Genomic DNA, 56886 nt, shown 5'->3' with positions numbered 1-56886 from the left:
CCGCCGCGCCCGGCGTGGCGGTGCCGGCCAGCGCGGCCTGTTCCTTGGCGGCCGCTTCCTTGGCTTCCTTGGCGGCGGCCACGGCGGCCTGCTCGGCGGCGCGGCGCTCGGCGGCGATGCGCTGGGCTTCCTTCGGGTCCGGCGTGAAGCGCATGGTGATCAGGCGCATGATCGGACGCAGCAGCAACAGGTAGCCGAGCAGGGCGGCCACGGCGTAGATGGCGTACTTGCTGATGTCGACAATGTTGTCGCGCTCTTCCCACCATTGCACCGGCGCGGCCTTGCGCGGGAAGTTCATGGCCGACACCACCAGCTGGTCGCCGCGCTCGGCGTTGATGCCCAGGCCGTTGCGCAGGACTTTGTCGATGTTGGCGATTTCGGCGGCGCTCCAGCCGGTTTTCGGGGTGGGCGCGGCGGCCTGGGCCAGCACCACGGCCACGCTCAGCTTCTCCAGGCGGCCACGGCTGCGCTTGGTCTGGGTGATGCTGCGGTCGTAGGCGTACTGGCGGGTGGTGGCGTTCTTGCGCGCGGTGCCGTCGGCCGGCGCGGTGTTCGGGTCGGTGGCGCCGCCGGCGGTCTGCTGGTTGGCGGCGGCCGGATTGGCGGCCGCCGGCGGCGGACGGTTGGACAGGGTGCCCGGCACGCCCATCACCATGCGGTTGCGGTCCTGCTCCTCGCGCATGGCTTCGCTGGTGACTTTCGGATCGGCGCCGTATTTCTCGACGGTCTCCTCGACCCGGTCGTTGTCGACCGCGGCCGCCACCGACATGCGGTAGTTGTCGTCGCCGATGACCGGACCCAGCAGGCCCTTGATGTTGGCTTTCACCTCGTCCGAATAGCGCTTGCTGGCGTCGTTGCTGGTGGCGCCGCCGTCAAAGCCGTCGGCCAGGTCGATGTGCGAGGACAGCAGGTTGCCGGCCTGGTCCACCAGGCTGACGCGCGCCGGCGCCAGGCTGGCCACCGAGCCGGCCACCATGTTGACCACGGCGGCGATCGCCTCCGGCTCCAGCGTGCGGCCCGGTTTCAGCTGCACCACCACCGAGGCCGACGACTTGTCGCCGTCCGCGGACACGAAAGAGGTCGACTTGGCGATCGACAGGTGCACGCGCGCGTGCGAGATGGCGTCCAGCGTCATGATCGATTGCGCCAGCTCGCCTTCCAGGCCGCGGCGGAAGCGCACGTCCTGCACGAATTGCGACACGCCCAGCGGGTCGTTCTTGTCCATCAGCTCCAGCCCGGCCGGCAGTTGCGCGGTCACGCCCTTGGCGGCCAGCAGCATGCGCACCTTGCCCAGCATGGAGTCGGGCACCAGCACCTGGCCGCTTTCCGGGTGGATGCGGTAGGGGATGTGGTCGCCGTCGAGCACGGTCATCATGTCCGGCGCCGAGACTTTCTCGCGCGCGCCAAATACCGGCTTGTAGCTGGACTGGTTGCTCCACATGTACATCAGCACCAGCGCGGTCAGGCCGATGGCCAGCAGCAGCAGCGGATACAGGGTCTTGAGCAGATTGGGCGAAATGGTCGGGGCAGCCGGGTTCGCACGCCAGCGCTCGAAGGCGGACTTGATGGTGTTGATCACGTTGAGTGCTTTCGCAGAGGCTTACAGCGGTAATTTGATAAGTTCGTCGAGGCCGCCCATCACCTTGTTGCGCACTTGCATCAACATCGAGAAGGACAGGCTGGCTTCCTGGCTGGACAGCATGGCGCCGACCAGGTCGTCGCTCTTGCCGGAGTCGACGTCGGCCATCTTCTGGCCGGCTTCCACGTCCTGGGTGTTGACCTTGTCGATGGCGCTCTGCATGGACTGGGCAAAGGAGAAGGCGGGCTGGGCGTCGTGCGCCCCGTACTGGTTGGCGGCGGCGATGGTCTGCGCGCTGCTGTTCGCCATGTTTTGCGCGGCGCCGGTCAGCGCCGCCAGATCGGCCTGTATCAGGCTGGAGAATCCGTTGCTCATGCTACCCCCTGTTTTTCCCCGTTTTTTTTACTGCTTGGACTCAGATGACTACCATAGCGAGATTGCCCGAAAGCAGCAAGCCCATGTGGCAGATTTGTGGTGCGCTATACCAATCGTGCTACACATCCGTTGCGCCATGTCACAGTCTTGTAAGAAAGATAGTGTAAGGGAGCGCTAACGTGGGATGGCAATAGGCTGGAGCGGCGCGAATCATTTGTGCCGGATAAAACGTGGCGCCGGCTCCGGGCGGGCGGAAGACACAATTTTATCCAGGCAAATGTCGTTATAAATCATTTACTAAGCGCCGTTTGTTGATGTGGCCGAAACTACTGTTCAAGTGCCTTAAGCTTACTGGCTAGCAATATTCTTGTAAAGGGATATTTGCCCTGGGTCAATTTAAGCGGCCAAATATTGTATATTAGCAATAATGTGAATTTTGATGTATGCTGTGGGCGAGAGCGTCCCGCTTCAAGTGACGATAAAAAAATTGCGCTGGAAGTAACCAGTTTTTAGCTGGATAGTGCGATGATGCTGGAGTGGGAAAGAATTAACCGCCATGGCCAATACATGACAACGACAAAACAGACGCAACATCAAGTGCTGGACCCCAGCCTGCTGGGCCGTCCGGTGCATCTGCTGCCTATTTTCGCGGCCCAGTTGCGCGACGATCTGGCGCAGTCCATGCGCCTGAACATGAACCGCCGTTACTGGGGCGGCTTCACGGTGCAGGACGTGGCGTTCAGCCGTCTGGAAGGCAACGAGATCCGCAGCCGCTGGCTCAGTTTTGCCGCGCCGGCCGGCCAGATCGCCTTTTCGCTGGAGCGCAAGGTGCTGCTCAGCGTGCTCAACTACCGCTATGGCAGCGGCGCCAAGACCGAGACCAAGGCCGACGCCGCCCCGCTGGACGAGAACGCGGTGCGCGTGACCGCCACCGAGGAGCGGCTGGCTGTGGTGCTGGGGCAACAGCTGGCCGGCACCCTGGCCGGCCGTATCGAACTCAACCTGCCCGCCATCGAGAAGCCGGCCCCGGCCGAAGGCGAGGCGCCCGAGGCGGCCGACGCCGAATTCAAGCCGGCGCCTGGCTCGCACCCGCCCAAGGGCACCTGGGTGATCACGGTCAGCGTGGCCGAGACCGCCGGCGGCGCCACCGGCCAGTTCTGGTTCGCGCTGGACAAGCATTTGATGGCCAGCGTGCTGCGCGGCCTGCTGCGCGACCGCGACGCCGGCAAGAAGCCGAAGGCCGTGTCGCCGCTGGCGCAGCGTTTGCAGGTCGGCCTGGTGGGCCGCCTGGCCAGCAAGGAAGTCACGCTGGGCAGCTTGTACGATTTGCAGGTGGGCGATGTCATCCCGATCAGCCTGGCCAGAGCGGACGTCCTGCTCGAAGATTCGCGCCTGTTTACGGCCGCGGTCACCGAGCACAAAGGCAAACTCTGTTTAACCTCTTTTGAAGACGCAGAATAATGATGAACATGAACGTAGCCAATCCTAGCGACGCCCTGCTGGAAGATCTGTCGGAAGAGATGATCATCGACCAGCCCGGCAACGAGCTGACCGACCTCCCGGCCGCGACCCCGCGCCGCGACCTGCCAGCCATGATGCGCAAGATCCCGGTGACCTTGACGCTGGAAGTGGGGTCGGCCCGTATCTCGCTGCAAGACCTGATGAACATCGGTCCGGACAGCGTGGTGGAACTGGACGTGCTGGCCGGCGAGCCGCTGATCATCAAGGTCAACGGCACCGCCATCGGCCGCGCCGAAGTGGTGGTGGCGGGCGAGAATTACGGCCTCAAAGTGATCGACCTCGACGGTCTGAATCTGGACATGATGACTCCATGATCCGGTGTCTGAATGCGCGTCGCCTGCGGGCGATGGCGCCGGTCGCCGCCTTGCTGGGCCTGGGCTTGTGCGCCATGCCGGCCCAGGCGGTCGACCTGCTGGCCAATGTGGTGCCGGGAGCCAAGACCGAGCTGACGGTCAAGATGCAAATCCTGATCATCATGACCCTGCTGGGCTTGCTCCCGGTGATGGTCATGATGATGACCAGCTTTACCCGCTTCGTGATCGTGCTGTCGCTGCTGCGCCAGGCGCTGGGCTTGCAGCAGGGCTTGCCGAACCGGGTGATCACCGGGGTGGCGCTGATCCTGACCCTGCTGGTGATGCGGCCGATCGGCAACGAGATCTGGAGCAACGCCTTCGTACCCTACGACCAAGACAAGATCGGCCTGGAGACCGCGCTGCAAATCGCCGAGAAGCCGGTGTCGCGCTTCATGCTGGCGCAGACCAGCAAGGCCGCCCTGCAGCAGATCGCCCACCTGGCCGGCGAGGACAAGATCACCGAGCCGTCGCAGCACGCCTTCACCGTCAAGCTGGCGGCGTTCGTGCTGTCGGAGCTCAAGACCGCGTTCCAGATCGGCTGCATGCTGTTCATTCCCTTCCTGGTGATCGACCTGGTGGTGTCGTCGGTGCTGATGGCCATGGGCATGATGATGCTGTCGCCGCTGGTGATTTCGCTGCCGTTCAAGCTGCTGCTGTTCGTGCTGGTGGACGGCTGGACCCTGACCGTGAACACGCTGGTGACCAGCGTGCAGGCCTACTGAGAAGGGGCGCCTATGCTGACTCCTGAAATCGCCGTCGACCTGGTGGTCGAGTCGCTGCACATCGTCATGCTGCTGGTGGTGATCCTGGTCGTGCCCGGCCTGGTCACCGGCCTGCTGGTGGCGCTGTTCCAGGCCGCCACCCAGATCAACGAACAGACCCTGAGCTTCCTGCCGAGGCTGCTCATCACGCTGCTGGCCATCATCCTGACCGGGCGCTGGATGTCGACCCTGCTGATGGACTTCTGCGTGTCCATCTTCACCCGCGCCGCCACCCTGGTCGGCTAGCCCGCCGCGCACGCGCCCCATGGAATCCGTCCTCGCCCAACTGCTGCCGTTCCTGACCGCCTTGTGGTGGCCGTTCTGCCGCATCCTGGCGATGTTCATCGGCGCGCCGGTGCTGGGCGAGGCGGTGACGCCGACCACGGTGCGCATCCTGATCGCGCTGGTGCTGGCCGTCATCATGATGCCGCTGGCCGGCGGCCATCCGCCGATCAATCCGTTTTCGCTGCACGGCGTGGTGGCCACCATCGAGCAGGCCTTGATCGGCTTCGTGCTGGGGCTGGCCTTCCACTTCGCCATGTCGGTGATCGGCGTGCTGGGCTTCATGGTGTCGTCGCAGATGGGCTTGTCGATGGCGGTGATGAACGACCCGCTGAACGGGCAGTCTTCCGATGTCACCTCGGCGCTGCTGTCGACCCTGGCCATCATCGTGTTCTTCGCCATCGACGGCCACCTGGTGATCGCCAACGTGATCGGCCAGAGCTTCAAGGCCTGGCCGCTGGGCAGCGGCTTCGGCAACCACTTGCTGGAGGCGGTGGCCTACAATGTCGCCTGGATCTTCTCGGCCGCCATGCTGCTGGCCATCCCGGTGGTGTTCTCCACCATGGTGGTGCAACTGGGCTTTGGCTTCCTCAACCGCGTGGCGCCCAGCCTCAACCTGTTTGCGCTGGGCTTTGCCGTGATCACCATCTTCGGCCTGCTGATGCTGGCGCAGGTGGTGCGCTTCATCCCCGAGCACTATGTGCGCATGACCAATATGGTGCTGGAGCTGATACGCCAGCAGATGCAGGTGGCGGCCCATGGCTGACGAGAGCACCGGCGATAAAACAGAAAAGGCTTCACAGCAGAAGCTGAAGAAATCGCGCCAGGAAGGGCAGGTGGTGCGCTCGCGCGACCTGTCGACCGCGATCGGCATCCTGGTCAGCCTGAAGTTGTTCGTCTACCTGCTGCCCGGCTACCTGATGGAATTCAACGAGCTGTTCCACCAGAGCTTCGCCCCGCTGGACGGCGACGGCGCCATCGACAACGCCATGTCCACCGTGTTCGGCAGCGCGATGTGGCTGCTGATCAAGATGGTGCTGCCGCTGTTCGTGGTGCCGTTGTTCATCATGCTGGGCGCCATGGTGCCGGGCGGCTGGGTGGTCTCGACCACGCACTGGGAACCCAAGCTGTCGCGCATGAGTCCGATGGCCAACCTGGGCCGCCTGTTCAGCGGCAAGCACGCGTTCGAGCTGGCGGTCTCGATCGGCAAGGCCGGCGTGCTGATCGCGGTGCTGATCCACGTGGCCCGCGCCAGCGTGCCGGACTACACCAAATTGCAGATGATGCCGATCGGCCAGGCCATGCTGAGCGGCTCCAACCTGATGCTGGACGGCCTGATGGCGATGGTGGCGGTGTTCGTCATCTTCGCCCTGATCGACGTGCCGGCGCAGGCCTGGTTCTTCGCCCGCAACCAGCGCATGTCCAAGCAGGATCTGAAGGAAGAGCACAAGTCGACCGAGGGCCGGCCCGAGGTGAAAAGCCGCATCCGCCAGTTGCAGCGGGCGCTGGCGCGGCGCAGCGCGCGCAAGACCGTGCCCAGCGCCGACGTGGTGATCGTCAACCCGGAGCACTACGCGGTCGCGCTCAAGTACGACCTCAGCAAGGCGGAGGCGCCGTACGTGGTGGCCAAGGGCGTGGACGAGATGGCGCTGTACATCCGCCAGCTGGCCAGGGAATTCAAGATCGAGATAATGGAGCTGCCGCCGTTGGCGCGCGCCATCTACAACACCAGCCAGGTCAACCAGCAGATCCCGGTGCAGCTGTACCAGGCGGTGTCGCAGGTGCTGAACTACGTGTTGCAGCTGCAAGCATTCCGTACCGGACGGCGCGGCGCCGAGCCGGAGCGTCCAAAAGAAGTTGTTGTGCCCACATCCATGAGCGAGGTTAAGTAGTGAATTTCATACAGACGATGCTGGCGGAGATACGTCGCCACAAGTTTGCCACGCCGGCATTCTTGCTGATCATCCTGGCCATGATCATGCTGCCGCTGCCGCCGATACTGCTGGACGTGATGTTCACGTTCAATATCGTGCTGGCGCTGATCGTGATCCTGGGCTCGGTGTCGGTGCGCCGGCCGCTGGACTTCTCGGTGTTCCCGACCGTCCTGCTGGCCACCACCATGCTGCGCCTGACGCTGAACGTGGCCTCGACCCGCGTGGTGCTGCTGCACGGCCATGAGGGCACGGCCGCCGCCGGTCACGTGATCGAGGCCTTCGGCAACGTGGTGGTGGGCGGTAACTACGTGGTCGGCATCGTGGTGTTCGTGATCCTGATGATCATCAACTTCATGGTGGTGACCAAGGGCGCGGAGCGGATCTCCGAGGTCTCGGCGCGCTTCACGCTGGATGCGCTGCCCGGCAAGCAGATGGCGATCGACGCCGACCTCAACGCCGGCCTGATCAATCAGGAGAAGGCCCAGCAGCGCCGCCTGGAAGTGGCCTCGGAAGCCGACTTCTACGGCGCCATGGACGGCGCCTCCAAATTCGTGCGCGGCGACGCCGTGGCCTCGATCCTGATCCTGATCATCAACATGGTCGGCGGCGTGGCGATCGGCGCGCTGATGCAGGACATGTCGTTTGGCGCCGCCTTCAAGCAGTACGCGCTGCTGACCATCGGTGACGGCCTGGTGGCGCAGATCCCGGCGCTGCTGCTGTCGGCCGCGGCCGCCATCCTGGTGACCCGTATCTCGGATTCGGGCGACTTCGAACAGCAGGTGGGCAGCCAGGTGCTGACCTCGCCGCAGGTGATGTTCAGCGCGGCCGGCATGATGATCGTGCTGGCGCTGGTGCCGGGCATGCCGTGGCAAATGTTCGGTCCGTTCGCGCTGGTGCTGGCCTACGTGGGCTGGAAACTGCTGAACCGGGTGCAAAAGCCCGAGACCAACAACCTCGACGCCATCGAGGCGGCCTTGCGCGACGAGCGCGCGCCCGACCTCGACTGGTACAGCCTGCCGGCCGTGCAGCCGCTGCAAATCGCCGTCGGCTACAAGCTGGTGACGCTGATCGACAAGGCCCATGGCGAGCCGCTCAGCAAGCGGGTCAAGGGCGTGCGCCAGAGCCTGTCGGAATCGATGGGCCTGCTGCTGCCGCCGATCATGGTGCGCGACGACCTCGGTCTCAAGCCGACCCAGTATTCGGTGATTTTGTCGGGCAGCGTGGTGGCGCAGGCGGAAGTGTTTGCCGACCGCCTGATGGCCATTCCGTCGCCCAATGTGTACGGCCAGATCGACGGCATCCCCGGCATCGAGCCGGCCTATGGCATGCCGGTGACCTGGATCGAGACCAGCGAGAAAGCCAACGCGCTGGGGCTGGGCTACCAGGTGGTGGAAACGCCAAGCGCCATCGCCACCCACCTGTCCAAGCTGATCCGCGAATACCTGCCGGAACTGTTCCGCCACGAGGACGTGCCGGCCATGATGGAGCGCCTGACCGCGATCGCGCCGAAACTGGCGTCGGCGCTGGACAAGGCGCTGACCCACACGCAAATGCTGCGCGTGTTCCGCGTGCTGCTGGCGGAAAACGTCTCGCTGAAGGACATCGTGCCGATCGCCACCACGCTGGTGGACAGCTCGGAAACCACCAAGGACCCGATCCTGCTGGCGGCCGAGGTGCGCTGCGCCTTGCGGCGCCAGATCGTCACCAGCCTGTTCGGCCAGAAGACCGAGATGCAGGCCTTCAACCTGGGCGGCGACCTGGAGAACATGCTGCTGGGGTCGTTGAACCAGGCGCGCCAGAGCGGCAAGGTGGTGCTGGACAACTACCCGATCGATCCGCACCTGCTGGCGCAGCTGCAAGTGAACATGCCGGTGGCGCGCGAGCAGATGAAGCAGCAGGCCACGCCGCCGCTGCTGCTGGTGCTGCCGCAGATCCGGCCGCTGCTGGCGCGCTACGCGCGCCTGTTCGCGCCGGGCCTGCACGTGCTGTCCTACAACGAAATTCCGGAAAACCGCGAAGTCAGCATCATCGGCACCGTCGGCTAACAACTCCGGGGTCAGGTCCTCCATTTCTACACGGGCTGATCCGTTACACGGTCGAGGCCGTGTAGAAATGGAGGACCTGACCCCGGATTTTATGACGGAGGTTATGCCGAAGCGGAGAACAGGTCGTCGCCGATGGCGGGCTGCGACAGCAGCACCGCCACTTCCGCCATGGCGCGGAACAGCGCCTGGGTCAGCGCCGCCGTGTGCAGGCGGCTCGGGTAGGAATGTTCGCCGGTCGAGGCCGGCAGTTCGCGGCGCAGGCGGCAGCGCAGGATGGTCAGGCCGGAACGGCTGACCACCGCCGCCAGCTGCGGCAGTTGGTCGCGCATGTGCTGCATGGCCGCGGTCTGCGCCGCGCCCACCTCCAGCACCACGCCATTGCCGCTGGCCGGCTCCATCTGGATCACCACCCGGCCCACGCCCGGCAGCATCAGCTCCAGCCGCAAGGCCACGCGGGTGCGGCGGCGGCGGTTGCGGTCGTATTCGTCGTCGTCCTTGACCACCACCTTCAGCACCAGCCGCTCCGCGCCCCAGGCGTAGACGGCAAAGCGCCACGGCTCCATCTCCGTCACCAGCGGCGTGCCGGGCGGGCGGCCGTCGCGCATCGACGCGGCGCCGTGGTCGGTCATGAACAGGCTGGACGGCAGGTGCTGGCCGGTGGCTTGCTCCAGCCAGGCCGCGCGCTGCTCGCCGTAAGTGCGCACCATCACCTGCCACGAGGCGGCCATGGCGTTGGTGTCGGGTGGCTGCCAGATCATCTGGCGCGATAAAAACACCTGGTTCGGCCGCATGGCGGCGGGATCGCCGGCGTCCGGCATCTCGCCCAGGGCGGCGGCCAGCGCTTCGGCGTGCGAGGGCGGCGGCGCTGTCTGCTGGTCCGGGCCATCGAGGATGGCGCCCACCGAGTTGGGACCGCTGGTGCTGTTCGGGCCGCTGGGGCCGAGCGGGCCGACCGGGAAGTCGAGATCGAGCGGGCCTTCGCTGCCGGGCACGCGCGTGACCTGGCCGGGCTGCGCTTGCGGCCGGTCCGGGACGCCGAGCGGGCGTATTGAGGGTCCGATACGATCTACAGCCATCAGGCTCGCTTTCTAGAATTACTGGTATAAAAAAAGCCAACCGAAAAGCTCCGGTTGGCCCTTTTAGTAATCCGGATATGTTGACATATCCGGATAGTACTACGATTACTGCAACAGGGACATAACCAGCGACGAGGTGCTGTTCGACTGTTTCAGCATCGCGGTGCCGGCTTGCAGCAGCATCTGAGCCGAGGTCATGTTCGACGATTCAGCGGCGAAGTCGGTGTCCATGATGCGGCCGGTAGCGGCCTTGGTGTTGGTCGAGATGTTCGACAGGTTGTTGTACACGTGGTCCAGACGGTTGGCGGCTGCACCCAGCGACGAACGCACGGCGCCGACCAGGTCGATGGCGGTGGCGATGGTGTCGATCGAGGTGTTGGCGGCGGTCTGGCCGGCGGCGTTGCTGGCCGACGCGGTACCGTCGGTACCGTCCGAAATTTCGGTGCCGATGGTGGCGCCTGGAGCGGCGTACTTGGCGGTGACCGAACCCAGGCCGGTGGTCAGCGCGGTCATCGCGGTGCTCAGGTCGACGGTCATTTTTTCGCTCGCGGTGGCGCCGATCTGGAAGGTCATCGACGAACCGATGGTGCCGCCGTCCAGCAGCTTGGCGCCGCCGAAGGTCGAGTTTTTCATGATGTTGTTCAGCTCGTTACCCAGCGCGTCGTATTCCGATTGCAGGGCGGCCTGGTCTTTAGCGGTCGACGAGGCGTCGGCTGCCTGGGTGGCCAGATCTTTCATGCGGGTCAGCATGGTGGTCACTTCGTCAAACGCGCCTTCGGCGGTTTGCAGCATCGAGATCGAGTTCTGGGTGTTGCGCATGGCCATGGCCATGCCGCTGGTTTGCGCTTTCAGGCGGGAAGCGATTTGCAGGCCCGCAGCGTCGTCCATGGCCGAATTGACACGGAAGCCGGTGCTCAGGCGGGTCTGCGAAGTCGACAGTGCCGACTGGGTGCGACCGATCGAGTTCTGTGCGGAAAGGGCCGCAGAATTGGTGTGAAGGCTCAGCATGAAATAACTCCTGGTAGGTGGATTCAGTTCGGAGCAACGGATCCTTTGTGCTCTCCCAAGTACAAGACGACCGTATCTGGAAGGACATTAAATGCTTGGTGGAAATTTATAAAAAAATTTGTAACCGGGTCCAGAACGCACGGCCTGGCGCCGTTTTCCATCCGCCGATTATGGTCCGATTAGCGGGCTGGAGCAAGATTTCCTGCCGGGCGCCAAAAGAAAAACAGCGCGGTCATGCGCCGCGCTGTTCTGGAAGTGTTGCTTTTTTACATATTCGGATAATTCGGGCCGCCGCCGCCTTCCGGCGTGATCCAGACGATATTCTGGGTCGGGTCCTTGATATCGCAGGTTTTGCAATGCACGCAGTTCTGGGCGTTGATTTGCAGGCGGTCGGCGCCTTCGTCGGTCTTGACGAATTCATACACGCCGGCCGGGCAGTAGCGCGCCTCCGGCCCCGCGTACTGGGCCAGGTTGACGTCCACCGGCACGCTCGGGTTCTTCAAGGTCAGGTGGATAGGCTGGTCTTCCGCGTGGTTGGTGTTCGAGATGAACACCGACGACAGGCGGTCGAAGGTCAGCTTGCCATCCGGCTTGGGGTAGGTGATCGGGCTGAACTGCGAAGCCGGCTTCAGGCATTCGTGGTCGGCGTGCGCGTGGTGCAGGGTCCATGGCGCCTTGCCGCGGAACACGAGCTGGTCGATGCCGGCCATGACCGAGCCCAGGTACAGGCCCTTGTTCAGCCACGGCTTGACGTTGCGCGCCACGTGCAGCTCTTCGTGCAGCCACGATTGTTCAAACGCCACCGGGTAGGTGGCCAGCTCGTCGCCCTGGCGGCCGGCGCCCAGCGCCGCGAACACCGATTCGGCGGCCAGCATGCCGGACTTGATGGCGGCGTGCGAACCCTTGATGCGGCTCATGTTCAGGAAGCCGGCGTCGCAGCCGATCAGCGCGCCGCCCGGGAAGACCAGCTTCGGCAGGCATTGCAGGCCGCCGGCGGCAATCGCGCGCGCGCCGTAGGAAATGCGCTTGGCGCCTTCGAAGAAGGTGCGGATTTCCGGGTGGGTCTTGTAGCGCTGGAATTCCTCGTACGGCGACAGGTAAGGATTCTCGTAGTTCAGGCCGACCACGTAGCCGACCACCACCTGGTTGTTTTCCAGGTGATATAGGAAGGAGCCGCCGTAGGTCTTGCTGTCCAGCGGCCAGCCGGTGGTGTGGATCACCAGGCCGGGCTGGTGCTTGGCCGGATCGATTTCCCACAATTCTTTGATACCGATGCCGTACGACTGCGGATCCTTGCCCTTGGCCAGGTCGTATTTGGCGATCAGCTGCTTGCCCAGGTGGCCGCGCGCGCCCTCGGCGAACAGGGTGTACTTGCCGTGCAGTTCCATGCCGAGCTGGAAGTCCGGACCGGCTTCGCCGTCGCGCTTGACGCCCATATTGCCGGTGGCCACGCCCTTGACCGAGCCGTCGTCGTTGTACAGCACTTCGGCGGCGGCGAAGCCGGGGAAGATTTCCACGCCCAGCGCCTCGGCCTGCTGGCCCAGCCAGCGCACCACATTACCCAGCGAAATCACATAGTTGCCGTGGTTTTCAAAGCACTTCGGCAGCAGCAGGTTAGGGGTCTTGTAAGCCTTGGTTTCGGTCAGGAACAGCACGCGGTCTTCGCTGACGGCGGTGTTCAGCGGCGCGCCTTTTTCTTTCCAGTCAGGGATCAGTTCGGTCAGGGCGCGCGGGTCCATCACGGCGCCGGACAGGGTGTGGGCGCCCAGCTCGCCGCCTTTTTCCAGCACGACGACGGACACTTCCTGGCCTTTTTCGGCCGCCAGTTGCTTGATCTTGATCGCTGCCGACAAGCCTGCGGGGCCGCCGCCGACGATCACGACGTCATACTCCATCGCGTCGCGCGGGCCATACTGTTCTACGAGGTTTTGTGGCTGAGTCATAGTCTGTTGTTATAGTGATGGTGAGGAATGAGAAAATTTTAGCACGAACGTGCTTCTTTTTTGTTTGGATTGACGCCATTTTCCGCGACATTATTAGACACCGCAATCTAATACTGGGAATTTGTGTAATCATTACATTTAATCACCAACACTAGGGAGTCGTCCGTGGGCATTGAAGTCAACTTTGAGGGAAAAATTGCGCTGATCACCGGCGCCTCCAGCGGTCTGGGAGCCCGGTTTGCCAAAGTGCTGGCCCAGGCGGGGGCGCAAGTGGTGCTGGCCTCGCGTCGCACCGAGCGCCTGAAGGAGCTGCGCGCCGAAATCGAGGCCGACGGCGGCGCCGCCCATGTGGTCAGCCTGGACGTGACCGACTACGCCAGCATCAAGTCCGCCATCGCCCACGCCGAGACCGAGGCCGGGCCGATCGACATCCTGGTGAATAATTCGGGGGTGTCGACCACCCAGCGCCTGGCCGACGTCACGCCGGAGGACTACGCCTTCGTGATGGACACCAATCTGCGCGGCGCGTTTTTCGTCGCCCAGCAAACCGCCAAGCGCATGATCGCGCGCGCCAAGGGCGATCCCAGCAAGAAGCACCGCATCATCAACATCGCCTCGGTGGCCGGCCTGCGGGTGCTGCCGCAGATCGGCGTGTACTGCATGAGCAAGGCCGGCGTGGTGCAGATGACCAAGGCCATGGCGGTGGAGTGGGGCAAGTACGGCATCAACACCAACGCCATCTGCCCCGGCTATATTTCGACCGAGATCAACGAGGACTACTTCGCCAGCGAACAGGGCCAGCGCCTGATCGAGATGCTGCCGCGCAAGCGCCCGGGCAAGCCGGAAGATCTGGATGGCCTGCTGTTGCTGCTGGCCGGCGAGGATTCCAACTTCATCAACGGCGCCATCATCAGCGCCGACGATGGCATGACCGCGATGTAAGGTCGTGCCGGCGCAGGCGGGACGGCGGTCAGAGCTGCACGCCGACCAGCTTGTGCACCAGCTCGGACGAGGTGGCGGCCGAGAATTTGCGCATCAGCTTGGCGCGGTGCATTTCCACCGTGCGCGGGCTGAGGTCGACCTGGCGGGCGATGGTCTTGCTGGTCTTGCCTTCCACCAGCAGGGCGGCGATTTCGCGTTCGCGCGGCGTCAGCTCGGCCGTCACCGGCCGCTTTTCGCTGACGTCCTCGAAGGTCCAGATGCCGGGACCGAGCGGCGCGCTGGACAGCATGGCGTGGCCGGTCACATGGCACCAGAACAGCTCGCCATTGGCGCGGCGCATGATGCGCTCGTCCGAGTAGCGGCCACGGGCGTTCATGATGGGGATGATGCGGTCGCCGGTGCGCAGGAACTCGTCCATGGTCGGATACAGCGCGCGGAACGACAGGCCGTCCAGCTCGGCGCGGGTGTAGCCGAACATGCTGGCCAGCGCTTCGTTGGACGACTGGATGATGCGGTTTTCGGAGATGCACATGCCCACCGGCGCATGCAGGAAAATGGATTCGTAATCAATGGCAGGCTGAACGCTCATAGGTTCTGGCAGGTATTTCTACGGTATTGAACTTTTAATGTGCGTATTCTATGCTGGATCGCCGCTTAGCTAACGCATTTAACAACGTTGGCTATGCACATGCAACATACATCATAAAGGGACACTTATGAATAAAATCTATCCGGACGCCGCCACTGCCCTGGCCGGCGTCGTCCAGAACGGTCAAACCATTGCCGTTGGGGGCTTCGGCCTGTGCGGCATCCCGGAGGCGCTGATCGGCGCGCTGCGCGATTCCGGCGTCACCGGCCTGACCGCCATCTCCAACAACGCCGGCGTTGACGGCTTCGGCCTCGGCCAGTTGCTGGAAACCCGCCAGATCAAGAAGATGATCGCTTCCTACGTGGGCGAGAACAAGGAATTCGCGCGCCAGTACCTGGCCGGCGAGCTGGAGCTGGAATTCACCCCGCAAGGCACGCTGGCCGAGAAGCTGCGCGCCGGCGGCGCCGGCATCCCGGCCTTCTTCACCAAGACCGGCGTCGGCACCATCGTCGCCGACGGCAAGGAAATCCGCGAATTCGACGGCGAACAGTACGTGATGGAGCGCAGCCTGGTGGCCGACGTGGCGCTGGTCAAGGCCTGGAAGGCCGACAAGGCTGGCAACCTGGTGTTCCGCAAGACCGCGCGCAACTTCAACCCGAACGCCGCCATGGCCGGCAAGGTCTGCATCGTCGAAGTCGAGCAGCTGGTGGAGACCGGCGAGATCGACCCGGACCAAGTGCACCTGCCGAGCATCTTCGTGCATCGCATCGTGGTCAACGCCACGCCGGAAAAACGCATCGAGCAGCGCACCATCCGCGCCGCCAACCAAGAATAACGGAGAACAGAATCATGGCATGGACTCGTGATGAAATGGCCGCGCGCGCGGCCAAGGAACTGCAAGACGGTTTCTACGTCAACCTCGGCATCGGCTTGCCGACCCTGGTGGCCAACTACGTCCCTTCGGGCATTGAAGTGTTCCTGCAATCGGAAAACGGTTTGCTGGGCATCGGCCCGTTCCCGACCGAAGCGGAAATCGACGCCGACCTGATCAACGCCGGCAAGCAGACCGTCACCGCGCTGCCGGGCGCGGCGTACTTCAGCTCGGCCGATTCTTTCGGCATGATCCGCGGCGGCAAAATCAACCTGGCCATCCTGGGCGCCATGCAGGTGTCGGAAAAGGGCGATCTGGCCAACTGGATGATCCCGGGCAAAATGGTCAAGGGCATGGGCGGCGCCATGGACCTGGTGGCCGGCGTGAAGAAAGTGGTGGTGCTGATGGAGCATGTGGCCACCGCCAAGGATGGCTCGACCTCGCACAAGCTGCTGCCGAAATGCGATCTGCCGCTGACTGGCGTCGGCGTGGTCGATCTGGTGATCACCGACCTCGGCGTGATGGAAGTGACCGAGGCCGGCCTGAAAGTGACCGAACTGGCGCCGGGCGTGAGCAAGGACCAGATCCAGGCCGCCACCGGCGTCAAGCTGGACTTCTCGGCGCTCTGAGCCATATATTGGAATAAAAACGGCACGCTGCGGCGTGCCGTTTTTATTTTGTGCGACCGGTAAGCACTCCCGCCTCTGTCAGTAAAGTCCTACATTAAATTAAGCAGAATACTACAGGGAAATATTGACAATAAAATTATCATGTTATTGCAATTGATTTTTATATATAAAGTGCATTTTTCATTTTATGATCACTGTCAATTGCGGTTATTACGTATTATTTCAATATTAATAAGGGAGTTGTATGAAAATATGGATGGAAAATAGAACGAAATCCATGACTGTCGCCGTTTCCATGGCGGTGGCATGCTCGTTAGTTGCACCCGCCGCCGACGCGGTGACGCCGGATCGCCAGTTCGCCCTTAGCGGCATCTGGACCCAGGCGAAACTGCTGAAGGAGTATATCGACTGGCGCGCTTCGACCGGCTGGGGCGCGGTCGGGGCGACCAACATCCTGATTACCAAACTGATGGGCGAATCGGAAGGCGCGATGACCAAGGCGGCTTTCCAGGAAATGTGCGGCACCACGGCAGCCGGCTTGCTGGCCAACTGGAAGCCAGCGTCGGAACCGACCGCCGCCTCGCACATCAAGGCCATCGTGAAGTCTGCCGGCACGGCTGCGGCATCGACCGCTTGCGGTTGGGTTTCCAAGATAGCTTTCGATAAAATCAACAGCGAAATTCCGAAGGCCCAGAATTTCATGAACCATACCGCCACCCAGCAAGAAAAGTCCAATGTGGCCAACACCGCGGCCGAGACGAATAACCAGCTGCTGGCGATGGAGGCGGCGATGAAATCGATCGCTAATGCCTATAACGACCACAAGGCGAACCAGGACGATTACAACACCAATTGCGGCGGCTCGAATGCCAATCTGCCATATTGCAGTGATATCAGAAATAATTTGCGTAATTCGCAGAAAAATTTCGACCTGGCCCTGGCTTCCTTTAATCGTCATGGCACCTCTTTGAGAAACGACATGGTTACTTTGAATAACCAGATCCGTTCCTGATTCCGTCGGAATTATATAAATGGAGTTTCAGCCCCTCTGGCTGAAACTCCTGTTTGTCTGCATTCAAGGATATTCATGTCAACGTTATTACAATCACGAAAAATTCTGGGTTTCTGCGTCATTGCGCTCGCCGTGGCGGGGGGATACGCGCTGCTCAAGCATGAGCCGGAACCGGTGACCCCAAACAGTCCCGGCGCCGAGCCGCGCAACCTGTCCGGCAGCGCCACGACGGCAGGCAACGGCATCTTTGCCTGGGGCGCGGTTGCTCCCCGCGCAGGTTCGTACGCTGCCTTGGATCCCAAGGACTTCGCCCTGAAGGAGGGCGATTACGGCGGCCATCCGGCGTACAGCAAGGCCATGCAGTATCTGGTGTGCGCCGACTATGTGGAATCGAAGAAGGACATAGAGCGGGACTACGCGGAACAGGCGCAGTCCGATCCCTCGGGCAACACGCTCCGATTCGCACAATGGCAAATCGCCATGAAGGAGGAACAATGCAAAAATGTCAGCAAAGCCAGTCCGCAGCAGATCGCTGAATTAATGCGCGAGGCCGCAAAAGCAGGGGATGTTCGCGCGCAAAGCTATTTGCTGAATCAGGACGCCAGCCGCCTGATCGATGCCGCACGCGCGGACGCGGATGCTCATCCGAACCAGGAGCACGTGATTACCGCAGAAGAAAAAGGACTATTAAGCAGCGCCACCACACTGGCGGAAACGGGCGACCGGGAGGCGATTTTCCTGGCCGCGAAACTGACCGCCACCAACCGCTTTGGACAGCAGGACCTGACCGCATCCGCGGCGTGGGCATTGACCGGCATGCAGCAGAACGGCCGGCCATTCTCGTTCAGCGCGAACGACCACGTATTTGAAACCGAGCCTTATTCGACCCTCTCGGTGGAGCAGCGACAGGCTGCGGTGCAGAAAGCGCAGGAGAACTTTGCCCGCTGCTGTAGCCGCCGCTGATGCGGCACGTCCACGGCGCACCCGGACGAGACCGCGATAACAGCGTCCGCGCCGTTTTTGCTTGCTTGTCGGAAATTTAGCGCCTACACTGTTGAGATATTTGCCACAAAATTTCTCAGCGGATTGCACATGCGTGTTGTATTGGTTGTACTTGCCTGGATAGGCTTATGTGTCGGGGCCGCCCAAGCGCGGTCTGAGGCGTACAAGATCGGCGCGCCGCCGGCCTGGGTGTTGCCGGTGCCGCTGGAACCGCCGCCCGGCGCCGAGCCGTTCACGCCGCGCGGCAATGTCGCCTTCCTGCTACGCGACATGCAGACCCGGGTCGACGCGCGCGGCAAGGTGTCCTACTTCCACACCGCCAGCGAGGCGCTCGATGGCGGCGGGGTGGAGAAGGCGGCCAATCTCAGCATCAATTTCGATCCGTCCTACCAGACGCTGACCCTGCACGCCATCAACGTCATCCGCGCCGGCAAGGTGATCCCCAAGCTGCCCGGCGTGCGGGTGCAGCTGCTGCAACGCGAGACCGAGCTGGATTACCTGATCTACGACGGCAGCATGACCGCCAGCGTGCTGCTGGACGATATCCGCATCGGCGACATCGTCGAATATGCTTTCAGCCTGGATGGCAGCAACCCGGTATTCCAGGGCAAGGTTTCCAGCCGCGTCGACATGGAATGGAGCGTGCCGGTGCGGCATTCCTTTGTGCGCCTGCTGATGCCGTCCAACCGGCCGCTGCGCATTGCCGCCCACAACGACAAGCTGGAGCCGACCATCACCGAGGCCGACGGCTACCGCGATTACCGCTGGCAGCGCTACAACACGCCGGCCACCCGCATCGACAAGGGCGCGCCTGAATGGTTCAATCCCTACGCCGCCGTGCAGTGGACCGAGTTTGCCGATTGGGCCGCCGTGGTGCAGTGGGCCTTGCCGCTGTACCGTCCGCCCGGCGAACCGGGGCCGGCGCTGCGCGAGGAAATCGCCCGCATCGGCCGCGAGGTCACCGATCCGGCGGCGCGCGCGGCGGCCGTGCTGCGCGTGGTCCAGCGCGACATCCGCTACCTCGGCATTGAAGTGGGGCCGGGCTCGCACGCGCCCACCGGTCCGGACAAGGTCTACCAGCGCCGCTTCGGCGATTGCAAGGACAAGACCCTGCTGACCATCACCATGCTGCGCGCGTTGGGCATCGATGCCGTGCCGGCGCTGGTCAACACCGAAATCACGCGCGACGTCGAGCACTGGGCGCCGACCCCGCTGGCCTTCAACCACGTGCTGGTGCGCGCGCGCGTGAATGGCGCGGTCTACTGGCTGGACCCGACCCGTAGCATGCAGCAGGGTGAGCTGGCCAATCTGTACCAGCCCGACTACGGCTACGCGCTGGTGCTGGAGCCGGGCGCCACCGGGCTCAGCCTGATGGGGCCGAAAACCGGCGGCGTCAAGCGCGTCCACGCGGTGTTCGATTCCACCGATGGCGTCGACCAGCCGGTCAACTACACCATCAGCACCACGGTGCAGGGCGAGCGCGCCGACAATCTGCGCACGCAGCTGGCGCACCAGCGCAGCGAGCTGGAGACCCAGTACCAGAATTTTTACGCCCACAATTACGAGAGCCTGCGCAGCAACGGCGCCATGGACGTGCAGGACGACGAGCGCCGCAACGAGCTGACCACGGTCGAGCATTACCGCATTCCCGGCTTTTGGTCGCTCAACAAGAAAGGCACACGCAGCCAGGCGTTCATCGACTCCTCGGAAATCGACAGCTCGCTGAAAGCGCCGGACAGCGTTGGCCGCAACGCGCCGCTGCGGCTGGACTATCCGTATGAAATCGTCGAAACCACCGAAGTGCGCCTGCCGACGCGCTGGAACATCAAGACCAGCAATATCACGGTGAGCGATCCGGCCTTCGAGTTTTCGTACCAGGTGAGCAAAGGGCCGGACAGCCGCAGCGTGCTGATCACGGCCACCTACAAATCCCTGCGCGACCATGTCGAACCGGGCGACATGGGCAACTACGCGGCCCACCTCAAGCAGGCGCGCGACGCGCTGGGCTACAACCTGTACAGCAACCCCGCCGGTGCCGCCGCCGAGCCGGAAGAGAGCAGCGGCTGGCGCCTGCCGCTGGCGATGGCGCTGCTGGCCGGCGGCTGGGTGTGGCTGGCGATGCGCATGCAGAAGTCAGCGCCGTCCCATGCGGAAGTCAACCGCCGCCTGCTGCTGGCGGTGGTCATCATCAGCGCCACCGTGGTGCTGAGCCTGGTGTCGGCGGTAAGGCTGGCGCAGGTGGTGGCGCCGGCGCTGCTGATCCTGGTGATCATGCTCCAGTACCTGCTGCGCACCGTGCCGCAGGTACCGTACACCCACGTGGCCTATCCGTGGGCGCTGCGACTGTACCGGGCGCGCAAGCATACCGGTCCGGTGGTGCTGCGTTCGGTGCTGCGCAAACTGCTGCCACTGATCGGCTGGTTCGCCATCGGCACCGCGCTGGCCAAGTGGATCAGCTAGCGCGGCTCAGACCGCGCGGCGGCGGCGGGCGATGGCGCCCACCAGGCCCAGACCGCCCAGCAGCATGGCGTAGCTTGCCGGTTCCGGCACGGCCGTCACCGACCAGCGGGTGATGGAGAAGTTGGCGTTGTCGGCCAGGGACCAGCCGCTGCCGCCCTGCACGTAGGCCTTGGCCGGGTCGTAATAAACGCTGGCTGGATACATGCCGAAGGTCTGGCCCGAGTAGAAGCCGCCACCCATTTGCCAGGGGCTGGTGCTGAACAAGAAGTTGTTTTCGAGGCCGTCAAGCGACGCCACGGCGGCGCCGCTCACCATGGTGTAGCTATCGTTCCAGCCGAAGTTGTACAAGTTGCCGCTGCCGAACTCGACGCCATCACGGAACACGCTGATGTTGGACAGGCCGGTAATCAGGTTGCCCGAGGCAGTGCCGTCGAAACTGCCGGTCAGCACGCTGCCGGCGCCGAACGTGTAGCTGAAGTTGTAGGTGGTGGCGTTGGCGGCGGTGGCGGCCAGCAGGGCGGCGGCGCAGGCGATGTGGCGCAAGATGGTCATCAGGGGCTCCCGTTTGTGAAAGTTGTGAGGACGGCACTATCTCACGGACGGGAACGCCTGTCTGTCGCACAAAAGGGCTACACGGGGCTGGCCGGCAGGGCGATGCCGCGATAGCGGCGCTTGTACAGCATGACGCCGACCGCGACCGTCACCACCAGCGCGGCGGCGCTCAGCAAATCCTGGCCGCCATGGGTTTCGACCGCCGGCTGGCTGGATTTCATGGTCGCGGCGGTGAACTTCTTGCCGGCGTATTTCGCGCCGATCACCAGTTCCTGATTGTTGATGGCGTTGACCAGATACAGGCCGTAGCCGCCCGGATGCACGGTCATCTTGCCGTCGCGGTAGACAAACGAGCGGCGCTCGTCGCCGACGCGGATGCTGCCCACCACGTGGCCGGCGTTGTTGATGGCGGTGGCAAAGCTGTCGCCATAGCCGATCAGCGCGCCAAGGTCGGTCATCTTGCCCTGATCCCAGACGAAGGCGTGCCAGCGCCGTCCCGGCGTTTCCGAGGCGCCGACCACCATGCCGTTGTCGTTGATGGCACTGGCCGCGCTGGAGCGTCCGCCCAGCGTGCCGATGTCCCGCATGCCGCCGTTCTTGTACAGGAACGCATGCCGATAGCCGTCGGGCAGGGCGGCGGTGCCGACCACGTCGCCATGATTGTTGACGCCGGCAGCGTAACTGATCTTGCCGCCCAGCGTGCCGAGGTCTTGCGGCGCGCGCGCGCCGTCGGCCAGGAAGGCGCGGTAATAACCGTCGCTGGTGTCGGCAAAGCCGACCACCAGGCCATGGTCGTTGACGGCGGCGCCATAACTGCTGTTGCCGCCGAGCGTGCCAACGTCGCGCATCGCGCCGCCGTACGGGACCACGAAAGCGCGCCAGTAACCGGCGGCGTTTTGCGCGGTGCCGGCCACGTCGCCGCGCGAGTTGATATCTTTGGTGAAGCCTTCGCTGCCGCCCAGCGTGCCCAGTTCGATGGGGCGCCGGTCGAACAGGATGGCGCGCTGGTGGCCGTCATCGTCCTCGATGATGCCGGCCATCTGCCCGCGCGCGTTGATGTCGACCGCGATACTTTGTTCCTTGCCGCTTGCGCCCAGTGTGAGTTCCGCCATGTTCCAACCTCCGCAGTGTGAATGCAGTGCTCAGTGCAACTCCCGTGCCACGCCGTTTTCAGCCACTAACTGTACGAAAATGAACGCTAACGCTGTCCGCTTCCGGACGATCATATGTCAGCCTTGTGTTCAAGCTCTACATAATACCAATCGCGAGGTCGCGCAGCGACACTGTCATCGCCAAATATACCGCTATCTATCAATTGCCCGCGATCTTTCTCGGGCCAGGCAAACTGCGGCGCGGCGTTGGGATCGTCCTGCCGGATATACACGCCGGCACGCGGCGGAGACTCGCCGCTGCGGGCGCTGACGTCGGTCCGTACCCGGAGTTGCGGCAAGTCTGGTTGGTCCAATAGATGTTGCGCGAGATGGCGTGTGAACCAGCGATCCTCCGGCGGCTGTTGTCGCAGGTGTTCCACCAGGATGCTCTCGATTGGATCGCTGTATTTGCTGACAAAATGTTCGCAGACGTGAAACTCGTCGCTCATGCGATACCCTTCGTAGATATCGGCATGCGCGACCTGCTTGAAGAAGTGACCGAGGCTGCCGGCCCGATAGTGGCCTCGGCAACGCGCAGCAATATCGTCGCGGAGCAGTTGGCGCATCTCGGCCAAGATATCGCGCATGTTACGTTCCCATAGCTGAGGATCGTTATGCGTGCGCTGTTGCGAGGACATCACCTCCGTGTAGGACGATGCCAATGATTGTTCAATCGCCGGAATGAGCCGGCCCTCAATGACACGCGAGAGCATGTCGTCCAGCGCCTTCATATAATCGAGCGAGGTGTAGCGGTACAGCATGGCGATCTGGCGTTGACGCCATGATGACAGATCAGTGCTTGAGCTCATCGTTACATCGATCCATTAAAGTCCATGCAGCCTCAATTAGTCACAGGCTTCGCCAATCTGTGCAATTTGCCATTTTCCCTTGTTGAGTTGTAACTTGCGGCTGCGTACACAGGCCTCGTCCGACATGAACCGGAGCGTGATTTCGTTTTTCGCGAAACGCAGGTCGGCGTTCCAGGCTTCGCCCTCGCTCAGCAGCGAGTCGATCAATTCCGCATCCACCTTGGTACGGGTCAGCGCATCGGGCCCACCGCTTGACGTGCTGGCTTCGCTCACGGTTTTGTTGAGGCGGCCGGCAATAAAAGCGCGGCTGTCAGGCGCCTTGGCCTGGCACAGCAGGGTGTCGATCAGCGGCCAGGCATCGGCGACGGACGCTGCCTTCCGTGCCTCCGCCCGGATCAGACCTTCCAGCACGGTCTTGTTTTTCGGCGTGCAGGCGCTGGCGTACTCGTCGCCTTGGATTGTCAAGGTGCGCAGCGTCGGCCCGGGCTTTTGCGCACAGGCGATGCCGCTGGTGGCCAGCATTGCCAGTGCAAGGTAGGGGACGTAGATTCGTTTCATAATATCTTGGGGTCGTAAACGGTAATGTGAAGATGGTGTGCGTGCAGCGTCTCATTATCCGACAACTGCATATTGGGTGTGTGCGGGATGTCGTCTTTGTTATTCGTGTCCATGAACCAGGGATCGAATAGCTGCGAAACACAGGCGCATTTCATCAGCGATCCACGGAACAGCCGCACGCCCTCGGGTTCGTTCTTGTCACGCTCAGCGTTCCATGCCGCCTCGGCCTTTTTGCGCGCGGCATCGGCAGCTGTGGAAGCTTCCTGCGCGGCTTTTTCGGCCTGGATGGCCGCAGGTGCCTTGGCCGGATCGCCCTTGGTTTTTTTGACCAGCGCGCTTGCCTCGGCCAGCTTCTTCTTGGCCGCAGCCTGCTCGGTCTTGGATTTCTCGAAGGCACCGAGCAGCGTCTTTTCCTCCTCGCTGACGTTGCTCGTGTCGACGGCAGTTGCGACCCGCAATTCCTCCCGGTTCATGCGGGTGCTGCCCACATAGTTGACATCGAGCCCCAGCCCCGCCCGGTGGGCAATCGATCCCAGCAGAGGACGCCACGCTGAGCTCATAGTGATCTTGCTCACTCCGGCGTCCAGCGCGGCGTTGAAGAGTGCCGCGTAGCCGGCCGGATGCACCCTCGGCAGGCCGGCGCCCAGCAAGGTGTAGCCGGAATTGATGTTGTCCTTTGGGTTCTTGGAATCGTCGAAGCTGACGGTCACGGTTTTTCCGCCAACGGTAAAGGACAGAGTGGCGCTTTTAAGCTCGTCGTAGATGCTTTCAACCGCCTTCTGCACCTCGGCGCTGGTGCCTGTCGGCATCAGCGCCGCCACATCTCCAGAGGTGTATTTGTATGACACCTTCATCCAGATGTCTCCGGTGAGCGAGGCCGTATAGTTCTCGGTTTTCTTGGCTTTTTCCTTTTCCGGGTCTTTGTCGGTGAGTTTGACCGGCGTGTCGGTGTCACTCAGCTTGCCTTTTTTCTCGGTAATCAGGACCGTCACGTCTTTGTCGTTAGGTGTGACTTTGTAGACCGGATTCTTGCGATGGTCAGGGTGGGCGTCGCTGTTGAGATATAAGGTCACGCTGGAGCCGGGTTTGACGTTGCTCACCACGATCTTGCCTTTGTCACCACTGACCCGCTTCGGCTTAGTCTTGAAGCCATCCTGTACTACGCCATCGATCGCCACCGCATACGGCAAGCTGAACCGCTTGGCAGTGACGATGTGGACAGTATAGGTCACCGTTCGTGTGGTCTCGACCTTGACGTCCCTGACAGCTTCGTTATCAAGCTTGGTTTGGGTGATGAGGGAAGGTTGTTGCCCCGCCATGTCAGCAGCCCTCGCTGAGATTAACGTCCTCATCCGCAAGGGAGTCGGCCAGAGGATTCCAGAACACTTTGACGGTTGCCGTGTCTGTTGTCTTGATTTGTTCAGTGCGGCCCAACTCGTCGGTGACGCCGTTGAGCACCGTACCGTCGGCTAGTTCCATGGTGTATGGCAAGCCGGCGATTGGCTGGCCGCTGACCCCATCGATTGCGCGCAGCCTTTCCTTGAAAATTTTCAGGCGACTGTCGGGGAGCTTGGATAATTCGGCTGATTGCGAGGCGCCGCCATCAAAGATATGCTGTCCGCCCTTGACCGTGAATTTGCCGGGGCAGGCGAAGGTGATGTCGCCGCCGTCCAGCGTGATGGAGGACTGGCCGGCTTGCAGCACGATTTTCTGGCTGGCTTTGATTTCGATGCTGTCGTTGACCGAGATGATCTTGACCTCTTTGTCGGCCAAAATCTCCAACTGGTCGGTGTGCGCTTGCAGCGATACCGGGCCGTTGGCGGCGATGGCCTGGATGCCGCCGTTCTGGCTGAAGTAGCCGGCCGCGTTGGCCGCCACTGAGGACAGGGTGTGCGCCGCCGTCATGTGCACGTCGCCCTGCGAGGTCCAGTGCAATTGTTCACCCGCGAACAGCACGGTCGACGCCGGCGTGGCCCAGTTGATGCTGGACGGCGCGTCCATCAGCACCAGCGGCTCGGCAAATTTCTCCACCGGCTGCGCCGCGTCCAGCGCGCGGGCGCCGCTTTGCGCCTTGCTGGCTTCCTGGCCGTTGACGGCGCCATCATGCTTGCCTTTGTCCTTGGGATCGATGCGCGACAGCAGTTCCTGCTGCGCCTTGGCCGCGTCCGCGCTGAGCAGGGCGTTCTGTTTGGTGGCGACATCGCCCAGCGCCTTGCCCAGTTCCTGCGCCGCTTGCAGCGCGCGCGCCGCTTCGGCCGCATCCATCTGGGTCGAGGCGACGCCAGCGCCTTGCGCGCCGCGCGCGCTGGTGGTCAGCAGCACGCCTTCGGCGCCGCGCACCACGGCCCAGGCGTCGGTGCGCAGTTCAAAGCCGGAACCGCGATACGCGCCACGTTGAGCGGAGCCGGGCGCTTGCGCCACCAGGTAGCCGAGGTTGAGTTGGCTGGCGGCGCTGCTGGTGGCCAGCCGCGTGCGCACCTGGCCCGGCGTGTCGTCCAGCTGCCACTGGTTGTAGCCGCCGCCGTCGAAGTTGTGGCTGTGGATGCCGGACAGCGTGCCCGCGTGGTTGGCGCCGGACTCCACGCCGGCCGCATACGGGGGCTGGTCCGATCCCGTGTACAGCTGTGCCACCACCAGCGGCCGGTCCATGTCGTTGTCGATGAAATCGACCAGCACTTCGGTGCCGATGCGCGGCGTGAATTGCGAGCCCCAGTTGGGACCGGCCAGCGCCTCGGCCACGCGCACCCAAGTGCCGCTGCTGTCGTCGCCGGGCGCGCTGCCCTTGGCGTCGGTGTCGTGGGCGATGCCGCCGGCGTTGGCGCCGGCGCCACGCTGCCAGGCGAACTGGATGCGTACTTGATGGTCGCGGGTGGTGGTCGCCACCGCGCCGTTCACGCCGACCACGATGGCGGTCTGCGGCCCCAGCGCGGTGGCGGCCTGCGGCGCGGCAATCGCGCGCGGCACGATGGCCACGGCCTCGCGCACGCAGCCGAAGCTGTTGCGGTAGGTGCCGGCCTCGATCAGGTCCTCCACTTTCTTCACTTGCGACGGCACGTTGTTGCGCGCCTCGTGCCGCACCCATAGCACGGTGAAGCGGTTGTCGTCGGCGTAGCGTTCGTGCTGGGTGAGGGCGAAAGCGTGGCCGGGGGCCAGTTGGCGCGCCGCGCCTTCGCCTTCGAACATTTTGTTGTCCAGCTCCAGCGCTTGTAGCATCAGCTGGCTGATTTGCTCGGGCTGGCCGCTGTCGCTGGCGATGCGTTCGCCGCCGCCGTCGTACACGGCCAGCGCCGGCAGTTCGCCGGCGTCCAGCGACGACAGCTGTTCGGCGCCGGGCGCCAGCAGTTGCGCCGGGTCCCAACTGCTGATGCTGACCGCGTTGGCCCGCACTTGACGGCGCGCGGCAAACTGGTCGATGGCGTCGGCGCTGTCGGTGGCGCGCACGCCGTGGAAGCGGATCTCGGCGCCGCCCGGCATGTCGGGCGCCTTGGCCTTGCTGTCGAAGATGACCATCCGATGCTTGGCCTGGCCATCGCTGGCCTGCTCGTCCGGCTGGTCGTGCTCGAAACGCCAGCTCAGGCCTTCCGAGGCCAGCAGGCGTTGCAGGAATTCCAGGTCGCTTTCGCGGTACTGGGTGCAGATGGCGCGCGGCGCCAGCGTCTGCGTGACATCGAATTCAAAGCGCAGTTGCGGATAATCGGCCAGCAGCTCGGTGACGATGTCCTGTGCGTTCTTGTCCTGGAAGATGTAGCTGTCGCGCCGCAGCCGCAGCAGCGCCAGCGCCGGTTCCAGCAGCAGGCGGTAACGCGCCGTGCCGCCGTCCGCACCCAGCCAAGCGGCCTCGGTGCAGACGCCGTGCCAGGCGCGGCGGCTGCCGTCCGCTTGCAGCAGGGTGACGGTCAGCTCTTCGCCGATGAACTGGCTCAGGTCCAGATTGGCGGACGTGCTGAGCGCATCGACTTCAAACGCATACAGTTCGTTGACGCCTTCGCGCCCCGAAAAACGCTCGGGCACCAGCGCTTCCGGCAGCGAGGAGTCCTGCGCGCTGGCCAGCGTCAGCAGGCGCGCATGCTGGCTCAAGCCGGTGCCGAATGCACCGAGTATGGACGCGATATCCATTACGGCAGGGTGATGGTCAGGTTGGCTTGGCGCGGCGCCAGCTTGACGACGTCGTTATACGCCGCCACCTGCTGCCCGGTGTTGCGGTCCAGCGAAGTGCGCAGGCCGATGTAGCCCAGCACGCATACCAACCCGAACACGGAGCACAGCACCCACAGCGGCAGATCGCTGCGCAGCTTGTGGACTACCTGGTCCGGCCGCTCGGCGTGCGGCGCAAAGCCGCCGCGCTTGCCTTTCATGTGGGCGATTTCATCGCCCAGGCGCGCGGTCAGGTAGTTCAGTTTCTCCGAGCCTTCCAGGATGTAGCGGCCCTGGAAGCCCAGCAGCAGGCACATATGGAACACTTCCAGCGCCTGCAAGTGGGCGCTGCCGCGCGCGCGCAGCGCTTCCAGCCGGTGGAAGAAGTTCTCGCCGGCCAGCTGCTCGCCGAACAGCGCCAGTTGCAGCGGGCGGCGTTCCCACGTATCGCGGATGGCGAACGGCGAGCGCAGGATGATTTCGTCCACCGCCGCGCAGAAGGCGTACTTGGCGGCGTCGATATCGTCCGGCGAGGCGCCGTGCTTGCGGGCGGCGCGGCCGAAGTCGTCGAGGAATTGCGTCATCTTGTGCGCGAACTCGGCGTTTTCCTGCGGGCCGTTGCCGTTCTTGAGCATGAACAGGGCATAGAAGCCATCGTACATCAGATCCAGCAGGGTTTGCGGCGCGTGGCTGGCCGCTGGCGCCGGTGCGGCGCCGATCAGGGAAGGGGCGGTAACGGTATTCATGGTGCGACACCTCAGGATGTGACGGCGACCAGCTCCAGTTGCAGGTCGTGTATGCCGCCGGGAACGTAGATGGAGATCGATTGCGCTTGCAGCATGCGCTCATACATCTGGCCCTTGGCCTCGATCGAAAAATACAGCGCGTCCGGCCGCACCGGCACCGCGGCCGGCACTTGCGGCGCGTGTTGCAGGCGCACGCCCGGCATGGCCGACAGCACGAACTTGTCGACGTCGTCCGGCGCGCCGACCTTGAAGCGCAGCGGCACCACCTCCACCAGCTCGCTGGCCGGCATGGCCGCCGACACCGCGATGTAGAAGGTGGTTTTGTCGTCGATCTTGCCCGAGTCCAGCATGCCGTGGTGGTAGGACGGCTTGACCTCGCGCAGCGCAATCGCGAAGTAGCGCGACGAGATCACGGTGTCCAGCAGCTCGCGGATGATCTGGTGCAGGGTGGCGAAGGCTGGGCCCGGATCGGTGTGCGAGTAGGGCGGCAGGTCGGCCAGGGTCCAGCTTTTCGAGAACGTCATCAGCGCGCCGGCCAGGCCCAGCAACTGCTCGTACAGGCGTTCCGGGTGCAGCGCCGGATGCTGGAAGTAGTGCGTCAGCGAAGCGAAGGCCGAGCTGGCCGTGTGCAGCAGCCAGAACGAGGACATGTCGCCCGAACGGAATTCGATCACATGCTTGCTCGGCTCGCGGTGATGGCCATACAGCGCGCTGACCTTGGCTTGCAGCGCGTCCAGCAGGCGGCGCAGTTGCAGGAACAGCAGCGGCGCGCTGCGCACGGACAGGCTGGGCGGCACGAAAGACGCGTCCAGCTCGAAGCCGCCGGTGGCCGCGCGGCGCAGGCGCAGCAGCGGGAAGTGGGTGTAGGAATCGCGCGGTTCGAATTCCGCCACCAGCCGCAAGGTCTTTTTCAGGTAACTCAGCTGGGCTGGCGCCGCGTGGGTGTACAGGTCGGGCGTGTCGGCGTTGTGTTGTAAATAACGCACGGCGCCGCTGTCGCCGAAATTGCCGCCGAACGGCTTGAAGGCCGGCAGCGCCGCGTAGTAGGTCACGGTCTGCTGCGACTGCGGCAACTGGCTCAGGTCCACCGCATCCGGCAGGTCGTCCACCCCGGGCGCGTCATAAAACTCGCCATCCTGGAACCGCAGCGACAGCTCCAGCACGCGCAAGCTGTTGTTGGCCAGCGCGTCGCGGTCGACCTGCAACTGGTTCACACCCCAGGCATAAGGGTGGAGTGCCAGCACGCTCTGGTGCAGGCGCTGTTCATGGTAGCGGTCCTGCTGTTGAAAGTGTTGCGGACGAAGAAACAAGCCTTCGCCCCAGAGAATTTTGCTGCTCATTTGCTATGCCTTTTTTGAAAGTATCAGAACAATAACATTTCTTTTTTTAAAGGTCGCGCACGGTTGAGTTCAATTGAACGCGGTCAATAATAAATTTCTGATAACGTGGCGCCCAGTTGCAGAAATTGTTTTTTAAGTATTCTTTTTTGATATCGAAATTGAGGTAAGCATGACAACCGTACTGTCCTTCGCTCGGGCCGCGCAACTGGCTGGAGCCATCGTATCGGTGGTGGCGCTGAGCGCCTGTACCACCACCCCCGTGGCGCCACCGGTGGCGGCCAAGCCGAGTCTCCAATCCATGCTGGCCCAGGCCGGCACCGCCTCCAGCACCGGTCAGAAAGAGCAGGCCGTCAAGCTGTGGCAGCAGGCGGCGGAAGCCTATCCGTCCGACAAATCGCCATGGCTGAGCATCGCCCAGACCCGCTACGAAGCCGGCCAGTACGGCGACGCCATCATCAACGCCCAGGAAGTGCTGGTGCGCGATCCGAACGACACGCTGGCCAACAGCATCATCGCCATCAGCGGCCTGCGCCTGTCGACCCGTTCGCTGGCGGACCTGAGCCGCCAGAACAACCTGTCGGGCTCGATCCGCACCGAGTCGCAGGATCTGGCCAAGCTGCTGCGCGAAAGCCTGGGCGAGACCGTGCTGGTGCCGCCGGCCCCGGCGCCGGTGCAGCAGGCCGCCACGCCAACGCGCAAGGCCGGCGCCAAGAAAAGCGCCAAGGCCAAGCAGGAAGAATCCAGCGCCGATCCGTTCGGCGCCTTGAAATAACCGGAGAGGGGAAAGCCATGTCCAAGAGCACTAGCGTGCAGAAAAAACTGCAAAAGATCCGCCCGCCACGGGTACAAATGACCTACGACGTTGAAATCGGCGACGCCATCGAGAACAAGGAACTGCCGTTCGTGATGGGCGTGGTGGGCGATTTCGGCGGCAATTCGGAAGTCGAGCAGAAGCGCCTCAAGGAGCGCAAGTTCGTCAATCTGGACCGCGATAATTTCGACGAGGTGTTGAAAGGCGTGGAGCCGCGCGCCAATTTCCGCGTCAAGAATGAGCTGGGCGAGGGCGGCGGCGAGTTCGCGGTCGACCTCAAGTTCAAGTCCATGGCCGACTTCCGTCCGGAAGCGGTGGTGCAGCAGGTCGAGCCGCTGCGCAAGCTGCTGGAGGCGCGCACCAAGCTGGCCGACCTGCGCAACAAACTGGCCGGCAACGACAAGCTGGAAGACATCCTCAACGACGTGCTGCACAGCACCGAGAAGCTGGCCGTGCTGGGTCAGCAAACCGCCGACAAGAAGGAGGACTGACCATGTCCGCACAACTGACTCCCGGCGGCTTAGTTGCCAACAACTCGGCCGCCACCGAAGTGGCGCTGCTGGACCAGATCGTCGAGCAAAGCAAGGTGGCCAAGTCCAGCGTGGAGCATGCGCGCGCCAAGGATTTGATCGCCGAACTGGTGAACCAGGTGATGGAAGGCACGGTGGTGGTCTCCGACAACCTGGCCGCCACCATCGACGCCCGCGTGGCGGAGCTGGACCGCCTGATTTCGGCCCAGCTGTCGGCCGTGCTGCACGCGCCGGAATTCCAGAAGCTGGAAAGCAGCTGGACCGGCTTGCACTATCTGGTCAAGCACAGCGCCACCGGCCAGAATCTGAAGATCAAGATGCTCAACGCCACCAAGAAGGAGCTGGTGAAGGACTTCCAGTCGGCGCTGGAATTCGACCAGAGCACCATGTTCCGCAAGGTCTACGAGGAGGAATTCGGCACCTTCGGCGGCGCGCCGTTCGGCGCCTTGATCGGCGATTTCGAAATCACCCGCCAGCCGGAAGACATGTACTTCATCGAGCAGATGTCGCACGTGGCGGCCGCCGCGCACGCGCCGTTCATCTCGGCCGCCTCGCCGGAACTGTTTGGCCTGGAAAGCTACAGTGAACTGGGCAAGCCGCGCGACCTGTCGAAAGTATTCGACACGGTGGAATACGCCAAGTGGAAATCGTTCCGCGAATCCGAAGACGCGCGCTACGTCGGCCTGACCCTGCCGCGCTTCCTCGGCCGCCTGCCATTCAATCCGGCCGACGGCGCCACCGTCGAAGGCTTCAACTTCGTGGAGGACGTGGACGGCACCGATCACCAGAAATACCTGTGGTGTAACGCCGCCTACGCCTTCGGCACCAAGCTGACCGCGGCCTTCGAGGACTACGGCTGGTGCGCGGCCATCCGCGGCGTGGAAGGCGGCGGCCTGGTGGAAGACCTGCCGACCCACACCTTCAAGACCGATGAGGGCGAAGTGGCGCTCAAGTGCCCGACCGAAATCGCCATCACCGACCGCCGCGAGAAAGAACTGAGCGACCTCGGTTTCATCTCGCTGGTCCATTGCAAGAACACCGACTACGCCGCCTTCTTCGGCGCGCAGTCGACGCAGAAGGCCAAGAAATACAACTCCGACGCCGCCAACGCCAACGCCGTGCTGTCGGCGCAGCTGCAATACATCTTCGCGGTCTCGCGCATCGCCCACTACATGAAGGCCATGATGCGCGACAAGATCGGCAGCTTTGCCGCCGCCTCCAACGTCGAGGACTTCCTGAACCGCTGGCTGACCCAGTACGTGCTGCTGGACGATAACGCCAGCCAGGAGCAGAAGGCGCAGTTCCCGCTGCGCGAAGCGTCGGTGCAGGTGTCGGAAGTGCCGGGCCGTCCGGGCGTGTACCGCGCGGTGTCCTTCCTGCGTCCGCATTTCCAGCTCGACGAGCTGTCCGTCTCCCTCCGTTTGGTCGCGGAGCTTCCAGCATCGACCAAAACCTAAGCAACTCGCTTTAATTTTTATTTTTCATTGAAAGGAATACCATGGCAATCGACGTCTACCTGCAAATCGACGGCATTAAAGGCGAGTCGGCAGATACTACCCACAAAGACTGGATCGAAGTGAAATCGGTCAACTGGGAAGTGCTGCAACCGAAATCGGCCACCGCGTCGACCGGCGGCGGTCACACCGCCGAACGCACCGAACACAAAGATATCGTGGTGAGCAAGCTGGCCGACCTGGCCACGCCGCTGCTGCTGCAAAACTGCTCGTCGGGCAAAACCCTGCCCAAGGCCAAGCTGGAATTCCTGCGCGCCGACGGCCAGGGCGACCGCGTGAAGTACTTCGAAATCGAACTGGAAAACGTGCTGATCTCCAGCGTGGCGCCAGCCGTTGAACCAGGCAACATCCTGACCGAAGACGTGGCCCTGAAATATTCGAAGGTCAAGTGGAAGTACACCCAGCAGAAAGTGGGCGGTGGTTCGGGTGGTAACACCTCGGGCGGCTGGGATCTGGCCTCCAACAAGACGGCTTAATTTGCAATGAAGGGATTTACTCCGGGTTTGTTCGACCGTCTGATGGACGGGCCAGCCAACGGCAGCAGCGGAACGGTATCGCGTTTGTCCATCGAGGACTTGAAGGATTCGGTTGCGCGCGATCTCGAAGCGCTGCTGAACACGCGGGCCGTGATCCCGGAGGATCTCCTGAAACGTTTTCCGGAATGCGGCCGGTCGATCGCGACCTATGGCCTGAATGACTTTGCAGGCCTGTCGCTGTCGAGCGCAGACGATCGCGCTTTCATCTGCCGCAGCCTGGAAAAGGCGATCGCCCGCCACGAACCGCGCCTGCGCAATGTGCAGGCGTCGCTGGAACTGCGGGCGGACGCCGTCAACCGCTTGAATTTCGCTATCACCGCATTGCTGGTGGTTCATAGCGCGCACGAGCCGGTGAATTTCGACGCCGTCCTGCAACCCTCAAGCCTGCACTACACCATCAGCAAGGCGCGCCGCGTTGTCCCGCAGCCGCTGGGAGTTTGAGAAATTGGAACAACTACTGCCGTACTACGAGCGTGAACTGGGATTCCTGCGCCGCTATTCGCGCGAATTCTCGGAACGCTACCCCAAAATCGCCGGCCGTTTGCTGATCGGCGGCGAGGTGTGCGAAGACCCGCACATCGAACGCATGATCGAGTCCTTCGCGCTGCTGAATTCTCGCATCGCCAAGCGCCTCGACGACGATTATCCCGAATTTACCGAGGCCCTGTTTGAAGTGCTGTATCCGCACTATCTGCGGCCTTTTCCATCGTGCTCGATCGCGCGCATGGACTTTAGCGGCGGCGCCGCGCAGCTGACCACCGCCAGCGAGATCGCGCGCGGCACGCAGCTGACCACGCGCCCGGTACGTGGTGCCACTTGCACCTTTCGCACCGCCTATCCGGTGACGGTGGCGCCGCTGGCGCTGGACGGCGCCAGCTTCGCGCCCATCATCGCCGCGCCGGAAGCGGTGCGTCCGCCGCCGCAAGCCACTTCCAGCATCAGTCTGACCCTGTCCTGCACGGCGGAGCAGGTGACGCTGGCGCAGCTGGGCCTCGGCAAGCTACGCGTGTTCATCGACGGCGAACCGTCGTTTTGCGCCGCGCTGCGCGATGCGCTGTTCACACGCGCGCTGGCGGCTTATGTGGAGGCGGACGGCAACGGCCGCTGGAGCCAGTTGCACAAGATCCCCGTGTCGCCGGTGGGCTTTGGCGAGGACGAGGCGCTGATCGATTTCTCGGCGCGCTCGCACACCGCTTACCGTCTGCTGACCGAGTATTTCTGCTTCCCTGAGAAATTCAACTTCTTCGACATCGACCTGCACGCCATGAACGGCGCGCTGCCTGTGGGGTGCAAGTCGGTGACGCTGCATCTGGCGCTATCCGGCATGCGCACGGACTCCGACCTGGCGCGCATGCTGGCCACGCTCAGCACCAACAACGTGCTGCTGGGCTGCACCCCGGTGGTCAACCTGTTCCGCCAGCGCGGTGAACCGATCCGGCTGACGCACGCCACCGCCAGCTACCCGGTGCTGGCCGATGCGCGCCGCGCCTTTGCCTACGCGGTGCAGTCGATTGAATCGGTCAAGCTGGTGCGGCAAACGCCGCAGGGCGAGTCGGTGCAGGAATTCCGCCCGTTCTATTCGCTGCGCCACGGCCAGACGCCGGAAAAGAATGGCCACTACTGGGTGGCGCGGCGCGACGAGGACATCGCCGAGAAAAGCCCCGGCTATGAAACGCAGATTTCCATCGTCGATATCGACTTCGACCCGGCCGAGGTGGAGACCGATACCCTGAGCCTGGAGCTCAGCTGCACCAACCGCGACCTGCCGGCCTCCCTGAGCTACGGCATGCGCGGCGGCGATCTGTTTCTGGAGGGCGGATCGAGCGTGCGCGCCATCAGCTTCCTGCGCAAGCCGACGCCGTCGTACCGCTTTGCGCGCGGACGCGGAGCGCACTGGCGCCTGATCTCGCACTTGTCGCTGAACCATTTGTCGCTGACCGGCGGCGGCATCGACGCTTTCCGCGAGATGCTCACGCTGTACGACTTGCCGCGTTCACCTGCCTCGCAGCGGCAGATCGGCGGCATTGTCGCCGTCTCCCACAAGGCGGCCAACACCTGGCTGCCGGGGAATCCGTTCGCCTGTCTGGTGCGGGGCGTTGAAGTGACGCTGACGGTGGATGAAGAAGCCTTCGTCGGCAGCGGCATCCACGCTTTTGCGCAGATCGTCGAACGCTTCCTTGGTCTGTACGTGCACGCCAACAGCTTCACGCAGCTGGTCATCAAATCGAATAAAAACGGAGAGGAACTGCTGCGATGCTTGCCACGAAGCGGCGATTTGAGCCTGCTGTAATCGAGCGCCTGTTCGCCCAGCCGCATCGCTTCGAGTATTTCCAGGCGGTGCGCATGCTGGAGCTGTGGCTCAAGCGGCATGGCGCGCCGGACGAGGGCGCGGTGGCCAACTTCCTGCGCTTCCAGAATTCCACCTCGCTCAGCTTCCCGGCCAGCCAGTTGGAAACACTGCAACCGGAACCGCGCGACATGGCCACCGATGCGCACAGCCTTGGTGAAGCCTTGAAGTCGGCGCAACTGCGCTACATCCGCATCACCCCAGCCTTCATGGGCTTTTTGGGCAGCAGCGGCACACTGCCGGCGCACTACACCGAGCGCATCGCCGCGCACACCCTTTACCAGAAGGATGAGGGACCGCGCGCTTTCCTCGACACCTTCTCCAACCGCGCGCTGGCGCTGTTCTATGAAGCGTGGCGCAAGTATCGGCTGGAGCTGAAGTACCAACTGCGCGGCCGCGATGAATTCCTGCCGTTGTTGCTGTCGCTGGCCGGCATGCACAACCCGTCGCTGCGGCGCCGCCTGTCGGACGGCGGCGATGGCGTGCTGGATGAATCGGTGGCGTACTTCGCCACCGCCATGAGCCAGCGGCCCGCATCGGCGGTGCAGATCGCGCGCGTGCTGTCGGAGTATTTCTGCCAGCCGGTGCGCGCCGAACAATTCATCGGCGCGTGGTACGACGTGCCGGGCGGCCAGCAGACCATGCTGGGCATGGCCAACGCGGTGCTGGGCGGCGGCGCCATGGCCGGCGCCCGCGTGTGGCAGCGCGATTTGCGTTTGCGGCTGGTGATAGGGCCGCTGGACCTGGAAGGCTACGAATCCTTCCTGCCCGGCGGGAAGGCGGCGCGCGCGCTGGAGAGCATGCTGACCATGTTCACCGGCGTGTCGCTGGAATATGAAGTGCAGCTGGTGCTGCGCGCCGAGGACGTGCAGGGCGCGCGGCTGGATGAAGACTGCTGTGGCGGACGCCTTGGCTGGGATAGTTTCCTGGTCACCGAGGCGCAGCGGCAGGATCGCAGCGATGTCCGCTACGAGATACACACATCATAAAAAGGATAAGAACATGAGCATCAATCTGAAAACGCTGATCGGCAAATTGAACGACACCAGCCGCGCCGCCGCCACGCGCGCCGCCAGCCTGTGCGTGTCGCTGGGCCAGTACGAAGTCGATATCGAACATCTGTTTCTGGCGTTGCTGGAGCAGCCCAAGAGTGACGTGGTGGTGATCGCACGCCATTGCGACATCATCATCAGCCAACTGGAAGCGGACCTGCGCGCGGAAGTGGGACGCTTCAAGAACGGCAATACGCGCACGCCGGTGTTCTCGGCGCGCTTGCCCAAGCTATTTGAAAACGCCTGGTTGATCGCCTCGCTGGATTTGCAGGACGATACGCAGGCGCAGATCCGCAGCGGTCATCTGCTGCAAGCGCTGCTGACCGACACCGAGTTGTCGCAGCTGGCGGCGCGCAGCTCCAAGCTGTTTGCGCGTTTCGATCTGGAGCAGATCAAGCACAATCTGGACAAGATCACCGCCGGTTCGGAAGAGGTGCCGGTGGCGAAGCCTGTGGCGCCAGCGGGCGAGGGCGGCGATCCGGTCGGCGAACTGCAAGCGCGCGCCGCCAGCAAGACGCCGGCGCTGGACCAGTTCACCACCAACCTGACGCAGCGTGCGCGCGATGGCAAGGTCGATCCGGTGATCGGCCGCGATCTGGAAATCCGCCAGGCCATCGATATCCTGATGCGCCGCCGGCAGAACAATCCTATCCTGACCGGCGAGGCCGGCGTCGGCAAAACCGCCGTGGTGGAAGGGCTGGCGCTGCGTATCGCGCAAAGCGATGTGCCGGACGTATTGAAAGGCGTGGAGATCCACACGCTGGACATGGGCCTGCTGCAAGCCGGCGCCAGCGTCAAGGGCGAGTTCGAGAACCGCCTGAAGAACGTGATCGACGAAGTGAAGAAAAGCCCGCACGCCATCATTCTGTTCATCGACGAGGCGCACACCATGATCGGCGCCGGCGGGCAGGCCGGTCAGAACGATGCGGCCAACCTGCTGAAACCTGCACTGGCGCGCGGTGAATTGCGCACCATCGCCGCCACCACCTGGGGCGAATATAAAAAGTATTTTGAGAAGGATGCCGCACTGGCGCGGCGCTTCCAGGTGGTGAAGGTCGAGGAGCCAAGCGAGGAACTGGCGTGCGCCATGTTGCGTGGCATGGCGCCGCTGATGGAGAAGCACTTCGGCGTGCGCGTGTACGACGAGGCCATCACCGAGGCGGTGCGGCTGTCGCATCGCTACATCATGGGCCGCCAGCTACCGGACAAGGCGATCAGCGTGCTGGATACGGCGTGCGCCAAGGTGGCGCTGGGGCAGAACGCGACGCCAGCCCGCATCGAGTCGCTGGCGCGTCAGATCGAGCGTATCGATGCCGAAGCGGCGGCGCTGGAGCGCGAGCAGGCCGAAGGCGGCACCGCGCCGGCCGCGCGCTTGCAGGAATTGCGCGAATCGCGCACGGCGGCGGATGTCGAGCGCCAGGCGCTGTCCGAGCGCTGGGAGAAAGAGAAAGCGCTGACGGCGCAGATCATTGCCGCCCGCGCCGCCGCATCGCAGCCGGCCGGCGTGCCGCCACAACCGGACGCCGGCGCGGATGGACAGGCGGCTGGCCGGGGCGGCGAGGCGCGCGACATTCAGGCCATGGTGGCCGAACTGCGCGCGCTGCAAGGCGAAACGCCGATGGTGCCGGTGCAGGTGGATGGCCACGTGGTGGCGGAAATCGTCGCCGGCTGGACCGGCATCCCGCTCGGAAAAATGGTCAAGGACGAAATCAAGACCGTGTTGCGCCTGAAAGAAAACCTCGAACAGCGTGTGCTGGGGCAACCGCATGCGATTGAAGCGGTGGCGCAGCGCGTGCGCACCTCGCGCGCCAATCTGGACGATCCTAACAAGCCGAAAGGCGTATTCCTGTTCGTCGGCCCATCCGGCATCGGCAAGACCGAGACTGCGCTGGCGCTGGCCGATACCCTGTATGGCGGCGAGCGCAAACTTATCACCATCAACATGAGCGAGTATCAGGAAGCGCACAGCGTCTCCGGCCTGAAAGGCTCGCCGCCGGGCTACGTCGGTTACGGCGAAGGCGGCGTGCTGACCGAGGCCGTGCGCCGCAATCCGTACAGCGTGGTGCTGCTGGACGAAGTGGAAAAAGCCCACCCGGACGTGATGGAATTGTTCTTCCAGGTGTTTGACAAAGGCGTGATGGACGATGCGGAAGGCCGCGAGATCGACTTCAAGAACACCATCATCATCCTGACCTCCAACGTCGCCTCGGGCACGATGATGCAGGCCTGCCTGAATAAAGAGCCGCCGCCGGTGGAGGAGTTGGAGGAATTAATCCGTCCCGCGCTGATGAAGCAATTCAAGCCCGCATTCCTGGGCCGCCTGAAAGTGATTCCGTTCTACCCGATTCCGGACGACGTGCTGGTCGAGATCATCAAGCTCAAACTGGGGAAAATCGAGCGCCGCATCGCCGTCAACCACAAGGCGGAATTCAGCTACGACGAAGCGCTGGTGGAAGCGGTGCTGGCGCGCTGCACGGAAGTGGACTCCGGCGCCCGCAACGTGGACAACATCCTGAACGGCACGCTGCTGCCGGAGATCGCCGAATCGGTACTGACCCGCATGGCGGAAGGCGCGGCGATCAGCAAGATCAAGGTCAGCGCCAACAAGCAGGGACAGTTCAAGTACAGCGTTAAATAGAGCCGGGCGACTGGCTACAGGACTCCGATGTCCTTGAGCCAGTTTTCAACCAGCGATGGCCATGATGAAACGGGATGCTGTTTATCCCGCAGGCCGAAAGCATGCCCGCCTTTGGCAAAGAGATGAACCTCCGCCGGCACGCCTGCCCGATCAAGTTCTCGCGCGTAGCGCATGCTGTTGCAGATTGGATCGACGGGATCATCCCACGCTTGCAACAGGAATGTCGGCGGTGTTTGTGCGGTGACGTGAATACTGCTATCGAACCGGTCGCCAGCGCGGCACAGGTGGCCGGGATAGAGCGCAATGGCGAAGTCCGGACGGCTGCTTAACTTGTCGGCCGCGTCGACAGCTTTGTAAGTCGGCGTGAAGATATTACTGGTCTGGGCGACCAGATACCCGCCTGCGGAGAAGCCGATCACGCCGATCTTGCCAGGGTTCAGGTGCAGTTCCTGCGCCTTGGATCGTACCAGTCTGATGGTTCTTTGCGCATCCTGCAAGGCGCGCGGGATCTTCGGCGTGATATGGCATTGGCATTTCTCGTCCCAATGGTGGTTGCCCTTGGGGACGCGGTACTTGAGCAGCACGCAGGTGATACCGCGTGAGGTCAGCCAATCGCAGATCTCGGAACCTTCCAGGTCCATGGCCAGGACCTGGAAACCTCCGCCTGGGAATACCACGACCGCCGCGCCGGTGTTCTCGCTTTTCGGAGAGTACACCGTCATGGTCGGCACGCTGACGTCATTGACCCGGCTCCAGCCTCCATGTCCTTCCGCGCGGTCAACCGACTCCGCTTTCGGCGTAGCTATTGCATCAGGCACCGCGCCAGGCCAGATTGGTTGCTGCACCTGTCCTGGCGATGGCTGCCAGACTTCAGTCTGCGCCTGAGCACTGCCTATCAGTAGAAAGAGTAAGAACGGAAGGAGAGGGAAATTCATGCCCCATTGTCTCACTCGGCGGGCGGGACGCCTAGCAGTTCTTCGATGTGGGCCAATGAAGCCTGGTCTTTCACCACGGAGCGCAGCCAGGTGTGCAGGTCTTGTTCCGCCGCCGCCGCTGCCTTGTCGGCAAAGTAGGATGCAGGGCTGTGTGGCTCGCTGCGGCGGAAGAATTCCGCCACGGCGCGCAACTGCGCCACTGCCTGCGTGCGATTGCTGATCACGCCCGGCTGCCCCGACACCGCACCACCCGGCGCGCCATACCCGCCCGTTGCGCCGTCCGCCGCTCCGCCGAGCGTGCCATAGCCTGCGACCGCGCCACTGGACGCGTCGCCATACGTGCCTTGGCCTGCGCCGCCACTGCCCGTTACAGCGCCGGCCGCACCTGATCCAGTTGGCGGCGCGGGCATCGCGTGCAGCATCGATTTCACCGCATCGCGGGCGGCGGCGAAGCCGGGGCTGTCGTTGCCGAGGCGGGTGTCGGCGATGCGTTCCAGCTGTTCCAGCGCTTCGATGCAGAACTGCGCATCGGCGCGGAAGGTGGACGCAAACTGCGCCGAATTATTGCGCTTGGCCGTTTCCATGTCCGCCAGTCGTGGCGCGCGATTCTGCAAGGCTTCGTCTCCGCTGGCCGCGCGCTTGCGGGCTTCTTCAAAGTCGATGGTGGAGTAGTCGCCATTCTCGGTCAGTCCGATTTCGCGTATCAGCGCCGGTGTGCGCGCCAGTATCCAGCTTAAATTGCCGGTGCGCTGATCGTTGTCGCCGTCGTCGGCCTGCGGATACAGGCCGCGTTCCCAGTACTGGTCGCACAGGCCGGCCAATAGCAGATAGCCTTCACCCAGCCCGCGCAACTGATGTACGCGGGCGCCGGCCTCGGTCAGCCACACGGCCAGCCGTAAATCCTTGCTGGCGGTTTTCAGCAAATGCGCGCAGCGGTCGACCACAAACGGCCAGTCGGCCTCCTTCAATTCGGTTACCCATTCACCCTGATCCAGCGATGGATCGTCAAACTTGCGCGCCTGCGCGATGGCATCCAGTTCTGGGGAAAACGACAGGTCTCCGCCAGCTGGCTGGTTGTCGGAAATCGGTTCTAAAAGCTCTTGTGCGGAATACATAGTGTCCTCTTACTGCGCCATGCGGAATTCGATGCGGCGGTTGCGCGCGCGGCCTTCGGCGGTGTCGTTGCTGGCGATCGGTCGGTCCGGCCCTTGGCCGCTGGCCGTCAGCAGGTCGCCATTGATGCCATGGCTGGCCAGATAAGCCTTGACCGCCTCCGCGCGCGCCTGACTCAGGCCCTGATTGGTGGCGCGCAGGCCGGCGCTGTCGGTATGGCCGATGATGTCGACCTTGCGGTTATTCAGCTTGCGCAGCGCCGTCACCATCTCATCGAGAATGGCCTTGCCGGTTGGCGTCAGTTCCGCCTTGCCGCTTTCGAATTCGACGATGCGGTTGGCCAGCGCGCTATCCAGCACGCCCTGATCGGCGGCCGATACGCGCAGGCCGTTGTTCACCGTGTAGGTCGGATTCAGGCTGGTGGCGATATTGCTGGCGATGCGCTGGCGCACCGCCTCGTTGCCCACTTCGCCGCGCAGGCTGACGGTGCTGCCGTCGATCTTGAGCTGCCCACGGCTGATCTGCTTCAGGTCCGGCGTGATCAGCTTTTGCACGTAGCCGTTCCAGTTGGCCGGCGTGGCGACCTTGTCGATGGAGATCTGATCCACCACCTTGTCGGCGCCGTAGACTTCGCGCAGCTTGGCCAGCACGGCGGCCTTGCTGGCTTCATCGGGCAGGGTGCCGGCGGCCAGCACCTGACCCGGTTGCGGTGCGTTGGCCTGCGCGCTTGCAGCGCCGGCGGCCAGCAGCAAGCTTGTAAATAAAAGAGTGCGCATGATTCAGGTTCCAATAAACGCCGCGCTGACCGAGTCCAGCGCGGACTTGAGTGACAGGGAAGGTTGCGACAAATAAGTCGACAGCTTTTTGACGGCGTAGTCACTGTCCGCCTGTTCTTCCACCCAGTCCAGTTGTTCGAAGGTGATTTGCTGCGCCAGCGCCGCCTGCGGGTCCATGATGCCGTGCAGCGTCGCCGGTGATGCGCCGCTAAAGCCGACCAGCAGCACCGGCTGTTCCTGCTGGCGCGTGAGGAACAGCGCCAGTTCGAAGTCGGCACGCGCCAGGAAAGGCGTGATCAGTTGCAGCCAGAACGAGGCCACCAGATTGCGGTACATCGGGTCCTGCGGCAGCGGCAGCAGCAGGGTTTTATCGAGGCGGCTGGAGCTGCTGGCCAGTACTGGTTGCAGCAGCATGCCCAGTGCCAGCAGCACTTGACGCGACGAGCCTTTGAAGCCTGCCTGCGCCAGCATGGCATCCAGGCCGCCGACGGTTTGCAGTTCGAGAAAGTCGTCGAAGCTGGCCTGGTAGGCGGCGCTGCGCAGGTCGAGTTCGACCGCTTCGCCGGCTGCCAGTTGCAGCGGCACGGTGGGATCGCCGGCGTTGACCACGCTGGTGCTCAGCGTCGCCAGCCTGTTCCACAGGCGGTTGAAGACCAGCGGTGCGCTGGCGACGAAGGTGGACGGCTCGGGGACTTCCACGCTGCTGGTCATCAGGAACGGGAAGCGGCGCGACGACTGGTCGCTGCTGGCCACGATGTGACCCGCGATCGCGTGACGGCGGCGCGGGCCGACGAAGGCGAAGTGCAGCGGCGCGACGGCGTCGTAGTTCAGCTTCCAGCGGGCGTCGGTGCTCATCAGGTCCATGGCCTGGGCCAGCCAGTCATCCAGCACTTTGATGAGGGCAGGGCTGTCGCCGCCTTTCACAAAGTCGCCGCGGCCCGGCACTTTGCCGAAGTAGCCGATGTTGGCGGTGGTGGCGCCGCGGCTCATGGCTGCGCTCCCGCGGTGCGGATCACACCGGTGGCGGGTGGCACCGGCATGGTGGCTGGCGCCGGCCCGGAAGGCGGGACCGGGGCGCGGACCGGCGCCGGCGCTGGCCTCGGCGCTGCCGCTCCTGATGCGCCACCTGGCACGGTGGTGGCAGGAGCAGCTGGCATGGCCGCTGGTGCGCCAGACGCCGACGGCGTTGCAGGCAAGCCTCCGGTAGCCGAGGGGATGGCCCCCGGCCCACCTTGCGTGGTGGCCAGGCCGCTTGGCGCAGCCGCTGGCGCGGCCGGATTCGCCGGTGCTGCGGCCGTCACCACATCCGGCAGGCGCAGTCGCTTGAAGCCAGACGCCGCTGGAGCGGCTTGTGCCTGCACTGGCGCCGGCGTGGTGCCGACGATCTTCAGGTTGGCGGTGACCGCCACGCCAGCGTTATCCCAGGTCAGCTCAAACGCGCCATTGTCCTTGCGTTTGCGCTTGGCCGCGTCGATCATTTTCTTCAGGCCGAAGTGGCCCGGTTCATTGAAGATCACCACACTGCGGCCCTCCGGCGTAATCGCGGTGATGCGCGCACCCGGCACGCCGGCCGGATTCGGCCACGCCATGTGCACCCATGGCTGCGGCTGGCCGCGCCAGCGCAGGGCCTGGCCATCGATCTCGATGGTGAACTCGGTCGCGCTGACCGCACCCAGCGCCTGCAAATCAAAGTTGGTCTGGCCCTCGCCGCCGCTGGAAGCCGCCGCGTTGGCGACACCGTTGGCGGCCAGCGGCGCAATCCAGCCCGGGAAGCTGGCCACCACCGGCGGCGCCAGATTGATGCCCATATTGGCCCAGGTACGCGCGCTCACCGTGTCGCCGCGGCGCACCACCAGCGGGCCAAGCGTGGTGTTAAAGAACTTGGCGATGGCGCCATCCGGACCAAACACCACGCCGATTTCCGCATTGCTGGCTTCCGCCTTCGATTCGGTGGCAAACGGATACTTCATCGCCAGCGTCTGGCGGAACGGTTGCAGCACCTGCGCCGCCCACACCTTGTTGATCTCGATCTCCGCTGGCTGCACGATCACGGCGAAGCTCTGGATCAGCGGGCGCACCAGCAGTGGGCGCACGGCGGCTTTCTGCGCATCGGTCATCCCGACCAGCATTTGCTCGTCGACGTATTTCAGCGCCTCGGCCAGTTCCGAGCCGCTGCCGTCCAGCGTTTGCTGCATCAGCTGCTTGGCGCCGGGGCCTGGATCGCCCTGGTTCTTGATCTGGTTGAAGCGCGCGCGCAGCTTGGACAACTGCTCCATGTAGCCGCGCATCAGCGATGCATCCTTGTCCTTGGCGACCACCAGCCGCGCCACGCCGGAGAACTCGCGGCCCACCGGGCCAAGCGGCAGGGCGGCATTCTGTACGTTGCCGCTGCCGACATTGATATTCACCTGCGATGGTTTCTGGCGCAGGATAGTCTCCTTGAACCAGCCGGTCACGCCGCGTTGCGCGCGTTGCAGGCCCGCGTCCAGCAGCGATGGATTGTCCCACGAGGTTTGCTCGTAGACGCTGTTCATCAGCTTATTCAGCGGCGAGGTTTGCGGATCGCCCAGGCGGTTCATGGCGCTTGCGGCCTGGTCGAAGCTGGCCAGATCACGCACCGTCACGCCTTGCACGAACTTCTGCCATTCGCGCGCGTAATCGTTCTTGTACAGGTCCACCAGCGATTTCTGGATTTGTTCCGGACTGCCTTCCAGCGTCAGATCGTCCTTGGACGAGGTTTTCAGCACCCAGTCCGCGCTTTGCAGTTCGCGGTTGGCCGCTTCGCGGAAGGCGTCCTGCACAAAGCCCTGCCAGGCGGCGCGGGTGAAGCTGCCCGGCACCGCGTAGCTGCCCAGCACCAGTTCCTTGTCCTGGTCGCCGACGATGGAGGCTACAGTCACCGCCGGGAAGCGGGTGGCGGCGCGCGCCTTGACGTCGGCGTACACGCGCTCGCGCGCCGGCATGCCGCGCACCACCCGGCGCAGATTGTCGCGGGTCTGGTCCACCAGCGTCAGGCGGTTATCGATCTGCGGCCACGACGTGTCGTTGACCTGCGCAAGGTAGAAGGAAATCATGCGCTCGGCGCTGCGGATCAACTGTTCGCGCGGCATGCTGCCACGGTTGGTGTCCAGCCACACGCGCCAGTAGCGGGTGATCTGGTCGTTCAGGTGCCCGGCTTCGGCGCGCGATTTATCGCCCAGCATCAGGTAAGTCTTCAGCGCGTTGTAGGCATCTTCGGCATCGGTAGGCGAGGCGTCCTTGAACTGCTGCGCGCTGTTGTTGATGGCCGCCGCGGCTTCGGCCTGCGTGGCGTTGGGCGGTACCGTGGCGCTGCCAGGAGCGGCGCTCACCGGGCGCGCCATCGGTTGCAGTTGCGCGGCGTTGTTGTTGACCTCCGCGAGGAAGGCTTCCAGCGTCTGGCCGACCGGCTTGAGCATCACTTCGCGCACGCCGTTGAAGTATTCCTCGCGCAGCTTGCGGTCCAGCAGCGTGCCCTGATACAGGCCGAGGCTCAGCGACAGCGGACGGTTCTCTTCATACTTGTCCAGTTGTTCGATGCGGTCTTGCAGGATCTCCAGCGCGGCAAAGCGCGATTGCAGGTCCATGGATTTTTCCTGCACCTTGATGGCCTGGTCGAGGTCCGCCTGCACATTGGCCACCAGCTGGCGGTTGTTGATATAGGACCAGCTCCAGCCGGCCAGCGCCAGGCCGGCAAAGGCGGTGGCGGCGAAGAAGGCCACGTAGCGCATGCGTATCTTGGCCGGGCTGGCGTATTGCGCCACCAGATCCTTGTCGGCGAAGATCACCTTGCGGAACAGGTTAAGCAGGAAGTAGCCTTGCTGCTGGTGGGCTTCCTCGTGATCGGCGGGTTTCAGTTGCAGATCGAAGCGCTGCGCCACGCGCTGCGACGAGGCGGACACGGTTTCGCCCTCCTGCAAGGCGCTGGTGAAGTAGAAGCCACGGAATACAGGCTTGAACTGGAAGGGGTTTTCCTCGAACAGCGTGGCGATGAAGGTGCGCAGCGACGGCTTGATGGAGCTGAATTCGAGCGGGAAGGTGAACACGCCGGGCGGCATGCGTTCGCGCCATTGCAGCGCCATGTTGGCGGCGCTCAGGTCTTTCAGGCCTTCGTACAATTCGTCGAAGCGGGCGTCGAACTGGTTCAGCACTTCCTCGCCGCTGGTGTTGCGGCTATAGGGCAGGGTGGCGCCCCAGACCTTGTCGCGCTCATTGCGCTCGCTGTCCTGGAAAAATTCGTTGAAGCCGGTGATCAGGTCGGCCTTGGTGAACAGCACATACACCGGCGCGTGCACTTCCAGGCGCTCGGTCAGTTCCTGTACGCGCTGGCGCAGGTTCTTGGCCAGGTTGATGGCGAATTCAGGACGGTTGCGGGTCAGCTCCGCCACGCTGACGGCAATGATGATGCCGTTGATCGGCGCCTTCTTGCGGTATTTTTTCAGCAGGTCGAGGAAGCCGAACCACTCGGCGCGGTCGTCGTCCACCACCGAGTAGCGGCCGGCGGTATCGAGCAGGATGCCGTCGGTGGTGAAGAACCAGTCGCAGTTGCGGGTGCCGCCCACACCCTGCACGATTTTGCTGTCGGCGAAGGGGAATTGCAGACCGGAGCTGGCGATGGCCGTGCTCTTGCCGGCCGCGGGATTCCCGATGATCATGTACCACGGCAGTTCATACAGCGCGGCGTTGCCGGAGGTCTGTCCCAGCTTGGAGTTCTTGATGGTGCCGATGGCTTCCAGCATGCGGGTGCGCAGGGCCTCGGTTTCCTGGCGCGTGGCCGGATCGGCCTTCACCGGTTTGCTGGCCTGCTGCTCCAGCATGTCACCCAGCTGGCCGGCGGCGCGCTGGGTCTTGCGGTAGCGCCAGTACCAGACGGCGGCGCCGAACAGCAGGGCTGCTGCCAGTATGGTCCACGGGACGGAGGAGGGCCATTGCAGCAGAGCGCTGGCGATGAACAGCAGCGCGGCAAAGGCCAGCCAGCCGATGACAATCAGCGTGCGGCGTTGGGTCAGGAACAGCCAGAATGTTTGCATCATGATAGGACTCGGTTACTAAAGTGTGTCAGGCCGCGGACGCCGGGCGCAGGAGCGCGACGTAGCGGCGGTAGGGATCTTCGTTGCTGATGCAGAGCACCGGTGCTGCACGTTCCTGCGCTTCGGCGCCGGCCAAGGCCAGCGCGGTCAGCCAGGTGACGGCGCCGCAGCTGCCGCAGCTGGCGCCCACGCTGATGACGTCCGCGCCAGGATCGAGTTGCGGCGCGGCGGCTGTTACCACGTGCATTAACTCGGTGACGCGGCTGGTGCGGTGGCCGGTGTCGGCCGCCACCAGCGCGATGTTGGCGCCGTCCACTTGCGCGGCTTGCAGCGCGTGTTGAACGGCGTCGGTCAGACAGGAATCGGTATCGCGGCGGACCTCGTCGGCGGAGGTGGCGCGGCGGCCCTGGTGCAAGGCTTGCAGCACCGTGCCGCCACTGGCATCTGGGCCGATCGCGCCGGCGGTGGCGGCATCGGCCAGCAGCATGCCAGCCGCGCCTTCGCCGGGAATGCGCCCTTGCGGACGGTTTGCGGTGTACAGCGCGTTTTGATTGGACAGGCGGCTGACGGCGGCGTCGCTCAGATGCGAGCCGGCGGCGACCAGCAGCGCAAGGCAGGGCTGGCGCGCGTCGGCGCGGCGTTGAAGCAGCGCGGCCAATATGGCGCCGGCATCACCCTCGCGCGCAGCCAGCACCGCCCCGTCACCGATCAGCGGCGCGTTGGCGCCTGCCTCGTGCGCGGTCGGCGAGAGCAAGGCTTGCGGCCAGCCGGCTTCGATGGCGACACGGCGCAGCCATTGCGCGGCGAGTTCGCGTTGTTGCGGCTTCCAGTCGTCCGCCCACAGCGGCAGCAGATGCAGGAGCGGCGGCATCGGCGCCACGGCGGCATTCGGTGCGAGGCGGCCCGACTTGCGCTCTTGCTGCTGCTGTTCCCACGCGCCCAGATCAGCGTGCAGGCTGGCTTGTGCCGCCAGTTCGGCCGTGACAGCGCTGGCGGCGGCGAGGGCGCGCCATTGGGTCTGGTCGAGGCGCGGGTCTTCCAGTTGGTGCGTGCGGCGCCACAGGTCAAGCTCTTCGCGCAACGCGGTGTCGCCGGCATCCGGCAGACGGGCGCTGAGGATGGGATAGCCGTCGTCGTCGTACAGCTCATCGTCCAGGCTTGGACGCGCCTGATTGCCCGCCAGCGCGGCGCGCAAATCGGCTACCGAGCCGCCATGCGGCGCGCGTACGGCGCTGGCGGCGATGATCAGGCCCGGCGGCAAAGGCGCGGTGGCGGCGGCAGCGGCTTGCGCAGCGTCACCCGCGCCGGCGGCCGCACCGGCGACCGGCGCGGTGGCCGCCGTTGCGCGGGTCCACGCCTTGCGCGCCAGCCACCAGGTCGACAGCAGCAACACCGGCAGCACCAGCAGGTACAACACCAATTCGCTGGTGGCCGGCATGCGATTGGTCTCGCGCCAGAACCAGATCGCGCCACCCCAGCTGCCGCCAAAGGCGGCGGCGGTCAGGGCAACATTACGCAACCAATACATCGCAGCTCCTATTGTTTCATCACACCGGGCCGGCGCAATTCCGTGTGCCCGAAATCCATCATCTTCCAGCGTCCGCCCCAGGTCAGGCCCAGCGACTCGGCCACTTCGCCGTACAGCTGATAGCCGCGCATGGCCCATGGGTCGCGCTCGGAAATCACCAGCTTGCCGTCGCGCAGAAAAGCGCAATCGGCGGCCAGTCCGTATTGGTGCCAGCTCTGAAAAGCGGCGGCGTTGGTCACGCCCGAACCCAGCGCGGCCAGCTTGTTCTGGCGCTCGGGGCTGCGATAACCTTCCAGCAGCGCCATCTCATAGCCATATTTTTCCTTCATGATGCGGAACGCCATCAGTAGCCGCTGCGCGTAAACGCTGTCCAGCAGTGCCCAGTCGCGGCTGGCCGAGACCAGCATCGGCCGTTCCAGCTGCACTTCCGCGGTGGTGAACACCAGCGGCGGCAGGGCCGGCGGCGGCACCAGTTGCTCGCCAGCCAGCAAGCCGGCCACCTGCGTATTGACCTCGCGCGTGGAGGCTTCATAACCGTTGAGGGACGGCTTACCGGCCAGCAGCACCGCCGCCAATGGCGGCAGGCACAGCAGCGCCAGGCCGCCTAGGCACAGCAAGTAATGCTGACCGAAGAAGTCGCGCAGATTACCGGCGGTGGTGTTGCCCGAGCGGCGCAGCGCATCGATGCCACTGCGCTGACGCTCGGCCGCGCGCCCCAGCTTCTGCTGCAAGCGCGCGCCGGCGCCGGCCAGCGCGGCCAGCACAAACTCACGTCCGGACGGAAACAGCACCATCCAACTGATGAGGCAAGCCAGCAAGAAATATAGAGTTACCGCCAGTAAGAACACGTTGCCCTCGAAGCCATTAAATGTCTAAAAAGCATTGCTTTGGAGTATATATTAGAGTTATGACAAGCCCGCGCACGATTGAAACTAGCCGTGCGGCATGATTTCTTTGGATGTCGTAAAGTGATGCGAAATTAATAAGGGAGCTAATTTTGCAAGGTGAAGAAAAACGCCCGGCGGCCAGCGGACGCCCCAGTTTGCTGTCGACGGAACCGCCGGCCGAAGCCGGCCGTGCCAGCATTCTGGACGGGCTGGAGCGCGCCCCGGCCGCCACATCGGCGGCGGCGCGGTCTGCCGTTGGGCGCAAGAAGGCGCTGCTGGCCACTGGCGCGCTAACCGTCGCCGTGCTGGCCGTGGGCGTGGCCGCCTGGCTCAATTTCACGCCGGATCTGCCGCTGACCTTGCCGCCGCCGACCGAGGCCCCGATAGCCGCCGCTGCGCCGACGCAAGCGCCGGCCCCGGCTGCTCCGCCGGCCGCGACCATTGTTGAAGAGACTGCCGCTGTCAGCCCGCCGGCCGACAATACCCGCTCATTGAAAGACATGTTGAACGACACGCCGGCCAAGCCGCAGAAGGATGAGCTGACCGCCGCGCTGGAAAAACCGCATACCGCCCCGACGAAGTCCCAATTGGCCGAGCACAAGAAGGCCGACAAGCCAGCCAGGAAACCGGTGCAAGTCGCGAAGAAGGCCGAGACCAAGCCCAAGACGCCGCAGGACAGCGACGTCGCGCTGCTGGCCGCGTTGATGACGCATGTGCAGTCCGGCAAACCATCCAAGGAACCCTCGACCCCGTCCTATCAGCTCAAGCAATGCGGGCGGATGAATGAAGCCGGCGCCGCCCAGTGCCGCGAGCACCTGTGCGCGACCACCGCTCGCAAAGAGCCTGAGTGCAAGCAGCAGCCGGTGGCGGTGAAAACTGCTGCCGAATCATGAGCATCGCACTGCTAGAACAAATCACCGCCGCCCTGGCACAGTTTTCCAGCGTCACCCGTTTGTACGAACTGACGCTGGACGCTGGCGACAGCGACGACCTCGGCGCCGGCGGCCTGCTGGTGGAGGCGTTCGCGGCGGAGGACAGCGTTCAGGGCGTGAGCGCGCGCGACGTCATCGTGCTGTCGACCAACGCCTCGGTACCGCTGGCGCCGTTGCTGGGACGGACGGCCGCGCTCGAAGTCAGCCTGGCCGACGGCAGCCGCACACAATTTCGTGGCGAGATCACGCAGGCCGCCATGCTGGGCAGCGAAGGCGGCCTGGCGCGCTTCCGCCTGCGCCTGACGCCGTGGCTGTGGCGTCTGAGCCAGGTGCGCAACAGCCGGGTCTGGCAGGACAAGACCGTCATTGAAATAATCGACGAGGTATTCGAAGGCTACGCGCCATTGGCGCAATGGCGTTGGAGCGAAGAAGCCGAGCCCTTCATGGCGGACGCGGTGGCGCGCAGCTACTGCTGCCAGTATCGCGAATCCGATTTCGATTTCGTGCAGCGCCTGCTGACCGAGGAGGGCCTAGCCTGGCGCTACGAACAATTGGACGACGGCGTCGGCGTGGTGCTGTTCGCCGACAGCAGCCAGCTCGGCGCCACGCCGGAAGACGCCAGCAGCGAAGCGGACGGCGGCATCCGCTACCACGGCGTGCGCGCCGGCGAGGCCAGCGATACGATACAGGCCCTGCAAGCGCGGCGCGCCGTTACCGCCTCGCTGACCACGCTGCTGAGCTACGACTACAAGGCCAAGCAGGCGGTCAACGCCAGTGCGCCATCGCGTCTCCCGTCCGGCAAGCTGCCACCGCTGGAAAGCTACGATGTGCCGGGGCAGTACAGCTACTCCAATGCCGCGCAGGCGCAGCGCTACGCCGACCTCCAGATGCAAGGCCGGGAAGCGGCCGCCCAGCTATGGCGCGGCCGTTCCACCGTGCGTACCATGGCCGCCGGCACGCGTTTCACGCTGACGCAAGGGCCACTGTCGTTGGTTGGCGCGCCGGCCGGTTCGGCGTCCGGCGCCGCAGGCGATGCCGCGCCTGCGTACGTGCTGCTGCGCGTGCGCAGCGTTGGCGTCAACAACCTGCCGTCGCCGGCACAGCAGGCGCTGGCGGAACTGTTTGGCCCGCTGCCGGAACTACTCGAGGAGCTGGCGGCCGACGCCAGTGACGACTTCGCCCTGACCGTCGCACAGGCGCGTGAGACCGGCTACGGCAACAGCTTTGACGCCATCTCCGCCGACGTCATCTGGCGCCCGCAACTGCCGGGCAGCGACGGCCGCAGCCATCCCAAGCCCACCGCGCGCGGCGCGCAAAGCGCCATCGTCATCGGCGCCGACGGCCTGGCGCAACCATCGGGTGCCGACGAACTGTATTGCGACAAGCTGGGCCGCGTGCGCATCCGCTACCACTGGCAGGACAACGGCGACGCCACCTGCTGGGTGCGCGTGGCGCAGCGCTCGGCCGGCGGCGGCATGGGCAGCCAGTTCCTGCCGCGCATCGGACAGGAAGTGCTGGTGCAATTCATCGAAAACGACATCGACCGGCCGATCATCATCGGCGCGCTGTACAACGGTCAGGGCGAGGGCGGCGTGACGCCAACGCCGGGCGCGCAAAGCGGCGGCGAGGATCAGGCCGCGCGCTTCCAGCCGGCCAGCGACCATGCGGTGTCGGCGCAGGGCAATCTGGCCGGCGGCAACAGCCCGCTATGGCATGGCGCCTCGGCGGAAAGTGCGGGGCACCGCAACGCCGCCGCCCAGTGGGGCGTGCGCAGCAAGGAATTCGGCGGCAAGGGCTACAACCAGCTGCTGTTCGACGACACCGACGCCCAAGGCCGCGTGCAATTGCACTCGACCCACGCCGCCAGCGAACTGACGCTGGGTCACCTGATCCACAGCGCCGACAACTATCGCGGCAGCCTGCGCGGACAGGGCGCGGAATTGCGCACCGATGCCTACGGCGCGGTGCGCGCCGGCGCCGGCCTACTGGTGAGCAGCTACAAGATCAACCACAACGCCGACGCGCGCGAACCGGCGGGCGACAACGCGGCCGGCATCGCGCTGCTCAAGCAAGCCCTCAAGCTAGGCGAAACCTTCAACGACGCGGCCAAGACGCACGAGACGGTCGCGCTGGCCGCCCATCTGGGCGCGGCCAAGGCCAACGCCAGCACGCTGGACGACAAGGCCGCGCCGCTGCAAGCGATGTTGACGGCGGTATCCGGCATGGTCGGCAACACCAGCCTGGACGCGGCGCGCGCCGACGCCGCCGACAGGAAAACCGCGCCCGGCGATGATCAACTACCGCACGCCGGCGCGCCCATCATCGCCATCAGCGGCAAGAGCGGCATCGGCGTCACGTCCAGCGCGGCGGTGCAGTTGGCCAACGGCGAAACCATCGCCCTCATGAGCGGCAACGACAGCCAGTTCATCACCGGTGGCCAGTTGCGCGCGCACAGCGGCCAGGCGATCGGGGTGCTGGGCGGCGCGGTCAAGCCGGGCGAGGGCGGCGTCGGGGTGCAGCTGATCGCCGCCAAGGACGCCGTCGACATCCAGGCCCAGGCCGACGAACTGAAAGTGCAGGCGCGCGACGAAGTCAACGTCATCAGCGCCAACGCCGGCGTGGACTGGGCGGCGGCCAAGCGCATCAGCCTGTCCACGGCGGGCGGCGCCAACATCACCATCGAGGGCGGCAACATCACGGTGCAGTGCCCGGGCAAGCTGACCATACATGCGGGCAAGAAGAACTTTAGTGGTCCCGCCCGGATTGATCCGGTATTGCCCGTATTGCCAAAGGCAGAGAACAGCTGGGTGGAGATCAAGGCTGATTACGATGACGCCTGGAATACGCCGTGGCCATTGACCGGACTCAGGTTCAAGGTCGACAACAAGACGCTGGCGCAAGGCGTCCCTATCAATCAGGCCGCAGGAAAGGGGCAGTAGCGTGAGCGGATCGCCATCAGAAATCCGGCGCATGGAGGCGCCCAAGGACGGTGCGGTTATCGTCACAACTGAGACCAAGGTCACCGAAAAGGAAATTAGCGAGGAGCGCGAAAGCATCGTGCTGCGCTTGCACGCGGCCTACCTGAATCTTACTGACCAGATGGCGGAATTCCAGAGTCAATGGGATGAAAACCCGACGCTGGCCTTCGTCACCAGTGCGCGTGAAGGATGGAACGCCGGCGGCGCGGAGTGGCTTGGCGACCAGGCCGAGCTGTTTAAAGCCGAGTTGTGGACTGACCTGGGCGGGAAAATACGCGATGCCGCCGGCACGGCATATGATCGCCTGGCTGGTTACAGCAGGCAGCGTTACGATGAGTTGCACAAGCAGCTTAGCAAGCATATCGAGAACCCTGAAGACACTTTATACAACTGGGCGTGGTGGCAGAAGGCGATTACGGACGAGGCGACGGAACTGGGGCGCCAGCAGTTGCAAAAGCTCGAAGATGCGCGGCATGCGGTGCAGGATGCCGCCAACACTGTCATTGAAAGTGCCAACAAGGCGAGAAAAATCTACCAGCATCGCGACGCGATCTTGAACCTGCCCAGCCTGATCGCGGACGGTAAACCGCAGCCGGTACAGAATTTTGTCGACACGGTGCTGATGGACATCGATCCTGTGCTGGCGAAGTCGATCCGTAACGACCCGAATTTTGCGGTGGTGTTGGAAATCATTGCGGACCATGACAGCGCCTTGAGCTATCTCGCCTATGTGGGACTAATGATTGAAGCGATTCCACCCAATTTCTATGCCTATGTCGCTGGCAAGGGCAGCGCCTATTTGATGATCGAGGTGGTGATGCTGGTGGTGAGCGCATTGTTGAGCGCTGGCGCGGCGGTGGCGGCGCGCATCACCATGCTGATCGGCCGGTTCGCCGCCGCGAGCGTGAAGGTGGTGACGGCCAACCGCCGGATCAAGCGCGCCAAGGCCGCGATTGATGCGTTTCTGCGAATCTTGCGCGATTTGTCGGACGCCGTGGATGACCTGCACAATCTGGGGGCGAAGCTATTGCAGGCCCGGAGCAAGGGGCTCGTGGTACGCGGCAACACCAAGACCACGCTGGCGGCGAAGAGGACGTCGATCAAACGGGATAAAAAGTGCCGCATCTGTGGCAGCACCACGCACACCACGCCGCGGCGCAGACCCGGGAACGTGGAATATGCATAGTTAGAGTGAATCGCAATGACAATTAAACTTGGCAACTCCGCTAAAGACAGCAAGTACCTCAAGCGCATCAAGGATGCGATCGAGGGAGATAAATCCCATCCGCGCAACAACGGGGTCAAGATGCAGGCCCATCACGCGATCTCGGCTGAGGGTATGAAGCGTTCCGGGCTAGGTAAAGAAATAGAAAAATTTGGCTACGATATTAATTTGCTGCCTAACTTGGTGTTCATCCCGTGTACGTTACAGGGAGCATGTTACCTCGGCGTCCAGCCGCATCGAGGCAATCACACAGCGGTGATTAGTCAGGATGATTATGATGACGATCTTGAGCCGATGAGTTATCACGATCTGATCGGCATGCGCATCAGACGCCTCCATTTGCCACTCACAAAAGCCTGTCAAGGTGCGGATGACAGCAGGGTGCATGAAATTCGGCAAGAGCTCGATAGACTCAGCAAGGACATCGTTTCGATGATACAGAACAAGCCATCTGCGGCACCATTAACTAATATTGCGCATCATTTTTCTCCTCGGAATCCGATTGGATGCGGTAGTGTGGATTCTGTAAGCGCACATCATGGGGTGGAGAAGTGCGCCGTCGGACGAATGCATGCAAAAGGTAGTCAGGGTGTCAAACAGAAAAATGAAAATATCACCTATCAATCAGAAACACCCTATAAATTAAAGCCGGGTAACTAAAATGCATAATTACGACCACGAATATTTCTTCGTTCAAAAAATGGACGATGATCGTCTCCCATCCTTGACTCCTGACAAAAACACGGTAGCTCGTCATTACTCCTTTGAACCACAACCGAACGGATCTGCGCCGTTCGTGTTTTTTGATGGCGGCAGTGATTACGCTCGAAAGCTGGGCATCGTGCCGCGCAAAGACATACCGGACATACTGTTTGACGGCGCAGATCTGGTGGTACGCAACCACATCCGTGATGCTTTGGTCGCGCTGAACTTACCAGGCCTGCATATTCACCCAGCGGTGTTCATCGATGCTTACAAAAACTGGCATGAAGATTACTGGTTCTTAGCGTTTCCTGAGTGTCTGGATTGCTGGGACCGCGAATTGTCGTATTTTGAACAAGAGCCAATTAGGCTTGGCGGGTTCGCGCTGCACAGCGTTTATACCTATGTCTTGGATGCTAATGTACTTGACAAGACCCCCTTGAGTCAGCGAATGCTATTCAAAATGGGCGGTACGCAGGACCCTTACATTGTATGTCACGAAAAAATTGCCGCTATCTTCCGTGGAAATGGCCCAAGTGGGGCCAAGTTGGTCAATATTCCAGATCATTGAAGCAAGCAAATTATTAGCAATGTGCGACCTTGAATATTATTTTATCCAAAAGCAGGGGGACGATCGTCTGCCCTCTTTGACCCCGGACGAAAATACGGTGAATCGCAACTATTCGTTCGAACCGCAGCCAAACGGGTCTGCGCCGTTTATGTTCTCCGATGGCGGTAGCGATTACGCTCGGAAGTTAGGGATTGTGCCGTTCAAGGAGTTGCCTGACATCCTGTTCGATGGCTCCAACCTGCTGGTCCGAAACCATATCCGCGGTGCTTTGCTCGCGCTGGACCTGCCGGGCGTGCACATTCACCCAGCTGTATTTGTCGATGCCTATAAGAACTGGCATGAAGACTACTGGTTCCTGGCGTTTCCTGAACGTCTCGATTGTTGGGACAGAAAATTGTCTGACTTTGAGGACGAGCCGCTGGAGCTTGGTGGTTTCAAACTACATGGCGTCTATACCTATGTGCTTGATGCCGCCGTGCTCGATAGCATTCCCTTGCATCAGCGACTGTTGTTCAAGATGGAGGGACGTTGGAGGCTTACATCGTATGCCATCAAGATATTGCCGCTATCTTCCGTGGCAATGGCGACAGCGGCGCCATGCTGGTGAGCATTCCAGATCAATGAAGATGCCGCTGTTTTGGCAAAACGGGTGAGTTGAAAAAATAATCCCACCCGCACATTTGTCGTTACTTATAGAGGAAGAAATCACAGTGTTTATGTCGACCTCACTGCTCAGCGTCCGCGTTAAGACTCGGCTGCGGTTATCCGTACTTGCGATGTTGGGCGGTCTTGCGCAAGTTGCATTCTGTGCGCAAGCCGAGCCGCGCATGGCCTCGATTGATGAAGTGCGTGAACTCAACTCCCGTATCGCATCGGTGTTTGTGAATCGCGATGATTTTCCAGAGGCGCCCATTTCAACGTCCAGACTGGAAAAGAAACTTTACTGGTCCAGCCGTGCATCGAATGAATCGCCCCGGAAATTTAGGAGGCCGTTTGGTGTGAGTCAGGCGACTTAGCCTGCTCGGAAAGTTGTCGGTAATAGTTTGCCTCAGCTTCGGCCGGCGGTATATAGCCAAGCGGTTCGAGCAGTC

The 56886-nt window shown here is 63.3% G+C and carries 48 protein-coding genes; 27 read left to right on the top strand and 21 right to left on the bottom strand.

Annotated elements, in window-relative coordinates; genetic code table 11:
* Nucleotides 1–1579 (bottom strand): flagellar basal-body MS-ring/collar protein FliF (gene fliF, locus GM676_RS25000; protein WP_371866364.1); only part of this gene is annotated, 1579 nt, incomplete at its 3' end.
* 21 nt (nt 1580–1600) lie between these two features.
* Nucleotides 1601–1954, bottom strand: a complete 354-nt coding sequence (fliE, locus tag GM676_RS24995) for a flagellar hook-basal body complex protein FliE (RefSeq protein WP_155466920.1) — start codon at nt 1952–1954, stop codon at nt 1601–1603.
* 567 nt (nt 1955–2521) lie between these two features.
* Between fliE and GM676_RS24990 the strand changes: the two genes are divergently transcribed.
* Genes GM676_RS24990 through GM676_RS24960 form a run of 7 tightly spaced genes read left to right on the top strand, consistent with a single transcriptional unit; the run spans nt 2522 to nt 8850 of the window.
* A complete protein-coding gene (locus GM676_RS24990; protein ID WP_155466919.1) occupies nt 2522–3415 on the top strand; it encodes a FliM/FliN family flagellar motor switch protein in 894 nt (297 codons plus the stop codon).
* Nucleotides 3416–3417: 2 nt separating this feature from the next.
* Entirely contained in the window at nt 3418–3789 is a 372-nt protein-coding gene (locus GM676_RS24985; RefSeq protein ID WP_211923288.1) for a FliM/FliN family flagellar motor switch protein, read from the top strand.
* The gene (fliP, locus tag GM676_RS24980) at nt 3786–4550 is read left to right on the top strand and encodes a flagellar type III secretion system pore protein FliP (RefSeq protein WP_155466917.1); all 765 of its coding nucleotides are present in this window, start codon (nt 3786–3788) and stop codon (nt 4548–4550) included. Before GM676_RS24985 ends, fliP begins: the two co-directional genes overlap by 4 nt.
* Nucleotides 4551–4562: 12 nt before the next feature.
* The gene (gene fliQ / locus GM676_RS24975; RefSeq protein ID WP_155466916.1) at nt 4563–4835 is read left to right on the top strand and encodes a flagellar biosynthesis protein FliQ; all 273 of its coding nucleotides are present in this window, start codon (nt 4563–4565) and stop codon (nt 4833–4835) included.
* 19 nt (nt 4836–4854) lie between these two features.
* Entirely contained in the window at nt 4855–5637 is a 783-nt protein-coding gene (gene fliR / locus GM676_RS24970) for a flagellar biosynthetic protein FliR (RefSeq protein WP_155466915.1), read from the top strand.
* Nucleotides 5630–6763, top strand: a complete 1134-nt coding sequence (locus GM676_RS24965) for an EscU/YscU/HrcU family type III secretion system export apparatus switch protein (protein ID WP_155466914.1) — start codon at nt 5630–5632, stop codon at nt 6761–6763. Before fliR ends, GM676_RS24965 begins: the two co-directional genes overlap by 8 nt.
* A 17-nt stretch (nt 6764–6780) precedes the next feature.
* Nucleotides 6781–8850 carry a flagellar biosynthesis protein FlhA gene (locus GM676_RS24960; RefSeq protein WP_155466925.1) on the top strand — a complete coding sequence of 690 codons (2070 nt, stop codon included), beginning with the start codon at nt 6781–6783 and terminating at the stop codon, nt 8848–8850.
* Nucleotides 8851–8951: 101 nt separating this feature from the next.
* On the opposite strand, the gene GM676_RS24955 is transcribed toward GM676_RS24960, so the two are convergent.
* The 3 genes from GM676_RS24955 to GM676_RS24945 form a co-directional block, all read right to left on the bottom strand.
* Nucleotides 8952–9926, bottom strand: a complete 975-nt coding sequence (locus GM676_RS24955; protein WP_155466913.1) for a hypothetical protein — start codon at nt 9924–9926, stop codon at nt 8952–8954.
* A gap of 105 nt (nt 9927–10031) precedes the next feature.
* On the bottom strand, nt 10032–10934 hold the full coding sequence (locus GM676_RS24950; RefSeq protein ID WP_155466912.1) for a flagellin N-terminal helical domain-containing protein: 903 nt from the start codon (nt 10932–10934) through the stop codon (nt 10032–10034).
* 266 nt (nt 10935–11200) lie between these two features.
* Nucleotides 11201–12877 (bottom strand): electron transfer flavoprotein-ubiquinone oxidoreductase, encoded by a 1677-nt coding sequence (locus tag GM676_RS24945; protein ID WP_211923287.1) that lies wholly within the window; start codon nt 12875–12877, stop codon nt 11201–11203.
* 165 nt (nt 12878–13042) lie between these two features.
* Between GM676_RS24945 and GM676_RS24940 the strand changes: the two genes are divergently transcribed.
* Nucleotides 13043–13819 carry an SDR family oxidoreductase gene (locus GM676_RS24940; RefSeq protein ID WP_371866363.1) on the top strand — a complete coding sequence of 259 codons (777 nt, stop codon included), beginning with the start codon at nt 13043–13045 and terminating at the stop codon, nt 13817–13819.
* Between the two features lie 28 nt (nt 13820–13847).
* Here the strand turns inward: GM676_RS24940 and GM676_RS24935 are convergent, their stop codons facing one another.
* Nucleotides 13848–14408 (bottom strand): LuxR C-terminal-related transcriptional regulator, encoded by a 561-nt coding sequence (locus GM676_RS24935; RefSeq protein ID WP_155466911.1) that lies wholly within the window; start codon nt 14406–14408, stop codon nt 13848–13850.
* A gap of 127 nt (nt 14409–14535) precedes the next feature.
* Here GM676_RS24935 and GM676_RS24930 point away from each other — a divergent pair, with 127 nt between their 5' ends.
* The 5 genes from GM676_RS24930 to GM676_RS24910 all read left to right on the top strand — a co-directional run bounded on the left by GM676_RS24930 (nt 14536) and on the right by GM676_RS24910 (nt 20382).
* Nucleotides 14536–15243 carry a CoA transferase subunit A gene (locus tag GM676_RS24930; protein WP_155466910.1) on the top strand — a complete coding sequence of 236 codons (708 nt, stop codon included), beginning with the start codon at nt 14536–14538 and terminating at the stop codon, nt 15241–15243.
* Nucleotides 15244–15257: 14 nt separating this feature from the next.
* Nucleotides 15258–15908, top strand: a complete 651-nt coding sequence (locus GM676_RS24925) for a CoA transferase subunit B (protein WP_155466909.1) — start codon at nt 15258–15260, stop codon at nt 15906–15908.
* Between the two features lie 244 nt (nt 15909–16152).
* A complete protein-coding gene (locus GM676_RS24920; protein WP_155466908.1) occupies nt 16153–16920 on the top strand; it encodes a hypothetical protein in 768 nt (255 codons plus the stop codon).
* A gap of 75 nt (nt 16921–16995) precedes the next feature.
* Nucleotides 16996–17883, top strand: coding sequence for a hypothetical protein (locus GM676_RS24915; RefSeq protein WP_155466907.1), 888 nt, complete (start codon nt 16996–16998; stop codon nt 17881–17883).
* 129 nt (nt 17884–18012) lie between these two features.
* A complete protein-coding gene (locus tag GM676_RS24910) occupies nt 18013–20382 on the top strand; it encodes a DUF3857 domain-containing transglutaminase family protein (RefSeq protein WP_155466906.1) in 2370 nt (789 codons plus the stop codon).
* A gap of 6 nt (nt 20383–20388) precedes the next feature.
* Here the strand turns inward: GM676_RS24910 and GM676_RS24905 are convergent, their stop codons facing one another.
* The 8 genes from GM676_RS24905 to tssK form a co-directional block, all read right to left on the bottom strand.
* A complete protein-coding gene (locus tag GM676_RS24905) occupies nt 20389–20934 on the bottom strand; it encodes a PEPxxWA-CTERM sorting domain-containing protein (protein WP_155466905.1) in 546 nt (181 codons plus the stop codon).
* 77 nt (nt 20935–21011) lie between these two features.
* The gene (locus GM676_RS24900; protein ID WP_155466904.1) at nt 21012–22046 is read right to left on the bottom strand and encodes a DUF3466 family protein; all 1035 of its coding nucleotides are present in this window, start codon (nt 22044–22046) and stop codon (nt 21012–21014) included.
* A 110-nt stretch (nt 22047–22156) separates the two neighbouring features.
* Nucleotides 22157–22894: a hypothetical protein gene (locus GM676_RS24895; RefSeq protein ID WP_155466903.1), complete on the bottom strand. Its 738-nt coding sequence runs from the start codon at nt 22892–22894 to the stop codon at nt 22157–22159.
* A gap of 36 nt (nt 22895–22930) precedes the next feature.
* Complete coding sequence (locus tag GM676_RS24890; protein WP_155466902.1) at nt 22931–23452, bottom strand: hypothetical protein; 522 nt, start codon at nt 23450–23452, stop codon at nt 22931–22933.
* Nucleotides 23449–24771 (bottom strand): hypothetical protein, encoded by a 1323-nt coding sequence (locus GM676_RS24885; RefSeq protein WP_155466901.1) that lies wholly within the window; start codon nt 24769–24771, stop codon nt 23449–23451. The genes GM676_RS24890 and GM676_RS24885 overlap by 4 nt, the downstream gene beginning before the upstream one ends.
* Before the next feature lies 1 nt (nt 24772).
* A complete protein-coding gene (locus tag GM676_RS24880) occupies nt 24773–27568 on the bottom strand; it encodes a type VI secretion system Vgr family protein (RefSeq protein WP_155466900.1) in 2796 nt (931 codons plus the stop codon).
* Entirely contained in the window at nt 27568–28332 is a 765-nt protein-coding gene (gene icmH, locus GM676_RS24875; protein WP_155466899.1) for a type IVB secretion system protein IcmH/DotU, read from the bottom strand. The genes GM676_RS24880 and icmH overlap by 1 nt, the downstream gene beginning before the upstream one ends.
* An 11-nt stretch (nt 28333–28343) precedes the next feature.
* Nucleotides 28344–29672 carry a type VI secretion system baseplate subunit TssK gene (gene tssK, locus GM676_RS24870; protein WP_155466898.1) on the bottom strand — a complete coding sequence of 443 codons (1329 nt, stop codon included), beginning with the start codon at nt 29670–29672 and terminating at the stop codon, nt 28344–28346.
* Between the two features lie 169 nt (nt 29673–29841).
* Here tssK and GM676_RS24865 point away from each other — a divergent pair, with 169 nt between their 5' ends.
* From GM676_RS24865 to tssH, 8 genes are read left to right on the top strand one after another with little or no spacing between them, the layout of a single operon-like run.
* Nucleotides 29842–30444, top strand: a complete 603-nt coding sequence (locus GM676_RS24865; protein ID WP_229262852.1) for a tetratricopeptide repeat protein — start codon at nt 29842–29844, stop codon at nt 30442–30444.
* A gap of 17 nt (nt 30445–30461) precedes the next feature.
* The gene (tssB, locus tag GM676_RS24860; protein ID WP_155466897.1) at nt 30462–30974 is read left to right on the top strand and encodes a type VI secretion system contractile sheath small subunit; all 513 of its coding nucleotides are present in this window, start codon (nt 30462–30464) and stop codon (nt 30972–30974) included.
* 2 nt (nt 30975–30976) lie between these two features.
* A complete protein-coding gene (tssC, locus tag GM676_RS24855) occupies nt 30977–32470 on the top strand; it encodes a type VI secretion system contractile sheath large subunit (RefSeq protein WP_155466896.1) in 1494 nt (497 codons plus the stop codon).
* Between the two features lie 41 nt (nt 32471–32511).
* Complete coding sequence (locus tag GM676_RS24850) at nt 32512–33003, top strand: Hcp family type VI secretion system effector (protein ID WP_155466895.1); 492 nt, start codon at nt 32512–32514, stop codon at nt 33001–33003.
* A gap of 6 nt (nt 33004–33009) precedes the next feature.
* The gene (gene tssE / locus GM676_RS24845) at nt 33010–33504 is read left to right on the top strand and encodes a type VI secretion system baseplate subunit TssE (RefSeq protein WP_155466894.1); all 495 of its coding nucleotides are present in this window, start codon (nt 33010–33012) and stop codon (nt 33502–33504) included.
* A 4-nt stretch (nt 33505–33508) separates the two neighbouring features.
* Complete coding sequence (tssF, locus tag GM676_RS24840; RefSeq protein ID WP_155466893.1) at nt 33509–35353, top strand: type VI secretion system baseplate subunit TssF; 1845 nt, start codon at nt 33509–33511, stop codon at nt 35351–35353.
* The gene (gene tssG, locus GM676_RS24835; RefSeq protein ID WP_155466892.1) at nt 35317–36399 is read left to right on the top strand and encodes a type VI secretion system baseplate subunit TssG; all 1083 of its coding nucleotides are present in this window, start codon (nt 35317–35319) and stop codon (nt 36397–36399) included. The genes tssF and tssG overlap by 37 nt, the downstream gene beginning before the upstream one ends.
* Nucleotides 36400–36412: 13 nt before the next feature.
* Nucleotides 36413–39100, top strand: a complete 2688-nt coding sequence (gene tssH / locus GM676_RS24830; RefSeq protein ID WP_155466891.1) for a type VI secretion system ATPase TssH — start codon at nt 36413–36415, stop codon at nt 39098–39100.
* Nucleotides 39101–39114: 14 nt separating this feature from the next.
* Here tssH and GM676_RS24825 read toward each other — a convergent pair whose 3' ends face one another.
* From GM676_RS24825 to GM676_RS24795, 7 genes are read right to left on the bottom strand one after another with little or no spacing between them, the layout of a single operon-like run.
* A complete protein-coding gene (locus GM676_RS24825) occupies nt 39115–40035 on the bottom strand; it encodes an alpha/beta hydrolase (protein WP_155466890.1) in 921 nt (306 codons plus the stop codon).
* An 11-nt stretch (nt 40036–40046) separates the two neighbouring features.
* The gene (tssA, locus tag GM676_RS24820; RefSeq protein WP_155466889.1) at nt 40047–41150 is read right to left on the bottom strand and encodes a type VI secretion system protein TssA; all 1104 of its coding nucleotides are present in this window, start codon (nt 41148–41150) and stop codon (nt 40047–40049) included.
* Between the two features lie 9 nt (nt 41151–41159).
* Nucleotides 41160–41924 (bottom strand): OmpA family protein, encoded by a 765-nt coding sequence (locus tag GM676_RS24815; RefSeq protein WP_155466888.1) that lies wholly within the window; start codon nt 41922–41924, stop codon nt 41160–41162.
* A 3-nt stretch (nt 41925–41927) separates the two neighbouring features.
* Nucleotides 41928–42914, bottom strand: a complete 987-nt coding sequence (gene tagF, locus GM676_RS24810) for a type VI secretion system-associated protein TagF (RefSeq protein ID WP_155466887.1) — start codon at nt 42912–42914, stop codon at nt 41928–41930.
* Nucleotides 42911–46972 carry a type VI secretion system membrane subunit TssM gene (tssM, locus tag GM676_RS24805; protein WP_155466921.1) on the bottom strand — a complete coding sequence of 1354 codons (4062 nt, stop codon included), beginning with the start codon at nt 46970–46972 and terminating at the stop codon, nt 42911–42913. Before tssM ends, tagF begins: the two co-directional genes overlap by 4 nt.
* 28 nt (nt 46973–47000) lie before the next feature.
* Nucleotides 47001–48500, bottom strand: a complete 1500-nt coding sequence (locus tag GM676_RS24800; protein ID WP_155466886.1) for a hypothetical protein — start codon at nt 48498–48500, stop codon at nt 47001–47003.
* 8 nt (nt 48501–48508) lie between these two features.
* Nucleotides 48509–49348 carry a M15 family metallopeptidase gene (locus GM676_RS24795; RefSeq protein WP_371866362.1) on the bottom strand — a complete coding sequence of 280 codons (840 nt, stop codon included), beginning with the start codon at nt 49346–49348 and terminating at the stop codon, nt 48509–48511.
* A 149-nt stretch (nt 49349–49497) separates the two neighbouring features.
* Between GM676_RS24795 and GM676_RS24790 the strand changes: the two genes are divergently transcribed.
* Genes GM676_RS24790 through GM676_RS24765 form a run of 6 tightly spaced genes read left to right on the top strand, consistent with a single transcriptional unit; the run spans nt 49498 to nt 56402 of the window.
* On the top strand, nt 49498–50280 hold the full coding sequence (locus tag GM676_RS24790; protein ID WP_155466884.1) for a hypothetical protein: 783 nt from the start codon (nt 49498–49500) through the stop codon (nt 50278–50280).
* Nucleotides 50277–53258, top strand: coding sequence for a type VI secretion system Vgr family protein (locus tag GM676_RS24785; protein WP_155466883.1), 2982 nt, complete (start codon nt 50277–50279; stop codon nt 53256–53258). The genes GM676_RS24790 and GM676_RS24785 overlap by 4 nt, the downstream gene beginning before the upstream one ends.
* Before the next feature lie 31 nt (nt 53259–53289).
* Nucleotides 53290–54483, top strand: coding sequence for a hypothetical protein (locus GM676_RS24780; protein ID WP_155466882.1), 1194 nt, complete (start codon nt 53290–53292; stop codon nt 54481–54483).
* A 15-nt stretch (nt 54484–54498) separates the two neighbouring features.
* A complete protein-coding gene (locus tag GM676_RS24775) occupies nt 54499–55182 on the top strand; it encodes an AHH domain-containing protein (protein WP_155466881.1) in 684 nt (227 codons plus the stop codon).
* Nucleotide 55183: 1 nt separating this feature from the next.
* Nucleotides 55184–55795, top strand: a complete 612-nt coding sequence (locus GM676_RS24770; protein ID WP_155466880.1) for a hypothetical protein — start codon at nt 55184–55186, stop codon at nt 55793–55795.
* Nucleotides 55761–56402: a hypothetical protein gene (locus tag GM676_RS24765; protein WP_155466879.1), complete on the top strand. Its 642-nt coding sequence runs from the start codon at nt 55761–55763 to the stop codon at nt 56400–56402. Before GM676_RS24770 ends, GM676_RS24765 begins: the two co-directional genes overlap by 35 nt.
* Nucleotides 56403–56886 lie beyond the last annotated feature (484 nt).

This window comes from Duganella radicis, from assembly GCF_009720825.1.
Taxonomy (GTDB): Bacteria; Pseudomonadota; Gammaproteobacteria; order Burkholderiales; family Burkholderiaceae_D; genus Rugamonas; species Rugamonas radicis.
This window is presented reverse-complemented; position numbering and strand designations above follow the sequence as displayed.

Excerpts from the sequence above, each read along its gene's own strand:
- GM676_RS24885 (WP_155466901.1), bottom strand. The coding sequence starts at position 24,771 with ATGGCGGGGCAACAACCTTCCCTCATCACCCAAACCAAGCTTGATAAC.
- GM676_RS24985 (WP_211923288.1), top strand. The coding sequence starts at position 3,418 with ATGAACATGAACGTAGCCAATCCTAGCGACGCCCTGCTGGAAGATCTG.
- GM676_RS24955 (WP_155466913.1), bottom strand. The coding sequence starts at position 9,926 with ATGGCTGTAGATCGTATCGGACCCTCAATACGCCCGCTCGGCGTCCCG.
- tssK (WP_155466898.1), bottom strand. The coding sequence starts at position 29,672 with ATGAGCAGCAAAATTCTCTGGGGCGAAGGCTTGTTTCTTCGTCCGCAA.
- GM676_RS24780 (WP_155466882.1), top strand. The coding sequence starts at position 53,290 with ATGGAGGCGCCCAAGGACGGTGCGGTTATCGTCACAACTGAGACCAAG.
- GM676_RS24930 (WP_155466910.1), top strand. The coding sequence starts at position 14,536 with ATGAATAAAATCTATCCGGACGCCGCCACTGCCCTGGCCGGCGTCGTC.
- fliQ (WP_155466916.1), top strand. The coding sequence starts at position 4,563 with ATGCTGACTCCTGAAATCGCCGTCGACCTGGTGGTCGAGTCGCTGCAC.
- GM676_RS24890 (WP_155466902.1), bottom strand. The coding sequence starts at position 23,452 with ATGAAACGAATCTACGTCCCCTACCTTGCACTGGCAATGCTGGCCACC.
- GM676_RS24775 (WP_155466881.1), top strand. The coding sequence starts at position 54,499 with ATGACAATTAAACTTGGCAACTCCGCTAAAGACAGCAAGTACCTCAAG.
- GM676_RS24865 (WP_229262852.1), top strand. The coding sequence starts at position 29,842 with ATGACAACCGTACTGTCCTTCGCTCGGGCCGCGCAACTGGCTGGAGCC.
- icmH (WP_155466899.1), bottom strand. The coding sequence starts at position 28,332 with ATGAATACCGTTACCGCCCCTTCCCTGATCGGCGCCGCACCGGCGCCA.
- fliP (WP_155466917.1), top strand. The coding sequence starts at position 3,786 with ATGATCCGGTGTCTGAATGCGCGTCGCCTGCGGGCGATGGCGCCGGTC.
- GM676_RS24950 (WP_155466912.1), bottom strand. The coding sequence starts at position 10,934 with ATGCTGAGCCTTCACACCAATTCTGCGGCCCTTTCCGCACAGAACTCG.
- GM676_RS24770 (WP_155466880.1), top strand. The coding sequence starts at position 55,184 with ATGCATAATTACGACCACGAATATTTCTTCGTTCAAAAAATGGACGAT.
- GM676_RS24895 (WP_155466903.1), bottom strand. The coding sequence starts at position 22,894 with ATGAGCTCAAGCACTGATCTGTCATCATGGCGTCAACGCCAGATCGCC.
- GM676_RS24850 (WP_155466895.1), top strand. The coding sequence starts at position 32,512 with ATGGCAATCGACGTCTACCTGCAAATCGACGGCATTAAAGGCGAGTCG.
- GM676_RS24800 (WP_155466886.1), bottom strand. The coding sequence starts at position 48,500 with ATGTATTGGTTGCGTAATGTTGCCCTGACCGCCGCCGCCTTTGGCGGC.
- GM676_RS24905 (WP_155466905.1), bottom strand. The coding sequence starts at position 20,934 with ATGACCATCTTGCGCCACATCGCCTGCGCCGCCGCCCTGCTGGCCGCC.
- GM676_RS24815 (WP_155466888.1), bottom strand. The coding sequence starts at position 41,924 with ATGCGCACTCTTTTATTTACAAGCTTGCTGCTGGCCGCCGGCGCTGCA.
- GM676_RS24965 (WP_155466914.1), top strand. The coding sequence starts at position 5,630 with ATGGCTGACGAGAGCACCGGCGATAAAACAGAAAAGGCTTCACAGCAG.
- GM676_RS24910 (WP_155466906.1), top strand. The coding sequence starts at position 18,013 with ATGCGTGTTGTATTGGTTGTACTTGCCTGGATAGGCTTATGTGTCGGG.
- fliR (WP_155466915.1), top strand. The coding sequence starts at position 4,855 with ATGGAATCCGTCCTCGCCCAACTGCTGCCGTTCCTGACCGCCTTGTGG.
- GM676_RS24945 (WP_211923287.1), bottom strand. The coding sequence starts at position 12,877 with ATGACTCAGCCACAAAACCTCGTAGAACAGTATGGCCCGCGCGACGCG.
- tssM (WP_155466921.1), bottom strand. The coding sequence starts at position 46,972 with ATGCAAACATTCTGGCTGTTCCTGACCCAACGCCGCACGCTGATTGTC.
- tagF (WP_155466887.1), bottom strand. The coding sequence starts at position 42,914 with ATGAGCCGCGGCGCCACCACCGCCAACATCGGCTACTTCGGCAAAGTG.
- GM676_RS24925 (WP_155466909.1), top strand. The coding sequence starts at position 15,258 with ATGGCATGGACTCGTGATGAAATGGCCGCGCGCGCGGCCAAGGAACTG.
- GM676_RS24935 (WP_155466911.1), bottom strand. The coding sequence starts at position 14,408 with ATGAGCGTTCAGCCTGCCATTGATTACGAATCCATTTTCCTGCATGCG.
- tssE (WP_155466894.1), top strand. The coding sequence starts at position 33,010 with ATGAAGGGATTTACTCCGGGTTTGTTCGACCGTCTGATGGACGGGCCA.
- GM676_RS24900 (WP_155466904.1), bottom strand. The coding sequence starts at position 22,046 with ATGGCGGAACTCACACTGGGCGCAAGCGGCAAGGAACAAAGTATCGCG.
- GM676_RS24920 (WP_155466908.1), top strand. The coding sequence starts at position 16,153 with ATGAAAATATGGATGGAAAATAGAACGAAATCCATGACTGTCGCCGTT.
- GM676_RS24960 (WP_155466925.1), top strand. The coding sequence starts at position 6,781 with ATGCTGGCGGAGATACGTCGCCACAAGTTTGCCACGCCGGCATTCTTG.
- GM676_RS24825 (WP_155466890.1), bottom strand. The coding sequence starts at position 40,035 with ATGAATTTCCCTCTCCTTCCGTTCTTACTCTTTCTACTGATAGGCAGT.
- tssG (WP_155466892.1), top strand. The coding sequence starts at position 35,317 with ATGCTTGCCACGAAGCGGCGATTTGAGCCTGCTGTAATCGAGCGCCTG.
- tssB (WP_155466897.1), top strand. The coding sequence starts at position 30,462 with ATGTCCAAGAGCACTAGCGTGCAGAAAAAACTGCAAAAGATCCGCCCG.
- tssH (WP_155466891.1), top strand. The coding sequence starts at position 36,413 with ATGAGCATCAATCTGAAAACGCTGATCGGCAAATTGAACGACACCAGC.
- GM676_RS24785 (WP_155466883.1), top strand. The coding sequence starts at position 50,277 with ATGAGCATCGCACTGCTAGAACAAATCACCGCCGCCCTGGCACAGTTT.
- GM676_RS24915 (WP_155466907.1), top strand. The coding sequence starts at position 16,996 with ATGTCAACGTTATTACAATCACGAAAAATTCTGGGTTTCTGCGTCATT.
- fliE (WP_155466920.1), bottom strand. The coding sequence starts at position 1,954 with ATGAGCAACGGATTCTCCAGCCTGATACAGGCCGATCTGGCGGCGCTG.
- GM676_RS24880 (WP_155466900.1), bottom strand. The coding sequence starts at position 27,568 with ATGGATATCGCGTCCATACTCGGTGCATTCGGCACCGGCTTGAGCCAG.
- tssC (WP_155466896.1), top strand. The coding sequence starts at position 30,977 with ATGTCCGCACAACTGACTCCCGGCGGCTTAGTTGCCAACAACTCGGCC.
- GM676_RS24990 (WP_155466919.1), top strand. The coding sequence starts at position 2,522 with ATGACAACGACAAAACAGACGCAACATCAAGTGCTGGACCCCAGCCTG.
- tssA (WP_155466889.1), bottom strand. The coding sequence starts at position 41,150 with ATGTATTCCGCACAAGAGCTTTTAGAACCGATTTCCGACAACCAGCCA.